The sequence below is a fragment of the Jannaschia sp. S6380 genome, assembly GCF_023015695.1.
Classification (GTDB): Bacteria; Pseudomonadota; Alphaproteobacteria; order Rhodobacterales; family Rhodobacteraceae; genus Jannaschia.
Genome location: NZ_JALKAS010000001.1, coordinates 2,436,234 through 2,493,561 on the forward strand (window position 1 = coordinate 2,436,234; position 57,328 = coordinate 2,493,561).

At 68.6% G+C, this 57,328-nt stretch carries 47 protein-coding genes and 1 riboswitch (2 of these 48 only partly in view); of the genes, 23 read left to right on the plus strand and 24 right to left on the minus strand.

The annotated features are described in order from the left end of the window. Together MWU52_RS12590 and MWU52_RS12595 are read right to left on the minus strand one after the other, a co-directional pair. A protein-coding gene (locus MWU52_RS12590; protein WP_246952537.1) for a UdgX family uracil-DNA binding protein crosses the window boundary here: on the minus strand, nt 1-736 show its 5' portion. It extends 707 nt beyond the left edge of the window; 736 of the gene's 1,443 nt are visible here — the first part of the coding sequence; its start codon is at nt 734-736; the stop codon falls past the left edge of the window. Between the two features lies 1 nt (nt 737). Continuing rightward, entirely contained in the window at nt 738-1,970 is a 1,233-nt protein-coding gene (locus MWU52_RS12595; protein WP_246952539.1) for a putative DNA modification/repair radical SAM protein, read from the minus strand. Nucleotides 1,971-2,125: 155 nt separating this feature from the next. Here MWU52_RS12595 and MWU52_RS12600 point away from each other — a divergent pair, with 155 nt between their 5' ends. Next, on the plus strand, nt 2,126-2,287 hold the full coding sequence (locus MWU52_RS12600; protein WP_246952541.1) for a hypothetical protein: 162 nt from the start codon (nt 2,126-2,128) through the stop codon (nt 2,285-2,287). 13 nt (nt 2,288-2,300) lie between these two features. Here the strand turns inward: MWU52_RS12600 and MWU52_RS12605 are convergent, their stop codons facing one another. From MWU52_RS12605 to MWU52_RS12615, 3 genes are all read right to left on the minus strand, one after another. After that, nucleotides 2,301-4,406, minus strand: coding sequence for a TRAP transporter permease (locus MWU52_RS12605; protein WP_246952543.1), 2,106 nt, complete (start codon nt 4,404-4,406; stop codon nt 2,301-2,303). A 75-nt stretch (nt 4,407-4,481) separates the two neighbouring features. Beyond that, the gene (locus tag MWU52_RS12610; RefSeq protein WP_246952544.1) at nt 4,482-5,498 is read right to left on the minus strand and encodes a TAXI family TRAP transporter solute-binding subunit; all 1,017 of its coding nucleotides are present in this window, start codon (nt 5,496-5,498) and stop codon (nt 4,482-4,484) included. A gap of 159 nt (nt 5,499-5,657) precedes the next feature. Next, nucleotides 5,658-6,434: a phytanoyl-CoA dioxygenase family protein gene (locus tag MWU52_RS12615; RefSeq protein WP_246952898.1), complete on the minus strand. Its 777-nt coding sequence runs from the start codon at nt 6,432-6,434 to the stop codon at nt 5,658-5,660. 140 nt (nt 6,435-6,574) lie between these two features. Here MWU52_RS12615 and MWU52_RS12620 point away from each other — a divergent pair, with 140 nt between their 5' ends. The 7 genes from MWU52_RS12620 (at nt 6,575) to MWU52_RS12650 (ending at nt 17,202) form a co-directional block, all read left to right on the plus strand. Beyond that, nucleotides 6,575-8,371 carry an adenine deaminase gene (locus MWU52_RS12620; protein WP_246952900.1) on the plus strand — a complete coding sequence of 599 codons (1,797 nt, stop codon included), beginning with the start codon at nt 6,575-6,577 and terminating at the stop codon, nt 8,369-8,371. Then, nucleotides 8,368-9,852, plus strand: coding sequence for an AMP nucleosidase (locus MWU52_RS12625; protein ID WP_246952546.1), 1,485 nt, complete (start codon nt 8,368-8,370; stop codon nt 9,850-9,852). The genes MWU52_RS12620 and MWU52_RS12625 overlap by 4 nt, the downstream gene beginning before the upstream one ends. A 113-nt stretch (nt 9,853-9,965) precedes the next feature. Further along, nucleotides 9,966-10,256: an HU family DNA-binding protein gene (locus tag MWU52_RS12630; RefSeq protein ID WP_246952548.1), complete on the plus strand. Its 291-nt coding sequence runs from the start codon at nt 9,966-9,968 to the stop codon at nt 10,254-10,256. A gap of 156 nt (nt 10,257-10,412) precedes the next feature. Further along, nucleotides 10,413-11,291 (plus strand): DMT family transporter, encoded by an 879-nt coding sequence (locus MWU52_RS12635; RefSeq protein ID WP_246952550.1) that lies wholly within the window; start codon nt 10,413-10,415, stop codon nt 11,289-11,291. Between the two features lie 352 nt (nt 11,292-11,643). Then, on the plus strand, nt 11,644-13,404 hold the full coding sequence (locus tag MWU52_RS12640; RefSeq protein WP_246952552.1) for a type I secretion system permease/ATPase: 1,761 nt from the start codon (nt 11,644-11,646) through the stop codon (nt 13,402-13,404). Beyond that, nucleotides 13,401-14,711 (plus strand): HlyD family type I secretion periplasmic adaptor subunit, encoded by a 1,311-nt coding sequence (locus MWU52_RS12645; protein ID WP_246952554.1) that lies wholly within the window; start codon nt 13,401-13,403, stop codon nt 14,709-14,711. Before MWU52_RS12640 ends, MWU52_RS12645 begins: the two co-directional genes overlap by 4 nt. A gap of 343 nt (nt 14,712-15,054) precedes the next feature. Further along, nucleotides 15,055-17,202, plus strand: coding sequence for a calcium-binding protein (locus MWU52_RS12650; protein ID WP_246952556.1), 2,148 nt, complete (start codon nt 15,055-15,057; stop codon nt 17,200-17,202). A gap of 91 nt (nt 17,203-17,293) precedes the next feature. On the opposite strand, the gene MWU52_RS12655 is transcribed toward MWU52_RS12650, so the two are convergent. Further along, nucleotides 17,294-18,502: a CAP domain-containing protein gene (locus tag MWU52_RS12655; RefSeq protein WP_246952558.1), complete on the minus strand. Its 1,209-nt coding sequence runs from the start codon at nt 18,500-18,502 to the stop codon at nt 17,294-17,296. A gap of 173 nt (nt 18,503-18,675) precedes the next feature. Here MWU52_RS12655 and MWU52_RS12660 point away from each other — a divergent pair, with 173 nt between their 5' ends. Continuing rightward, nucleotides 18,676-21,414: a Mur ligase family protein gene (locus MWU52_RS12660; RefSeq protein ID WP_246952560.1), complete on the plus strand. Its 2,739-nt coding sequence runs from the start codon at nt 18,676-18,678 to the stop codon at nt 21,412-21,414. Here MWU52_RS12660 and MWU52_RS12665 read toward each other — a convergent pair. The 3 genes from MWU52_RS12665 to MWU52_RS12675 form a co-directional block, all read right to left on the minus strand. Beyond that, entirely contained in the window at nt 21,323-22,402 is a 1,080-nt protein-coding gene (locus tag MWU52_RS12665; protein ID WP_246952562.1) for a helix-turn-helix transcriptional regulator, read from the minus strand. The genes MWU52_RS12660 and MWU52_RS12665 overlap by 92 nt on opposite strands. A gap of 202 nt (nt 22,403-22,604) precedes the next feature. Beyond that, the gene (locus tag MWU52_RS12670; protein ID WP_246952564.1) at nt 22,605-25,280 is read right to left on the minus strand and encodes a glycosyltransferase; all 2,676 of its coding nucleotides are present in this window, start codon (nt 25,278-25,280) and stop codon (nt 22,605-22,607) included. A gap of 37 nt (nt 25,281-25,317) precedes the next feature. After that, on the minus strand, nt 25,318-26,367 hold the full coding sequence (locus MWU52_RS12675; RefSeq protein WP_246952566.1) for a hypothetical protein: 1,050 nt from the start codon (nt 26,365-26,367) through the stop codon (nt 25,318-25,320). Nucleotides 26,368-26,560: 193 nt separating this feature from the next. Between MWU52_RS12675 and MWU52_RS12680 the strand changes: the two genes are divergently transcribed. Further along, nucleotides 26,561-27,979 (plus strand): hypothetical protein, encoded by a 1,419-nt coding sequence (locus tag MWU52_RS12680; RefSeq protein ID WP_246952568.1) that lies wholly within the window; start codon nt 26,561-26,563, stop codon nt 27,977-27,979. On the opposite strand, the gene MWU52_RS12685 is transcribed toward MWU52_RS12680, so the two are convergent. From MWU52_RS12685 to aroC, 8 genes are all read right to left on the minus strand, one after another. Continuing rightward, nucleotides 27,894-28,637, minus strand: a complete 744-nt coding sequence (locus MWU52_RS12685; RefSeq protein ID WP_281493958.1) for a phosphocholine cytidylyltransferase family protein — start codon at nt 28,635-28,637, stop codon at nt 27,894-27,896. The two genes, MWU52_RS12680 and MWU52_RS12685, sit on opposite strands and share 86 nt — an antisense overlap. Next, nucleotides 28,634-29,245 carry a gamma-glutamyl-gamma-aminobutyrate hydrolase family protein gene (locus MWU52_RS12690; RefSeq protein WP_246952570.1) on the minus strand — a complete coding sequence of 204 codons (612 nt, stop codon included), beginning with the start codon at nt 29,243-29,245 and terminating at the stop codon, nt 28,634-28,636. The genes MWU52_RS12685 and MWU52_RS12690 overlap by 4 nt, the downstream gene beginning before the upstream one ends. Further along, nucleotides 29,242-31,587 (minus strand): PEP/pyruvate-binding domain-containing protein, encoded by a 2,346-nt coding sequence (locus MWU52_RS12695; RefSeq protein ID WP_246952572.1) that lies wholly within the window; start codon nt 31,585-31,587, stop codon nt 29,242-29,244. Before MWU52_RS12695 ends, MWU52_RS12690 begins: the two co-directional genes overlap by 4 nt. Further along, nucleotides 31,584-32,339, minus strand: a complete 756-nt coding sequence (locus MWU52_RS12700) for a formyltransferase family protein (RefSeq protein ID WP_246952573.1) — start codon at nt 32,337-32,339, stop codon at nt 31,584-31,586. Before MWU52_RS12700 ends, MWU52_RS12695 begins: the two co-directional genes overlap by 4 nt. After that, complete coding sequence (locus MWU52_RS12705; RefSeq protein ID WP_246952575.1) at nt 32,329-32,883, minus strand: hypothetical protein; 555 nt, start codon at nt 32,881-32,883, stop codon at nt 32,329-32,331. Before MWU52_RS12705 ends, MWU52_RS12700 begins: the two co-directional genes overlap by 11 nt. Continuing rightward, nucleotides 32,880-33,389, minus strand: coding sequence for an adenylyl-sulfate kinase (locus tag MWU52_RS12710; protein ID WP_246952578.1), 510 nt, complete (start codon nt 33,387-33,389; stop codon nt 32,880-32,882). The genes MWU52_RS12705 and MWU52_RS12710 overlap by 4 nt, the downstream gene beginning before the upstream one ends. Before the next feature lie 88 nt (nt 33,390-33,477). Next, on the minus strand, nt 33,478-35,418 hold the full coding sequence (locus MWU52_RS12715) for a glycosyltransferase (protein ID WP_246952580.1): 1,941 nt from the start codon (nt 35,416-35,418) through the stop codon (nt 33,478-33,480). A gap of 13 nt (nt 35,419-35,431) precedes the next feature. Then, nucleotides 35,432-36,535 (minus strand): chorismate synthase, encoded by a 1,104-nt coding sequence (aroC, locus tag MWU52_RS12720; RefSeq protein WP_246952582.1) that lies wholly within the window; start codon nt 36,533-36,535, stop codon nt 35,432-35,434. A gap of 279 nt (nt 36,536-36,814) precedes the next feature. On the opposite strand from aroC, the gene MWU52_RS12725 reads away from it, so the two are divergent. The 7 genes from MWU52_RS12725 to MWU52_RS12755 all read left to right on the plus strand — a co-directional run bounded on the left by MWU52_RS12725 (nt 36,815) and on the right by MWU52_RS12755 (nt 43,297). Beyond that, nucleotides 36,815-37,375, plus strand: coding sequence for a hypothetical protein (locus tag MWU52_RS12725; protein ID WP_246952584.1), 561 nt, complete (start codon nt 36,815-36,817; stop codon nt 37,373-37,375). Nucleotides 37,376-37,670: 295 nt separating this feature from the next. Further along, nucleotides 37,671-37,771: riboswitch (TPP riboswitch) on the plus strand. A gap of 31 nt (nt 37,772-37,802) precedes the next feature. After that, nucleotides 37,803-38,774, plus strand: a complete 972-nt coding sequence (locus MWU52_RS12730; RefSeq protein ID WP_246952586.1) for a thiamine ABC transporter substrate binding subunit — start codon at nt 37,803-37,805, stop codon at nt 38,772-38,774. A 40-nt stretch (nt 38,775-38,814) separates the two neighbouring features. Continuing rightward, a complete protein-coding gene (locus MWU52_RS12735; RefSeq protein ID WP_246952903.1) occupies nt 38,815-40,317 on the plus strand; it encodes a thiamine/thiamine pyrophosphate ABC transporter permease ThiP in 1,503 nt (500 codons plus the stop codon). After that, a complete protein-coding gene (locus tag MWU52_RS12740; RefSeq protein ID WP_246952588.1) occupies nt 40,304-40,999 on the plus strand; it encodes an ATP-binding cassette domain-containing protein in 696 nt (231 codons plus the stop codon). The genes MWU52_RS12735 and MWU52_RS12740 overlap by 14 nt, the downstream gene beginning before the upstream one ends. Nucleotides 41,000-41,069: 70 nt before the next feature. After that, nucleotides 41,070-41,597 (plus strand): isopentenyl-diphosphate Delta-isomerase, encoded by a 528-nt coding sequence (idi, locus tag MWU52_RS12745; RefSeq protein ID WP_246952590.1) that lies wholly within the window; start codon nt 41,070-41,072, stop codon nt 41,595-41,597. 66 nt (nt 41,598-41,663) lie between these two features. After that, nucleotides 41,664-42,215, plus strand: coding sequence for an ATP-dependent protease subunit HslV (gene hslV / locus MWU52_RS12750; protein ID WP_246952592.1), 552 nt, complete (start codon nt 41,664-41,666; stop codon nt 42,213-42,215). Next, nucleotides 42,212-43,297, plus strand: a complete 1,086-nt coding sequence (locus tag MWU52_RS12755) for a hypothetical protein (protein WP_246952594.1) — start codon at nt 42,212-42,214, stop codon at nt 43,295-43,297. The genes hslV and MWU52_RS12755 overlap by 4 nt, the downstream gene beginning before the upstream one ends. Here MWU52_RS12755 and MWU52_RS12760 read toward each other — a convergent pair. Next, entirely contained in the window at nt 43,280-45,166 is a 1,887-nt protein-coding gene (locus tag MWU52_RS12760) for an alpha-amylase family glycosyl hydrolase (protein ID WP_246952596.1), read from the minus strand. The genes MWU52_RS12755 and MWU52_RS12760 overlap by 18 nt on opposite strands. A gap of 69 nt (nt 45,167-45,235) precedes the next feature. Next, entirely contained in the window at nt 45,236-45,607 is a 372-nt protein-coding gene (locus tag MWU52_RS12765; protein ID WP_246952598.1) for a DM13 domain-containing protein, read from the minus strand. 136 nt (nt 45,608-45,743) lie between these two features. Here MWU52_RS12765 and hslU point away from each other — a divergent pair, with 136 nt between their 5' ends. Next, nucleotides 45,744-47,042: an ATP-dependent protease ATPase subunit HslU gene (hslU, locus tag MWU52_RS12770; RefSeq protein WP_246952600.1), complete on the plus strand. Its 1,299-nt coding sequence runs from the start codon at nt 45,744-45,746 to the stop codon at nt 47,040-47,042. Further along, nucleotides 47,039-48,292: an MFS transporter gene (locus MWU52_RS12775; RefSeq protein ID WP_348645513.1), complete on the plus strand. Its 1,254-nt coding sequence runs from the start codon at nt 47,039-47,041 to the stop codon at nt 48,290-48,292. The genes hslU and MWU52_RS12775 overlap by 4 nt, the downstream gene beginning before the upstream one ends. Here the strand turns inward: MWU52_RS12775 and MWU52_RS12780 are convergent. Genes MWU52_RS12780 through MWU52_RS12790 form a run of 3 tightly spaced genes read right to left on the minus strand, consistent with a single transcriptional unit; the run spans nt 48,257 to nt 50,386 of the window. Beyond that, the gene (locus tag MWU52_RS12780) at nt 48,257-48,838 is read right to left on the minus strand and encodes a Smr/MutS family protein (protein WP_246952602.1); all 582 of its coding nucleotides are present in this window, start codon (nt 48,836-48,838) and stop codon (nt 48,257-48,259) included. The genes MWU52_RS12775 and MWU52_RS12780 overlap by 36 nt on opposite strands. Beyond that, nucleotides 48,835-49,725, minus strand: coding sequence for an MltA domain-containing protein (locus tag MWU52_RS12785; RefSeq protein ID WP_246952603.1), 891 nt, complete (start codon nt 49,723-49,725; stop codon nt 48,835-48,837). The genes MWU52_RS12780 and MWU52_RS12785 overlap by 4 nt, the downstream gene beginning before the upstream one ends. Before the next feature lies 1 nt (nt 49,726). Continuing rightward, on the minus strand, nt 49,727-50,386 hold the full coding sequence (locus MWU52_RS12790; protein WP_246952605.1) for a Tim44/TimA family putative adaptor protein: 660 nt from the start codon (nt 50,384-50,386) through the stop codon (nt 49,727-49,729). 105 nt (nt 50,387-50,491) lie between these two features. Between MWU52_RS12790 and MWU52_RS12795 the strand changes: the two genes are divergently transcribed. From MWU52_RS12795 to secB, 4 genes are all read left to right on the plus strand, one after another. Continuing rightward, nucleotides 50,492-50,980: an FxsA family protein gene (locus tag MWU52_RS12795; protein ID WP_246952607.1), complete on the plus strand. Its 489-nt coding sequence runs from the start codon at nt 50,492-50,494 to the stop codon at nt 50,978-50,980. A 31-nt stretch (nt 50,981-51,011) separates the two neighbouring features. Further along, entirely contained in the window at nt 51,012-52,172 is a 1,161-nt protein-coding gene (locus tag MWU52_RS12800) for a DNA repair exonuclease (protein WP_246952609.1), read from the plus strand. Next, on the plus strand, nt 52,169-55,534 hold the full coding sequence (locus tag MWU52_RS12805; RefSeq protein WP_246952611.1) for an AAA family ATPase: 3,366 nt from the start codon (nt 52,169-52,171) through the stop codon (nt 55,532-55,534). Before MWU52_RS12800 ends, MWU52_RS12805 begins: the two co-directional genes overlap by 4 nt. 77 nt (nt 55,535-55,611) lie before the next feature. Next, nucleotides 55,612-56,139: a protein-export chaperone SecB gene (gene secB, locus MWU52_RS12810; RefSeq protein ID WP_246952613.1), complete on the plus strand. Its 528-nt coding sequence runs from the start codon at nt 55,612-55,614 to the stop codon at nt 56,137-56,139. A gap of 13 nt (nt 56,140-56,152) precedes the next feature. Here secB and dnaQ read toward each other — a convergent pair whose 3' ends face one another. Both dnaQ and coaE read right to left on the minus strand, forming a co-directional pair. Then, nucleotides 56,153-56,839, minus strand: a complete 687-nt coding sequence (gene dnaQ / locus MWU52_RS12815; protein ID WP_246952615.1) for a DNA polymerase III subunit epsilon — start codon at nt 56,837-56,839, stop codon at nt 56,153-56,155. After that, on the minus strand, nt 56,836-57,328 hold the 3' portion of the coding sequence (gene coaE, locus MWU52_RS12820) for a dephospho-CoA kinase (RefSeq protein WP_246952617.1). Its footprint extends 77 nt past the window's final position; 493 of the gene's 570 nt are visible here — the last part of the coding sequence; its start codon lies beyond the right edge, outside the window; it ends in the stop codon at nt 56,836-56,838. Before coaE ends, dnaQ begins: the two co-directional genes overlap by 4 nt.

The following is a 57,328-nucleotide window of genomic DNA, read 5'->3' on the forward strand; positions in this document are numbered from 1 at the left end:
CCCCCGCGATCAGGGAGGGAATCGCCTGCGCCTCGGGAAGGTTCCGCCAGTACTTCTTGGGCATCTCGGCGCGCATCGCGTCGGGCTTGAGCCGCGCGGGATTGAAGATGTTGCTGTAATAGGTGGTCCAGAGCTGCTCCAGCGGGTCGGACGCATCGGGCCTGACCGAAGGGACCGCATGCAGCGAAAGCGCCCCGTCGAGATAGGCGATGGTGACCTCGGGCGTGACGATCCGCCAATCCATGTCGCCGAACCGGTTCACGAAGAAATCCGCCACCGGTTCCTCGATCCGGTGGTCGGGCTCGAACCAGGCGGAAAACGCACGTCGCCCGTTTTCGCGCAGGACCGACTCCTCCTCGCGGAAACGGACGAAGGCGTGCATCTTGTGGAGGTCGCGGTGGACCGACTTGGCGATGTCGCGGGCGCGGGCGACGTCGGGGTCGGCGCGGTTGGACAGCAGGCGCGGGTCGGTCTGCAGCCGGACGAGAAGGGAATAGGCCAAGGCGAAGCCCTGCCCGCTCCGCTCGGGGACCAGGCTCCGCGTCAGGTCCGCGAAGACCGAAGGAACCGTCAACGGACGCCCGGCCTCGGGGAGGGGCGCGTCGAACATCGGCACGTCGCCACCTTCAAGACCCCAATCCACTTGGTCGGGCGGGACATCCGACCCCGCCAGCCGCCGGGCCGCGTCGCGCCAGGCGACATAGGTCCCGATCCGCGGCAGGCGGGGGGCATACATCTCAGAACAGTTCCATCTGCTTCGGCTTCACGAAACGGGAACGCAGGTCGGCGGCATCCAGTTGCGTGCCCGGACGATGGCCCCGCGCGACCACGAAGGACTTCGCCTGCTTCACCCGCCCCCCCATCCGGCGGATATCCTCCAGAGAGAGCGAGGCGGACCGGCGGGCGGAGAGGATGCGGTCGACGATCTTGGTGCCGAAACCCGGCACGCGCAGCAGCATCTCGCGCCCCGCGCGATTGACATCCACGGGAAACCGGTCGCGGTTCGCCAAGGCCCAGGACAGCTTGGGATCGATATCCAGATCCAGCATCCCCGCACCGTCCCGGGTGACGATCTCGTCCAGGCCGAAATCATAGAACCGCAGCAACCAGTCTGCCTGGTACAGGCGATGCTCGCGCATCAGTGGCGGATCCACGAGCGGAAGGACGGCGGAGGCATCGGGAATGGGCGAGAAGGCCGAATAATAGACCCGCTTCAGGCCATAGGCCCCGTAGAGCTTGCTCGCATTGCCGAGGATCGTCGCATCGTCGGCCGCATCCGCACCGACGATCATCTGCGTTGACTGGCCCGCGGGCGCGAACTTGCCCCGGCTGCGACCGGTATGGCTCCGATCGGAATAATCCTCCTTGGTCAGGCGGACCCGACCCATGGCGCCACGGATCTGTTCGGGATCCTTCTCGGGGGCGTAAGCCTTGACGCTGGCATCGGTCGGAAGCTCCACGTTGATCGAAAGGCGATCGGCGACAAGGCCGGCGCGTTCGATCAACTCCGGCGCGGCGTCGGGAATCGTCTTGAGGTGGACATAGCCGCGGAACCCGCCCGCGCGCAGCTTCTCGGCAATGCGGACCATCTCCTCCATCGTGTAGTCCGACGATCGGATGATCCCCGAGGAGAGGAACAGCCCCTCGATATAGTTGCGGCGGTAGAACTCGGTCGTAAGCCAGACGACCTCGTCCACGGTGAACCGGGCGCGGGGCACGTTCGACGACACCCTATTGATGCAATAGGCGCAATCGTAGATGCAGTGGTTCGTCATCAGGATCTTGAGCAGGCTGATGCAGCGCCCGTCCGGCGCATAGGCATGGCAAATGCCCGATCCGCCATCGGTCGAACCCAGGCCCTTGCCATCCCGCGAGCCGCGCTTGACCGTCCCTGACGAGGCGCAGGACGCGTCGTATTTCGCGGCGTCCGACAGAAGCGCGAGCTTATCCTTGATCGACATCTTGCCCATATGTTCGATCTATGTTCCTCGCGCGTGAAGCTCAAGGGGAGGGGCGGGAAAGCGGAGGTTTTGACAGAATTGCGCGCGGTTTCCGCCGGATTCTCGACGCTTTTCCGTGCGATCTTCGCCCCGGGTGGCAGTCTTTCCAACGTGAGGTCATCTCGATGACGACTTGCATCAACCTACCGATCGTCGGCACGCAGTGCTTCGGGGAACTGACCGTCCGCTTCGGCGACCGGGTCGTCGACCTGACCCATCCCAGCGTGCCCGCCCTCGGCGTCCTGCTGCTCGTGATCGGCGTCTACGTGTTCCGCAGCCCCGCCTGAGGCGGGGCCCGCCTCAGGTCGCGGCCGGCGCCGAGGTGCCGCCGCCGACCACGCCCCGTATCACCACCGGCAGGCAGAGCGCCCCCGCGATCAGCGTTGTGACCAGGTCCGGCGCCACGAACAGCAGGGCCGCCACCGCCAGCAGCGCGCGTTCCCACGCGCGCAACGGTTGCGTCAGATAGCCCGAGAAGGCCGCCGACAGCGCCGTGATCCCTAGCATCGCCCCCGAGAGCGCCAGGATGAACAGCGGCCAGGTGAAGCCCTGCGTCACCAGCAGCAGCGACGGCGAGAAGACGAAGACGAACGGCACCAGCGCCTTGCCCATCGACAGCCGGAATGCGGTGTTGCCCGCCTTGAACGCGTTCGCCCCCGCGATCCCCGCCGCGGCATAGGCCGCCAACGCCACCGGCGGCGTCACGTCGGCCAGCACGCCGTAGTAGAAGACGAAGAAATGCGACACGATCGGCTCCACCCCGAGCGAGGTCAGGATCGGCGCGGCGATGGCGATCATGATCAGATAGTTCGCCGTCGTCGGGATGCCGCAGCCCATCAGGATGCAGACCACCGCCGTCATCATCAGCGTGAACAGGAGCGTCAGGGTCGAAACCTCCATGATGCCGAACGGGATCAGGTGCTGGACCGATTCGGCCCAGCCGCCGGCGGTCGAGGTCACGAGGTAGACGATCTTGAACCCGACCCCCGTCAGCGTCACCACGCCGATGACGACGCCGACCAGCGCCGCGGCCACCGTGACCGAAAGCGAGTATTTCGCGCCCAGGATGAAGCCGTCCCAGATGTCGATGGCGGTGGATCGGGCGGCCTCGACCGGGTTCCGGATCATGACGTTCTGCAACACCATCACCGCGACGCAGGCGGTGATTCCCCAGAAGGCCGCCGAATAGGGCGTGCGGCCCGACAGGAGGATCCCCACCAGGACGATCAGCGGGATGATGGTCAGCCATTTCGCCTTGAACACGCGCCAGGCGTCCGGCAGTTCCTCGCGGGTCAGGCCGCGCAAACCCAGGCGCTTGGCCTCCATGTGGACCTGCACCAGTACGCCGAAGAAGTGCATGAACGCGGGCACCAGCGCCGCCGTCAGGATCGTGGTCAGCGGCACCTCGAGGTATTCGATCATCAGGAACGCGACCGCGCCCATGACCGGCGGCGTGATCTGGCCGCCCGTCGATGACGCGGCCTCGACCGCGGCGGCGAAATGCTTCTTGTAGCCGATCTTGATCATCGCCGGGATGGTCAGCGAGCCGGTCGTGACCGTGTTCGCAATGGACGAGCCGGAGATGGAGCCCAGCATGGCCGAGGAAAGGACCGACACCTTGGCCGGCCCGCCGGCATAGCGTCCGGCAAGCGCGCTTGCCAGGTCGATGAAAAGCTGACCCAGGCCGATCCGCGTGGCCAGCACGCCGAACAGCACGAAGTGGAACACGTAGGTCGCGATCACGCCCAGCGCGGTGCCGTAGATGCCCTGGCTCGTCAGGTAGAGGTGATTGACCAGGCTGTTCCAGCTGGCCCCCGGATGGACCAGGATGCCGGGCATCGACTGGCCGAAATAGGCATAGGCCATGAACAGGATCGCGATCACCGGCAGGGGCCAGCCCATCGCGCGGCGCGTGGCCTCCAGCAGGGTAACGATCAGGATCGTGCCCATCGTGACGTCGACCGGGCTCGGGTTGCCCACGCGCATCGCCAGCGTGTCGAAGACCCAGGGCACATACATGGCCGAGACGATGCCCCCGACTAGGAACGCCCAGTCCCAGAGCGGCAGGCCCAGCGGCGTCAGCGGACCGTTCGGATCGGGTTCGTCCTGCACCCGGCCCGAGAACGAGAAGACCGCGAAGACCAGGCCCAGCGTGAAGGCCAGATGGATGCCGCGATGCGTCGTCTGCTGCAGGATGCCGAAACCGGCGGTGTAGTAGTGAAAGCAGGCCAGCACGAAAAGCGCGGTGGATGACACGATCAGAACGGGTTTCGACAGCGGCCGGAACCGGACCTCGCTGTCGAACTTCTGCTCGAGGGCGCGCTGTTCCTCCTCGGTCAGGGCGGCCGGTGCGTCCTGATGCGCGGCGGCGCCGCCCGAAGGTCCGGCTGGTCGCGTGTCGGTCATTCTCGCTCTCCCCTGTCCGGGGCGGGGGCGGACATGCGCCGCCCCCGCCCGAGTCTCCTCCCGAAGATCGGCCCGCTACTCGAGAAGTCCGGCCTCGCGATAGAACCGTTCCGCGCCCGGGTGCAGCGGGATGCCGATGCCGTCGAGCGCCGTCTCGGCCGTGATCGAGGCGCCCTTGGCATGGCCGCCATCCAGCAGCTTGCGGGTGTTGTCGTTCCACAGCGCCTTGGTGATCTCGTACACCAGCTCCTCGGGCTGATCGGCCGAGGTGACCCATTGCGCGCCGACGCTGATGGTTGTGACATCCGCGTCCTGGCCCTCATAGGTGCCGGCGGGGATCAGGTCCTCGGCGAAAAACTCGTACTCCCCGAGGATGCCCGCCGCGGCGTCGCCGTCGATCGGCACGATGACGATATCGTCCTGGCTGGCCAGCTCGGCGATGGCGCCGGCCGGAAAGCCGCCGACGAAGAAGAACGCGTCCATCGCGCCGTCGCGCATCCGGTCGGCGGCCTGGCTCGGCTTGAGGTACTCGGCCTCGATATCGTCCTCTGTCAGACCCGCGGCCTCGAGGATGATGCGCGCATCGACCAGCGTGCCCGATCCCGGCTCGTCCAGCGAGACGCGCTTGCCGGCAAGGTCGCCGATACCTTCGATGCCCGCATCGGCGCTGGCGACCAGATGGATGGATTCGGGATATAGGTTGGCGATGGCGCGCAGCTTCTCGACCGGCTCCTGATCCTCCCAGATGCCGGTGCCGGTATGCGCCCAATAGGCGACGTCGGACTGGCTGAACCCGCTCTCGATGGTGCCGCCGGCGATGCCGTTCACGTTGGCGACCGAACCGTTGGCGCTCATCGCGGTGGCGATCAGGCCCGGCGCACCGCAAGCGCCCCCCTCCTCGCAGGGACGCGAGCCCGGCGGGTTCGAGATCGCGTTGGCGATCAGGCCGCCGATCGGGAAATACGTGCCCGACGTGCCGCCGGTGGCGATGCGGAAGAACTGCGGCGCCTGCGCCATCGCGGTCCCGGCCCCCAGCGCCAGCGCGGCGGCGATGCCCGCGGCCTTCAGAAACGTGCGTTTCGATCCTTGCATGTCATTCTCCCCTTTTGGCCCCGCCCGTGCCCCGGTCTTGGGGTGGCGGCGATGCCCCACGGTTCTTCAACTGGGCCCGCGATGCAAGGGCCAGCACGCCAAACGCACGAGCGGATCGCCCCGCCCCATGGCTCCGGCAGGCCCGGCGGAGGCCGGATCTCAGCGATGCAGGATCGTCGGAAACCAGTCCTCGCGCAGCCGGTCCCCGGGTTGCATCCCGTGTCCCGGGAAGGGTGGCGAGGTCGGGCCGGGTCGCGCCACGTAGCGCGCGTCGTCGCCCACGAGGCGCAGCGAAAAGGCCCGCCGGCGCGTGTCCGACCTGTTGCCACGCGCGCCGTGCAGCGTGCCGAAGGTGAAGGCCACGGCGTCGCCCGGCTCCATCGGCCATTCGCGAATGTCCATTCCCTCGGCATCGGGGTCCGGCACCGGCATGTAGTCGCCGCCATCGGCATAGAAATCCGTCTCGGCCAGCCAGCGCGTCGGCAGCACCTGCCGCGGCCAGCGGTGGCTGCCGGCCACGCAGCGCAGCGTCGCATCACCAACGGGATCGAGCGGCGACCAGAAGCTGACCGTCTGCATGCCTTCGACGAAGTAATAGGGCGCATCCTGGTGCCAGGGCGTGGGCTTGGCGGTCCCCGGCTCCTTGACCAGCACGTGGTCGTGGAACAGCTGGACCGTCCGCGATCCCATCAGGTCGGCGGCCGCCCGCGCGGCGGGCCCGTCGCGAATGACGGCCTCGAACTCGGGGATGCGCGACCAGTTGCAATAATCGTCGAAGAAGCGCCCGCCCTCGCCCGGCTTCAGGTTCTCGGCCGCATGGGGGCCGGGTTCGGCCATGTTGCGGGTCACGCCCGCGCGCAACGTCTCGACATGATCGGCGAAAAGTCCGCGCAGCAGCACGACCCCATCGCGCCGGAACGTCTCCGCCTCTTCCATCGTCACTCGCACCACGCGTTGCCCCCGTTTCCGTTCGCACCTGATTAGGCGCATGCGGCCTGATCGATTGTCAAATGGCGGGCCCCCGTCTTTCGCCGCCGTCCGGTTGCGCCCGGCCGCGGGCCGTGACACCCTTTGCCATGACGCCCGAGACGCTTCCCTCCTGGCCCGATGCGGCCGCCTCCCTCATCGCCATTGCCGCCGGTCGCGCGCCGGCCGAGACCGTCATTCGCGGCGGCCGCGTCGTGCTGGTGCAAACGCGCGAGGTGCTGGACTGGCAGATCGCCATCGCCCATGGCCGCTTTGCGTATGTCGGGCCGGATGCGTCGCATTGCATCGGCCCGGGGACCGAGGTGATCGAAGCCGGTGGCGCCCATGTCGTGCCCGGCCTCGGCGACGCGCATATGCATGTCGAATCCGGCATGCTGACCCCGGCCGAGTTCTGCGCCGCCGTCCTGCCCCACGGCACGACGTCGATGTTCACCGACCCGCATGAGATCGCGAACGTCCTGGGCCTGCCCGGCGTGCGGCTGATGCATGACGAGGCGCGGATGCAGCCCTGTTCCATGTTCGTGCAGATGCCGTCCTGTGCGCCCTCGGCCCCGGGGCTAGAGACGACGGGCCACGAGATCGGACCCGACGACGTGGCCGGGGCCATGGCATGGCCCGGCATCGTCGGCCTGGGCGAGATGATGAACTTTCCCGGCGTGGTCGCGGGCGACGGCAAGATGCTGGCCGAGATGGCCGCGACCGCGAAGGCCGGCAAGACGATCGGCGGCCACTATGCCAGCCCTGATCTGGGCCCCGCCTTCCATGCCTATGCCGCCGGCGGCCCTGCCGACGACCACGAAGGCACCTGCGAGGCCGACGCCGTTGCCCGCGTGCGTCAAGGCATGCGGTCGATGATGCGGCTCGGCAGCGCCTGGTACGACGTCGAAAGTCAGATCACCGCCGTGACCGAGATGGGCCTCGACCCGCGCGGCTTCATCCTGTGCACCGACGATTGCATGGCCGGGACGTTGGTGAACGACGGCCACATGAACCGCGTCTATCGGCACGCGGTCGAATGCGGCTGCGATCCGCTGGTGGCGCTTCAGATGTGCACGATCAACACGGCCGCGCATTTCGGGCTGGAACGCGAGTTGGGCAGCATCTCGCCCGGTCGGCGCGCCGACCTGATCCTGACCTCCGACCTTCGGACCCTGCCGGTGGACCGGGTCATGGCATTGGGCCGGTGGGTCGCAAAGGACGGCGCGCTGACCGCGACCTGCCCGCATCTCGACTGGCCCGACGACGCCCGGAACACCGTCCACCTGAAGCACGACCTGACCGCCGATCACTTCGCGATCCGCGCCCCGGACGGCGCGGATGCCGTCACCGCCCGCGTCATCGGCGTGGTCGAGAACCAGGCGCCGACCAAGGCACTCCGGCGCACGCTCCCCGTCCGGGATGGCCGGGTCGAGGGGGATGGCGATACCTGCCAGATCGCGCTGGTCGAACGCCACTGCGCCACCGGCGGCGTGACCAACGCCTTCGTCGCGGGCTTCGGCTATGGCGGGCGGATGGCGATGGCGTCGACCGTGGCGCATGACAGCCACCACATGATCGTCGTCGGCACGTCGCGCGACGACATGGCCCGCGCCGCGAACCGCCTGGCCGAGGTCGGCGGCGGCGTCACGCTCTGGTCGGACGGCACGGAACGCGCGCTGGTCGAGCTGCCGATCGCGGGCCTGATGTCCGACCGCCCGGCGGCCGAGGTCGCGGCGAAGGCCGAGGCCCTGATGCAGGCCATGCGCGACGCCGGCTGCACCCTGAACAACGCCTACATGCAGCATTCCCTGCTGGCCCTGGTGGTGATCCCCGAACTCCGGATCAGCGACCTCGGGCTGGTGGATGTCACGAAATTCGAATTGACCGACCTCATCGAGACGACATGACCCTTCACACCGCACCCATCTGCTCCCCCGACCCGGCCGAGCCGCGCCTGTTCCACGACGCCGCCGCGGCCGTGACCGAGCTTCGCCGCCTCTATGACGAGGCGACCTCCTATCTTCGCGAGGGGTTCCGGAACGCCGTGTCGGGCGAGATGCCCACCTGCCGCTATCGCGCCTACTATCCCGAGATACGCATCGTCACGACCAGCTACGGGCGCGCCGACAGCCGGCTCTCCTTCGGCCACGTGGCGGAGCCGGGCCATTACGCCGCGACCATCACCCGGCCGGACCTGTTCGCCGCCTATCTGACGCAGCAGGTTGAATTGCTGATGCGATCGCATGACGTCCCGGTCAGCATCGGGCAGTCGCGCACCCCGATCCCGATCCACTTCGCCATGCTGAACGATGCCGCGCTGGAGGTGCCGCAGGACGGTGTCCTGCCCTTCCTGATGCGCGACGTATTCGACGTGCCCGACCTGAACACGACGAACGACGCCATCGTCAACGGCGTTGGCTTCACCTTCGAGGACGGCGCCCGGCCGCTGGCCCCGTTCACCGCGCAGCGGGTCGACTATTCGCTGGCGCGGCTGTCGCATTACACCGCGACCGATCCGGCGGATTTCCAGAACCACGTCCTGTTCACCAACTACCAGTTCTATGTCGACGAGTTCGTGGCCTATGGACGCGAGGCACTGCGCGACCCGGCCTCGGGCTATGCCGAGATGGTCGGACCGATGGGCCAGCGGGTGACGCCCGACGACCCCGACGCGCCGATGGTCGACCCGCCCAAGATGCCGCAGATGCCGACCTATCACCTGACGCGGGCGAACGGGCAGGGCATCACGCTGGTCAATATCGGCGTGGGTCCGTCGAACGCCAAGACCGCGACCGACCATATCGCCGTCCTGCGCCCGCATGTCTGGCTGATGGTCGGGCATTGCGCGGGCCTGCGCAACTCACAGTCGCTGGGCGATTTCGTTCTGGCGCACGGATACCTGCGCGAGGATCACGTCCTCGACGACGACCTGCCGATCTGGGTGCCGATCCCGGCGCTGGCCGAGGTGCAGGTCGCGCTGGAGGACGCGGTGGAGCGGGTGACCGCGCTCGAGGGCTACGAACTCAAGCGGATCATGCGCACGGGCACGGTGGCCACGATCGACAACCGCAACTGGGAATTGCGCGAACAGGCCGGGCCCGTTCAGCGCCTCAGCCAGTCGCGCGCGATCGCGCTCGACATGGAAAGCGCCACGATCGCCGCGAACGGATTCCGGTTCCGCGTTCCCTACGGCACGCTGCTCTGCGTCAGCGACAAGCCGCTGCATGGCGAGTTGAAACTTCCCGGCATGGCCTCGGCCTTCTACAAGTCGCAGGTGAGCCGGCATCTTCTGATCGGCATCAGGGCGATGGAATCCCTGCGCGAGATGCCGCTAGAGCGTCTGCACAGCCGCAAGCTGCGCAGTTTCGAGGAAACCGCCTTCCTGTAGTGGCAAAACCGCGCGAAACCTATGAAATACGGCGCACACATTCTTGTGACCCCGTGATCTAGTGGTCTAAGGTCCTTCAAACGCAACCAATCCCCGGGGAGGGAGAATACAAGATGGCCAACAAACCGATGACGAAGACGCAGCTGGTCGCCGCGCTTGCCGAGAAGATGGACACCGACAAGAAGACCGCGACGTCCGCGCTCGACGCCATCACCGGCATCATCACCGAGGAGGTCTCCAACGGCGGTGCCGTGACCCTGCCCGGTGTCGGCAAGATCATGTGCCGCGAGCGGCCCGAGCGGATGGTTCGCAACCCCGCCACCGGCGAGCAGTTCAAGAAAGACGCCGACAAGGTGGTCAAGATGACCATCGCCAAGGCGCTCAAGGATTCCGTCAACTCCTGATCGCGGAACCCCGGGTCCGGCACGGGACCGAATGACGAAGGGCCGCCGCGAGGCGGTCCTTTTTCGTTCGGCGCCCGTCGCGATCCGCCCCCCCACGCCTTGCCCCCGGCGCGAAACCAGCCAGGGTCGGCGCGCCCGCCATCCGCGAAGGACATAATGGACGCCCGCGCAATCCTGTACGGCCTGACCTTCGCACTGATGTGGTCCTCGGCCTTCACCTCGGCGCGTATCATCGTGGCCGAGGCGCCGCCGATCCTGTCGCTGTCGCTGCGCTTCGCGATCTCGGGCGTGCTCGGGATCGCCATCGCCTACGCGCTCGGACAGCGTCTGCGCCTGACCCGGGGCCAGTGGCGCGCGGTGATCGTCTTCGGCCTGTGCCAGAACGCGCTCTATCTGGGCCTGAACTTCGTCGCGATGCAGTGGATCGAGGCGTCGCTGGCCGCGATCATCGCCTCGGCGCTGCCGCTGCTGGTCGCGCTGGCGAACTGGATCCTGTTCTCGGAGCGCACCCGGTTCCTGGGCGTGGCGGGCCTTCTGGCGGGCACGGGCGGGGTCGCGCTGATCATGGGAACGCGCCTGCAGGGCGGCGCCGACGCATGGGGCATCGCCCTATGCGTGGTGGCGGTGATCGCGCTGATGCTGGCGACGCTGTCGGTCCGCGGCGCATCGGGCGGCGGCAACCTGATGATGGTCGTGGGCCTGCAGATGCTGGTGGGCGCCGCCGCGCTCCTGCCTTTTGGCCTGATGGCGGAGACATGGGACGTGACCTGGACGCCGCTCCTGATCGGGGCCTTCGCCTACACGACGCTGGTGCCGGGACTGGCCGCCACCTTCATCTGGTTCCTGCTGGTCGCGCGCATCGGCGCGACGCCGGCGGCGACGTTCCATTTCCTCAACCCGTTCTTCGGCGTGGTGATCGCCTGGGCCCTGCTGGGCGAAAGGCTGGGCCCGCTGGACGCGATCGGGGTGGCGGTCGTCACGCTGGGCATCCTCGCAGTGCAGCTGTCGCGCCTGCCGCGCCGACCCGCACCCTGATTCGCCGCGTCGGGCCCCGGACGCATCCCGGGTCGCGGAACAGTGCCCTTGCCCGGGCGCGCACTGTCGCCCGCCCCGAGACGCCGCCAATTGACGGAACGGAGAATCCCCCCGTGCCCGGGTAAGGAACTCCATACCGCCCGCCCCTGCAAACCGCTGAATCCCGAGGATTCCCGGTCACGCCCCAGGCCGCACCCATGGTTGGGACGAAAAGAAGGCGTGACGGGTTTCAAAGCTTTGGCTAACCTCGGGTAAGGTTCATTTTTCGAACGATTGTAGCGAAGTCATTTTCCTCGGGCAGCCGTCCGAACTGTAAGACCCGATGACCGACCGACGGGTCCGGAGCGTAGCGATGAACAAGACCGACCTGCTTCCCGGCCTGGCGGAGATACGAGAGGCCCGACGCGAAGGGCGCGCGCTTCTCTGGACGGCCGGGTTCTTCAGCATCTTCGTCAACCTGCTGATGCTGACCGGGCCGCTTTTCATGCTGCAGGTCTACGACCGTGTGCTGGGCAGCCGGTCCGAAGAGACGCTGGTCGCGCTGTTCGTCCTGATGGGGTTCCTGTTCCTGGCCATGGGTGTGATCGACTGGGCGCGGGCCCGGCTGCTGACGCGGATGGGCGCGAAGTTCCAGGCCAGCCTCGACCGTCGCGTCTTCGCGGCGATGCTGAAACGCGCCTCGACCGCGCAGGACGACCCGAACGCCGATATGGACAGCATGAAATCCGGCAACGAGCTGCGCGACCTTGAGGCGATGCAGCGCTTCTTCTCGTCACCCGTGTTCATGGCGCTGTTCGACATCCCATGGACGCCCGTCTTCCTCATCGGGATCTCGATCTTCCATCCGTGGCTGGGCGGCCTTGCCATCGTGGGCGGCAGCATCCTGATCGTGATGACGGTGCTGAACCAGATCCTGACACGCACCTCGGCCGTCAAGGCGGCGGCGGCGGCGCAGCGCTCCGACCGCTATGCCGAGCATCTGCAGGGCGAGGCCGAGACCATCCGCAGCCTGGGCATGCAGGGCAATGCCTTCGAGAAATGGCACCGTGCCCGCGCCCGGTCGCTGGAGCAGGGCATGCATGCCAGCGATGTCGGGCGCAGCTTCTCGACCGCGTCCAAGACGTTCCGGCTGTTCCTGCAATCGGCGATGCTGGGCCTCGGCGCCTATCTGGTGCTGCAAGGCGCGGTGACGCCCGGTGTGATGATCGCCTCGTCGATCCTGCTGGGCCGCGCGCTGGCGCCGGTCGATCTGGTCGTGGGCCAGTGGTCAGTGGTGCAGCGCGCCAAGCGCGGCCACGACAACCTGGTCGAACTGCTGGCCGAGGTGCGCCCCGAGAAGAGCCCCGTCGCCCTGCCCCGCCCGGCCGCCCGGCTGGACGTGCAGCAACTGACGGTGATTCCACCGGGCGCGCGCCAGGCTTCGCTGCGCCTGATCTCGTTCGACGTGAAACCGGGCCAGGCCGTCGGCGTGATCGGGCCTTCGGGCTCGGGCAAGTCGACCCTGGCGCGGGCGTTGACCGGGGTCTGGCGCCCCGCCGGCGGCAAGATCCGCCTCGATTCCGCGACGCTCGACCAGTACGACCCCGAACGGCTGGCGCAATATGTCGGCTACCTGCCGCAGCGCGTGCAGCTCTTCGAGGGGACGATCGCCGAGAACATCGCGCGCCTCAGCTCGACGCCGGACGATGCCAAGGTCGTGGCCGCGGCGACCAAGGCGGCCGCCCACAAGATGATCCTGAAGCTGCCCAAAGGCTATGACACGCCGGTCAGCATCGCCGGCGCGCAGCTTTCGGGCGGCCAGATCCAGCGGATCGGCCTGGCCCGCGCACTCTACGACGATCCGTCGATCCTGGTGCTGGACGAGCCGAACTCCAACCTCGACAATGAGGGGACGAACGCGCTCAACAACGCGATCCGGCAGATGAAGGCCAACAAGGGTGCGGTCCTGATCATGGCCCACCGCCCCGCCGCCATCAAGGAATGCGAGATGATCCTGATGCTGGAGGACGGCGCGCGCAAGGCCTGGGGCCCGCGCGAGAAGGTCCTGCCCGAGGTCGTGGTGAACTACGACAAGCTCAAGAAGGCGTCGAACAAGCCGACGGGCGTGACATGAGCAAACCCGAGAACCGCTTCCTGCGTTCACGCAGCCCCCTGATCGTCGGGTTCCTGACGATCGCCCTTCTGCTGGGCGGCTTCGGCGGCTGGGGCGTCATGGCGCAGATCGCGGGCGCCGTGGTGGCGCCCGGCCGGATCGTCGTCGACCGCAACCGGCAGGTCGTCCAGCACCCCGACGGCGGCGTGGTCGAGGAGATCCTGGTCGAGGAGGGCGACCGCGTGGCCGAGGGCGACGTGCTGGCCCGGCTGGACCTGTCGCTGCTGCAATCCGAACTGACGATCGTCGAAGGCCAGCTCCGCGAGATGGCCGCAAGGCGCGGCCGAATGGAGGCCGAGCGCGACGACCTCGAGACCATAACCTTCGACGCGGACCTTCTGGAGGCGGCCGAGAGCCAGCCATCGGTCGCGGCTATCGTGGACGGTCAGACCCGCCTGTTCGAGGCCCGGCGCGATTCGCTCGCCCGGGCCGTGGAGCAACTGCGCAACCAGCGCCTGCAACTGGACAACCAGGTCGACGGGATCGACGCGCAGATGGTCGCGCTGGAACGCCAGCAGGAACTGATCGGCGACGAGACCTCGAACCAGGAGATCCTGCTGGAACGCGGGCTGACCCAAGCGTCGCGCCTTCTGAACCTGCAACGCGAGGAGGCACGGCTGGCCGGTGCGCTGGGCGATCTCGTCTCGCAGCGCGCGCAGGCGATGGAGCGGATCGCCGAGCTGGAGATCGAGGAGCTTCGGCTGTTCACCCAGCGCCGCGAGGAATCGATCACCCGCCTGCGCGACCTGGAAGCCACGGAAATGGAGTTCGCTGAGCGGCAGCGCGCGCTGGCCAAGCAGCTCGACCGCCTGGAGATCCGGGCGCCGGTGTCGGGCGTCGTCTACGACCTCCAGGTGTTCGGCCGCCGCTCGGTGATCCAGCCGGCGCAGACGGTGCTCTACCTGGTGCCGCAGGACCGCCCCCTGATCATCGAATCCCGCGTCGATCCGATCAACGTGGACGAGGTCTATGTCGGCCAGGAAGTGGTGCTGCGGTTTTCGGCCTTCGACATGCGCAGCACGCCCGATCTGTTCGGCTCGGTCACGCAGGTCTCGCCGGACGCCTTCGTCGACGATCAGAACGGCACGTCCTTCTACCGTGTCGAGATCCAGCTGCCCGAGGAGGAGCTGACCAAGCTGCCTGAGGGGCGGACGCTGGTCCCCGGCATGCCGGTCGACGCCTTCATCCGGACCGAAGATCGCTCGCCGCTGGCCTATCTCCTGAGCCCGCTGGCCGGCTATTTCCAAAAGGCCTTCCGCGACAGTTGACTCGCCTTCGCCGGCGAATCCGCGGGGTGGGGAATTCCACAGCTTCTTGTTTCCGACTCGAAACACACCGTTGCACAAATGGTGACGGCCACCTCTGCGGGCAGGTAATTACAACGTCATAATATCAACATGTTAGCGACGTATTTGATCCGGTCGACACGGTTTTTGCGACCGTGATCCGGCGGGATCGGACAGGACAAACTGTTTCCCCGGACACCGAATTATCCGGGTCGATTGCCCCCAAATGGGAGTAGCTGCCCAAACGTCAGGTAGGGATGATTGTGGCGTGGATGCGGCGACAGTTTGCCGATCCTGACTTTACGTCATTCCGCCCGGTCCCCGGGTGGGGGGGCCTTTTTCAGATACCAAATTTTTTGGGGGAAGACACATGGCTAACAATTGGCAATCAATGTGGAACTCGGTCAGCGGTCAGTGGATCGGCGGTACGCCCGGTTCGGACAACGGTGACTTCGAGGACCTGACCGGCATCAACAAGGGTAAGGGCCTTGGTGGTGACGATCACATCAAGGGCAACGACAACGTCAACGTCATCTACGGCAACGGCGGGGATGATTTCCTGCGCGGTGACGGAAACGATGACTGGCTGTCGGGCGGCGACGGAAACGACGCGCTGCTGGGCGACGAGGATGACGATGTCGACCAGGGTGATGACTGCCTCTCCGGCGGCGACGGCGATGACGTGATCGTCGGCCAGGGCGGCAAGGACGACATCAACGGCAACGACGGCGACGATCTCGCCATCGGCGGCTCGGGCAACGACAAGATCCGTGGCGGTGACGGCGATGACGTGCTGCTCGGCGGCAACGGCAACGACGACATCCGCGGCCAGAGCGGCGACGACTGCCTGTTCGGCCAGGAAGGCAACGACTTCATCCGCGGCGGCCATGGAGAGGATTCCATCTCCGGCGGCATGGGTGACGACTCGATCTACGGCGGCAAGCACGGCGACTTCGCCGCGGGCAACGCCGGCATGGACTACATGAACATGGGCAAGGGCGACGACCTGGCCTTTGGCGGATCGGGCGATGACCATCTGCGCGGCTGGAACGGCGACGATACGCTGTTCGGCGGTACGGGCGATGATCTTCTGGTCGGTCAGCGCGGCGACGACCTCCTCTACGGTGGCGAAGGTGAAGACAACATCCAGGGCGGCGGAGGCGATGACCGTATCTCCGGCGGCGAGGGTGATGACATCATCGAAGGCAACGACAACGAGGATTGCATCAACGGTGACGGCGGCAACGACCTGATCTGGGGTGACAATGCCGACGGCCAGCCCGCGCAGGACAACGCCGCCGACCTCATCAGCGGTGGATCGGGCAACGACACCGTCCACGGTGGCGAGGACAACGACCAGATCCGCGGCAACTCGGGCAACGACCTGTTGAACGGCGACTCGGGCGATGACACCATCAACGGTGACAGCGGCAAGGACGTCATCAACGGCGGTTCGGGCGAGGATCACCTCAGCGGCGGCACCGGCGACGATGTTGTCAGCGGTGGTGCCGACGATGACGCGATGCGCGGCGATCAGGGCAACGACACCCTGAACGGCGGGTCCGGCGATGACTGCGCGGAAGGCAATGGCGGTGACGACGAGCTGAACGGCGGTTCGGGCGACGATGCCCTGTCCGGCGGGATGGACGACGACCTGCTGAACGGTGACTCGGGCAATGACTCGCTTTTCGGCGATGAAGGCAACGACGAGCTGAACGGCGGTCGCGGTCGCGATGTCCTGCTCGGCGGCGAGGGTGACGACACGCTCGACGGCGGCAAGCACGATGACTGCATCATCGGCGACGAAGGCGACGACGAGTTGACCGGCGGCGCGGATGGCGACGACTTCGTGTTCGGCTACGGCGTCGACACCGACGATGACGGTGAGTGCGACGAGTTCAACTTCGAGGACATCGGCGACGACACCATCACCGACTTCGACGACGACCAGGAAGACCGCATCGTCATCCATTCGGCGATCGCCGGCGACGTCGAGTTCGACGACGACGGCCGGGTGACCAACACGGGCAACCTGACGGCGGCGATCAATGGTGACGACGTCATCATCACCACCCCGTCCGGCACCATCACCGTGACCGGCCTGGTGTCCGAGCTGGAAGGCATCGACCCGGACGATCCGTTCTTCGACGAGGACGACCTGATGAAGTTCCTGCTTCAGGTCGGCGAGGACGGCGATGGCAAAGGTGTCGTCTACATCGAAGACAAGTGCATCGACGACTTCGACTGTGACGTCGACGACGCTCAGGTCGGTTGGCAGGGTGACCGGATCTTCGTCCCCGAGGTCGACAAGGACCTGGACGACGAAGATATCGGCAACACCACCATCAGCACCACCGAACTGGAGCTGGCCCAACAGTATGTCGATGGCGACGGCAACGTCTCCGTCAGCGGTGACTCGCTCGTCGGCAGCTACCTGTCGGAGTTCGACCACGACGACAACGATCTGAGCTGATCACAACATGGGATCGCGGACCGCAGCATCGGCGGCGGTCCGCACCACGAAATCCGACACCGCCCCCTTGGGGGCGGTGTCTTCGTCTGGGTCAGATCAGGATGTCGTCCTGAACCTGCGCAATGGTGGCGTCCTGAATGACGACCCGATCGCCGCCGCCGAAATCGAACACCACGTCGCCATTGCGCTCCGTCGCGTCGTTCATCAGGGCACCGACGCTGTTGGCATCGAAGTCACGGAAGTCGAGCACATCGACATTGTTGCGGAAATCCAGAACCACGTCGCGGTCGCCGTTCTCGTGAAAGACGAAGGTATCCGCGCCGCCGCCACCCTTGAGGCGATCTTCGCCGTCCTGGCCGATCAGCGTGTCGTTTCCGCCGCCGCCGACCAGCTTGTCGTCGCCGCCGCGGCCCTGGATCTCGTCATCGCCCCGCGCGCCCCAGATGCGGTTGTCGCCATCGTTGCCGCGAAGATCGTCGTCCTTGCGCGACCCGCCGAGCCACTCGATCGAGATGAAGCTGTCGCCGCGCGCGTCGCCGGTGTTGTTCTGCGCGTATTTCAGATCGACCCGGACGCCGTCGGCCGACTTGTAGTCGACGCAATCATTTCCGGATCCGCCCGAAAGCGTGTCCTGGCCCGACCCGCCCGTCAGCCGGTCATTGCCCGATCCGCCTTCCAGCCGGTCGTCGCCCGCACGCCCGAACAGGCGGTCGGCGCCACCCTCGCCGCGCATGACGTCATCGGACATCGTGCCGCGCAGGTCCTCGCCCGAGCCGGTGCCGCTGATGACCTGCGGCGTGAGGTCTTCCGGCGGCGTCTGCGTCCCGGACCCGCCGGAGCCGCCGTCGATCCGCACCTGCCCCGATGTCGAGGCGAAATTCTGCGTCACGATCACGGCGTCCCAGCCGTTGTAGTTTCCGCGCTCGATCCCGATGCCGACATAGTCGTAGCCGGATTTGAGGATGTTGGCCCGGTGCCCCGGGCTGTTCATCAACGCCTCGTGCAGGTCGACCACGTCGTCCGAGATGCCCGACGCGCCGCGCTCGCTCTGTACGGCGATGTTCTCGCCCGAGGACCAGCTGCCGGAAAAGTCGAAATCGGCCTGCCGCATCCGCGTGTTCGACGACGATCCGCCCGCGCCCGTATGCGAGAACGTGTCCGTCGCCAGCATCCATTCGCTGTGCCGCTCGGCCGATTCGTTCAGTCGCAGCTCCAGCTGCAGCGGATCGAGCCCCCGCGATGTCCGCTCCTGGTTGATAAGCGCCAGCATCTGGCGTTCGAAGTCACTCGCCTGTGTCATGTGTCCAACAGTCCCTTGTTCTTGGCGCGCATCAGTTGGGGCCAAGGCCCCGTCGTCGCAATTCCGCGCGCGCGCGCCGTCGATTTCCGGCACGATCACGCGAGGGCTGGGCGAAACTCTGCCGTTTTGATGACCGAAACAGGGTGTACCGTCGCCGGAAACAGGAGGGCGAAATGCTGCGTGTCACATCTCTCCAGCACCATGACGGGGTGCTGTTCGGACTGAACGGCCGCACCGCGCGCGTCCAGATCGAGGGGCTGTCCGGGGCCGACCCGGGCCGTCTGGCAGACATGGCTGCCCCCACCGGGGGCGATGCGCTGTTTCCGCCCGATCCCATTTCCGGCTACCTGCCCGGCGACTGGTTGGCGGGCTGCCTGATCGGGGGGCGCGGCGGCGATGCGATCCGCGACCTGTCGGCAGGCCTGCCGGTCGCGCTGCAGATCCTGGCAGGCTGCCCCGTGGGGCCGGCACAGATCGTGGGCGGCGACAACGACATGATCCGCATCGCCCTGCCCTGGCACATGCGTGCCCTGTCGCGGGCCGCGCTCAAGCTGGCGCTCGACCTGCTGAACGCGCATCTGGATCCCGCGGGCGATGCGGCGCAGGCGCTAGACGAGACCCGTCGGGTGCTGGCCCGCGCCCGTACCGGGGGGCTGACGCCGGCGGGAACGCGGATCGGCGTGTCGGCCGCCCGGCGCGGCATGCCGCTCGCCATCCTGAACGGCGGCGTCCTGCAGGTCGGCTGGGGCGCCCGCGCCCGCCAGTTCAAGAGTACCTTCACCGACAGGTCCCCCTCGATCGGCGAACAGCTGGCCCGCGCCAAGGCGGTCTGCACCATGCGCCTGGATCGCGGCGGCCTGCCGGTCCCGCAGCAGCACCTCGCCACCGATGCCGATGCCGCGCGCAGGTTCGCCGCCACCGTCGGCTGGCCCGTCGTCGTCAAGCCGGCGGGCCTGGACCAGGGCCGCGGCATCCACCTGGATATCGAAGACGAGGCCGCGCTCGACACGGCTTTCGCCCAAGTCGCCGCACTGGACGGCCATGGCGTGCTGGTCGAGGCGCAGGTGCCCGGCGACGACCACCGTTTCCTGATCGCGAACAACCGCGTCGTCGCGGTTGCCCGCCGCCTGCCCGGCGGCGTGACCGGCGACGGGCGCGCCAGCGTGACCGAACTTCTCGACCGGGTGAACGCCGACCCGCGGCGCGGCACCGACAAGGACAGCCTGTCGATGCGGATCGAGATGGACGACGAAGCGCGCGACCACCTCGCCGCCGCGGGGCTGACGCCTGATGACGTGCCTGAGGCGGGGCGGTTCGTTGCCCTGCGCCGCACGCCCAATATCAGCACCGGCGGCACCGCCGAGGACGTCGTCGACCGCGTCCATCCCGACAACGCGATGATTGCGCTGCGCGCCGCGCGGCTGATCGGTCTGGATGTGGCCGGCGTCGATTTCCTCAGCCCCGATATCTCGCGCTCCTACCGCGAGGTCGGCGGCGCCATCTGCGAGGTCAACAGCCAGCCGGGCCTGCGCCCCCATTGGATCGCCACGCCCGACCGGGACGTGACCGGCGCGATCCTCGACGCGGTCCTGGACGGCGCCCCGGCCCGGATCCCGACCGCCGCCGTGACCGGGTCCAAGGGCAAGACCACGACCGCGATGATGCTGCACCGGATCTGGCAATGCACGGGACGCGTGGCCGGGGTCAACGGCACCGCCGGCACCTGGGTCGGCGACGACCGGGTGGACATGCGCAACCTGACTGGCGTGCCCGGCGCGATCCTTCTGTTCAACGATCCCGCGGTCGAGGCCGCCGTGCTGGAGATGCCGCGCAAAGGTCTGTTGACCTACGGCCATGCCTGCGACCGCTATGACGTCGCCGCGCTGACCAACGTGCAGTCCGAGCATCTGGGCCAGGACGGGATCGAGACCCGCGAGGAGATGGCCGACCTAAAGGGGGAATTGCTGCTGCGCGCGCGCGACGCCATCGTGATCAATGCCGAGGACGATCAGTGCCGCCGCATCGCCGCCAAAGCCGCCGCGCCCCGGCAGATCCTGGTGGCGATGGACGCGGAGGGCCCGACACTGGCCGCGCATCTGGCCGCCGGCGGCGACGGCGTCTTCGTCGCTCCGCAAGACGGGCGCGACTGGATCACGATGGCGCGCGGCGCGCGACGCGTGCCCGTCCTGGCGGTCGAGGACATCCCCGCCACGATGGGCGGCCGGCTGGAGGTCAACATCCGCAACGCCATGTTCGCGGCCGCGTTGGCCGACGCCCAGAACCTGCCCGCCCGCGCCATCCGCGAAGGGCTGTCAAGCTTCCGCAGCAGCCGCGAGATGAACCCCGGCCGCTACAACCAGATCGAGGGGTTTCCCTTCGACGTGCTGGTCGACTACGCCCATTCGGTCGAGGGGGTCGCGCAGCTCACGTCCTTCGTACGCGACATGCCGGTCGCGGGGCGACGCCATGCGGGCGTCCGCATCCTGGGCAATAGCGGTCCCGACAAGATCGGCGATACGGCCGCCTACCTGGTGCGCTGTTTCGACCGCATCACGATGATGCCGGATATCGACATGATCCGTAAGTTCGGGCGCTATACCGGCGAGGATCCGGTCGGGGAGATGCTGAGCACCGCGGGCCGGATGTTGAAAGAGGCAGGCGCGCGCGAAGGACAGGTGACGCTGGCACGCGACCATGTCGCCGGTTGCGACGCGCTTTTCGACGAGGCCGCGCCCGGCGACCTCCTCGTCCTGATGGTCGACCCGCCGCTGGCCTATGACACGATCGACCGGCGGCGTGCCGACAAGGGCACCGGGGCGACTACTCCGCCGCCGGCAGACGCGCCTCCTCCGGGGTCTCCATCGCAGTCACCATCTTCACCGGCGGCATCAGCGAGTGATAGAGCGAGATGAGCTGGCTCTGCCGGTTGATTCCCGTCTTGGCAAAGATGCGCTTGAGATAGCTGCGCGCGGTCGAGATCTTCAGGCTGGTGGCCTCGGCCGCATCGGCCAGCGACTTGCCCGCCAGCAGGTGGCGCGCCAGGCGCCGCTCCGCCAGCGTCAGGCCGAAGGTTTCCAGCAGCAGGTCGCGCAGCGCGGCATCCGCGGTTTCCTGTCCGAAGACCAGCAGCGCGCGGCGGGGCAATGTCTCGATCGGCAACACCACCACCGTCTGCGGCACCCCGCCATCCGCGTCGAGTTGCAGGATCGAGGTGCGCGCCGTATCCGCCGTCGCGCCGACGATGGCGACCTGTAGCATCTGCTGGACATGCTTGGACTGCCCGGACAGGCGGCCGCCGGAAATCGCCAGCTGGCACCGCTCGGCCAGCCAGCCATCGGCCAGGTTGTTCTGATAATCGACGGTTCCCTGCGCATCGACGACCATGAAGCTGAGTGACAGCGACCGCAGGATGGAATCGGTGATGCGGTCTTGGGTCTTGCGCCGATTGGCCATGTCCTCGCGAAGGATCTGGACCGAATAGGACAGCCCGATTTCGAGCAGCGGTTCGCATTCGGCGGATTTCACCAGTTCGGGCCGGTCGCTGACGAAGGCGGCGACGGCGACCAGGGGGCCGACCCGCTCGCCGATGCCGATCAGCGTCTTTTTCGATCGGATCCAGGCCACCGCCTCCGACCCGCGCATGCCGGCCCCCCGGCGCCGCAGGCTCAGGTCGATCTTGGGAAGCGCGCCGCGAATGGCGCGCGTCAGCATGCGGGTGACCTCGTCGTCCTCGGGCGAGGCATGATCGTCGCCATACCCCACCCAGGATTCCGCATATCGCTGGTTCACCCAGTCGAAATACCCGATATGCGCGACGGCGGCCCCCGCCGCCAAGGTAAGACGGCGTGCGATCGCCGCCCGCCCATCGCTGACGCGCGATGGCGAACCAAACGTACTCATGACCCCCCAGCCCTCGAAATAGTTACGCAAAAACAATAAAATATGTCTCAGGCTACCTTACCTTGGGTCACCTGACAAGCGCGGAGCCCGGATCGGCGGCGCTTTCGCCGATTCCAACCTACATCTTGTGCCTACCCCCGCATGGGGGCACTGGCGAAACGCCGCTCAGCGCATTCGAGACACCTGCCAGGTGATTCGCGCGTCAGCGCCGGCCGATCCAGACCTCGCGATCGGCGTCCCATCCATAGCGACCGGCCCAGGTCACCCGCAGCGGTCCGCGACGGAGCGACAGGTTGGTCCCTGCGATCTTCACCGCCAAATCGACCGGACTGGGGGCCGAGGCGAAGTCCAGAAGCGGCCCGACGGGAACGCGGAAGCCGGGCCCATTCTCCGGCAGGTCCGGGCGCGGATGGCAGGGCAGGAAGCGGCCCGCGAACTTGCCGGCCACATGCAGGCTCAGCGGCACGTCGCGGTGGTCGCCGGACCGGGCCCAGCCCGACAGATGCCCGTCCGACAAGCCGTCGATGACGCCGTCGAACTGCGACCGGGCCAGGGCCACCTCCTGATCCTCGTCCGACGCGATCATGACATGCGAGGAGACGTGGCGGACGAAGCTCTCGCCGCCCTCGTTCGCGCCTTCGGGCTCCAGCGTGATCTCGACGTCGCGGACCCGCCCGCCCTCGTCGTCCAGGACCTCGTTCAGATCGAAGGGCAGGAAGTAGACCGCCCGCTGCGTGGGCACCAGCAGCGGAACGAACGGATGCCGGATGCCGGCCAGATCGACCTGGAACAGCACCCGCCCCCCGGACCGCGCGACCAGCCAGCGTCGCGGCCCGTCCGCGCGCGGCAGCAGCGGCTCGGGCACGTGCAGGTAGAAGCCGTCGCCGGCCAGGTCGAGAATCTCGAGCGCGGTGTCCGCCCGCCGCCCGGGGCCCGATTGCGACCCCGCACGCAGCAGCTTGGCCATGCGCCGCCGGCCGACGGATCCGGCGCGAAACTCGGGGCGGGCGGAGAAGTAGAAGTCGCAGCTCAGGCCCATCTGCCGCTCTGCCTCGATCACCATCTTGCGGTAGAGGCCGTTGTAGAATTCCGGCTCCGCCTCGACCCAGGGTTTCCGCTTGCCGGAATAGTGGATCAGGCTGGCGTCGACCTCGGCGTATTTGCGGACGCGCAGGGGGTCGGCGATGCACCGGTCCGACAGGTAGTACTGCGTCATGTAGTTGTACTTGCTCGACAGCAGCATCTTGCGGCCGGCGAAGGCGATGTTCATTGCGTCCTGGTCGCGCTGCTTGAGCGCGGAGGCGAAGTTCATCACCATGCTGCGCGCCTCCAGCGCCATGCGGTGATAATCGGGGTTGTCCAGATCCATGATCAAGACGCCGCCGTTGATATACTGCTCAAGCCCACCCGACCCATGGGTGATGCCCTGCAGGCGCGTGGACTGTTCCGGCGGGACGGTGTCGGGGTCGTGGATCGCGCGCAGCGCGGCGCTGTCGGGCACGCCGGCCAGGCAGGCGCCCTGCAAGTCCATCGTGAACAGTTCCGAGAAGTCGCGCGTGGCCAGGATGTCGCCGTCCAGATAGATCGTCCGCTGGCGTGGCAGATAATCAATCAGATAGATCCGTCCGAAGGTCGCACGCTTGGGGTCGCCGCGGCCGATGTCGCGGTCCAGGTCCTCGGTGATGTCCTGGCAGATCACCTCGACATCGACCTGCGCCAGTTCCAGCGTCTTGAACTTGGCCACCGAGGTCTCGGTCAGACCGTCGCCCAGGACGACCATCCGCGTCCGCCCCAGATGCCCGATCTTGGAGAGCACCGAGAGCTGCGTCGCGAAGGTCGCGCTGGCGAAGTTCTCGTCCGTAACGAAGGCGAACTGGAAATCCACCCGGTCGCGCGGATCGGTGGGGGCGACGGGTGCCAGCGTGTCGGCCGCGGCGGGCAGGGCCAGCGGACCCTCGGTCGCACCCCCCAGATCCACCTCTTCCAGCAGCCCCGCCTCCGTCAGCTTGGCGATGGTGGGCTCCGGCAGCGAGAAGAACTCCGCGAAGAAGGCCCGCTGTTCCGCCTCGGGCTTGCTCATCTCGGCGATGAACAGGTGCAGTTGCAGCCGCCGCTTTGCCAGAAGACCCCTGGCCAGGGCCCGGCCGTCGGCGCGATGCGCCCATTTCGCCTGCCAGGTCGAAAAGCTGCCATGGTCGTAATGCAGGATGCGGCCGTCCTGGTCGTCCAGCGCCATCGCCCCGTCCAGCAAATTGCCCGACTTGGGCCCGTGCACCGTCATCTCGCCGGCCCTGAGCGGCAGCGCGTAGATCGCCTTGCCCGTCCGGTGCCCCAGCAACCCGCGTCGCAGCAACTGGCTGCGCCAGCCCATCAGCTTGGGCCAGGCGATCTTCTCTTCGTCCTCGGTCGGGCGCAACGCCAGCCGCGCGCCGAACGGGTCGTCCAGCGACTCGGTCCCGTCGCGCCACATTTCGCGCACCGGCAGGGTGACGGCAGGGGTTTGCTCGCCCACGGCCTCGGCGATCTCGGACCAGGGCGCGGCCAGCTGGATCAGCTCGTCGGCATCGACGAAGGCCAGATGGTCGAACCCGTCGGCCCGCGCCAGCCGCGCGGCCCAGCGGAACCCGTCGGTCTGCTTGCGCTCCACGTTCAGGTTGCGCTGACCGTATCCGCCGACCCAATCCTCCTGCCCCACCGGCAGCCAGCGGATCCGCGGATCCTCGGGCAGCGCGTCCGTCAGGCTCGTATCCGGGCGGTCCAGCAGCACATAGAGCCGCGCCGCGCCGTGGCTCAGATGGTAGTTGCACCAGCGGACGATCTGCGCCGGATGTCCGGCGAACATCGTGTAGATGGCAAGCGTGTCCAGGTTGCTGTCCATTGCGTCCATGTCCTCGTTGCCCCCGCCCGCCGTCCGCTCAGGGGTCCGCCGGGGCAGCGACGACCGGCGCGAGGGCCATCTCGGCGGCGCGGGCCTTGCCGCATTCGGCGATCACGTAATCCAGGAAATCCGCCAGCACAGCGCTGTCGACGGGGCGGGGCGCGGGCGTGGCCACCGCCTTGCCGAAGCGCAGACCGGGCACCGGCCGGTCGAACCATTCCGCCTCGATCCGGGCGTTGATCGGGTCGCAGACCTCGTGGATTGCGTCGCGGATGGCGTCGGTCATCAGCGGCACGTCGATATCGGGCGCCGCCTCGAAAAAGCGCCGCGCCAGCGCGATCCGCGCCTCGCGGTCCGACAGCCGCGCCGCATTCAGGATGCGCAGCGCGACGGTGTCGATCGGCCGGACGGAATCGTAGCGTTCCACCGGCATGTCGGCCACCCGGTCCAGAAGCGCCGCGCCGGCCCCCGCCAGGGTCAGGATCTGGCGGCACAGGTCGTCGGCCCCGTCGCAATCGTCGTAGGACATGACATGGAAGTTGTTGGGCCCCACCAGGTCGCGCCATTCCGAGAACCGGCTGTGAAAATCGAACAGCTCCGCCCCTTCGGATGCGACGAATTCGGCGAAGGAGCGGGTCTCGTAGTCGATGAACCCGTCGACCAGCTGCTTGTAGTAGCTCTCGATCCAGACATCCTGCCGGCGCAGGACCAGAACCACCTTCACCGACCGGAACATCGACAGCCGCGACAGGTAGTTCGCCGGCGGCGTCGGTCGCTTCCAGATGGTGAAGTTCTCGGACGACAGGATCACGCGCTCGATCCCCGGCGGGCACTCGTCGACGATCTCGGCGATGGCGGGCATCGCCGCCTTCTCGCCGCGCGTCAAAAGCGCGTGGCCCGATTGCGCGCCGTCGCGCGTGGGCGTCCAGCTGCGCATCACCTCGCCCGCGCGGGGATAGATGATCCCGTCGGTCAGCAGGTGATACCGCAGCGCGGACAGCTTGTTCTGGATGTAGGTGGTGGCGGTCTTGTGCAGGCCGATATGCAGAATGACGTCAATTTCCGCAGCCTTCTTCGATGCGTTCATCCGCAACCCTTCGCGTTCGACCGTCCCTCCCGCCGTGTCCTGTCACAAATTGCTAATGCAAGAAAGAGGGATAGCCCCGCATGGCGTGAAACCGCGCCCTTTGCCGGAGGGCTGGAACATCGGCCCCGGGGCCGCTAGCTGCATCCATCGAAATCCATCGAAGACCCGCGACCGCGGGGCGAGGAAACGCAGAATGACGACACAGCCGGGCGACCGGGCCGACGTGAAACCGGCCCATTCCGTGCAGGCAGCCATCGACGCACATGGCGACGCGCCGGTGATCCTTGTCTGGGTCGCGTCCAAGCCACGGATCGCCACGATGCGCCCGATCGCCCGGTCGCTGCGAGAGGCGGGTTTCGCGACCGTCGTTGCCTATTCCCCCAGCCTCGGCCCATCCGCTGCGAAGGACTTGCGCGGAACCGATTGCCTTCAGATCCCGCCGGAGCGCCTGTGCGACCTGCGCGGGGTTTCGGTGTTCCTCTCGGCCGAGCAGAACGCCGCGCTCGGGCCGCTCGACGCGATCCGCTTCGCGATCCACCACTCATTGCCGGACTACGACCTGCGGCGCGACTATGGCCATCTGCTGGCCGGCAAGCCGCTGGCCGTGGCGGCGGCGGATTACTACGCGATCCCCGTGCGTCAGGCGCCCGACGACTGGACGGTCGCGAACTACGGTCCGCATGTCGACCGGCTCCTGCCGCCCGCGCTCCTCGAAGGGCGGCCCGACAGGTTCGTGGTGGTCCCCTTCGGATATCCCAAGGTCGATCACATGATGCAGGAGGAGACCGCCGACCGGCCGCTCGACACGATCACCTATGCACCGACGCAGACCGTGATGTCGTTCAGCTCCGTCGAGCGGAAGGGCGCGCGGATCCTGAAGATGCTGCTGCGCAACTTCCCCGACCACCGCATTGCCTTCCGGCCCTATCCCGGCCCCGACCTCAAGCGCCTGGCCGGTCTAATCGACCAGTTCCGCGACAACCCGCGCTTCGTCCTCGACGACAGTCCGACGGGCGAGGACCTGATGCGCCGCACCGCGCTGGTTGTCACGGACCGCTCCTCCATCGCGATGTCCTTCGGGCTGGGCTATGCGCGCCCGGTGGCGTTCTTCCGGGCGGCCGGCCTCGTCGGCAAGCGCGACGCCGAGATCGAGGAGGTGGCCCCAATCGGCCTGCGTGCCGGATCGGTCAACGCGCTGCGCAAGGCGGTGCGCCGGCTGCTGGCCAACCCGCAGGCGATCGCCGACCGGATCCGGCGCGAACGCGGCGACCACATCTGCAATCCCGGTCGGTCGACGGACTACCTGGTCGAGATCATGCCCGACATCATCGCCGGCCGGACCCGGCCCGAATGGCTGACCGTGCCCCGCCGGCCCTTTCCGGGCCGGAGTCACGGAAAACGGGCCGCGCAGTTCGACGCGATGATGACCAAGCTCTCCGGCCACCACAGCCGGATCCCCGTCATCATCGAGGAGACGCTCCGCCAGGGTTTCCTGTCCGACACGCCGTCCCCGAGGGCGAACCCGGTCAGACTGTCATGGGCGCGTTTGACTCGAAGAATGTCAGATCTTCGACGCTATCTATCTCGCCCCAGGGGCCGACCGAAGGAATAGCCTGGATCTCCATCCGGCGTCCCACCAGCAGGTCCAGGAGCGCGGTCATGGTCAGGCTGTCGCGGTCCTCGGGCGACAGGGCGCGGTGCACCTGCTGCGCCGCGTTCCAGCCCGACGGCGTGAACCGCAGCAGGCCCATATACTGCCCCTCGACCTCAGCCAGGCTGCGCGGGCGTCGGCCGATCTCGCGCAGGACGGACCGGCCGCCGCGCCCGGGCGCCAGGCGGAACGTCTCGGCATCGTCGAGCGGGTCCTCGAAGCGGCCGGACCATTGCGTCTCCCAGTCCGGATCGTAGCTGATGGCCAGGTCGGCTTCCGCCTCGGCCAGCGCGCCCACGGTTTCGGGCTCGTAGAAGATGTCCGAATAGCTCACGATCAGCGGGGCCTGCGACAGCCATTCCGCCGCCATCGCCATCGACTGCACCATCTGCGTCTCGGCCCAGCGGTCGTTGTGGAAGGTTCGGTCGGCATAGGGCGCCAGGCTTTCGGCGCGGTATCCGGTGACGATGCCGATCTCTGTCGCGCCGGCGGCGCGCAGCGCCTCGCACTGGCGCGCAACCAGCGGCTTGCCGCGCAGCGGGGTCAGGCCCTTGGGCCGGTCTTGGGTCATATGCCGCATGCGCGAGCCGCGGCCGGCAGCAAGGATGAGAGCCTTCATGCGATTATCCTTCGAAAACGGTCGATATCGTCCGGGTCGGGTCGCGTTTCACGTTCGGGATGCCACATCCACCCTTCCCAGGGCAGGTCGGAATGGGCGATGGCTTCGATGGTTCCGTCCGGGGCATGGGCCAGGGCACGATAACCGGCGGGCGTACCCGACAAGGCCACGGCATGGAAGCTGTTCACTTCCCGCGCGATCTCTCCGGCCAGACGGTGCCGACAGGCGACATGCCCCGCGACGGGGACGAGCGGCGTTCCCGCCGCGTGCGCCATGTATTGCAGCCCCCGGCAGATTCCAAGGACCGGCCGACGATCTTCCGCTGCGTAATTCAGCAGGCCCGCCTCCAACGTGTCGCGTGCCGGATCACGCCCGATATCGGCCCCGCCCGACAGCAGCACCGCATCGGGCCCGACCGCCGCGAGCCAGGCGACAAGGCCGTCGGCACCCAGCGCCGAAGGCACCGGCACCGGCAGGCCGCCCGCCGACAGCACGAATTCGGCCAGCCGCACGTCCAGCGCGTCCCGGATCTCGTCATGGGGTGGGCCGGTCGGGTCCCGCCGCTGCGAGACGGCGATGACCGGCCGGGATGCGGCGCGGGCGGTCATGCGACCCGCTCGACCCGATGGCCCGCGCAATCCAGCCGCAGCCGCCGGGCGGACGACCACCGCTTGAACAGCGCCTCGCCCGCGCCGATGACGGCGGGCAGCTGCAACTCGCCCGCGCGGATCGCCATATGCGAATTGACGCCGCCATAGGCCGTGACCAGCCCCCCGATCCGGTGCGAGAACAGCCAGTCATAGCCCGGGTCGGCGCTGGGGATCAGGACGATGGCGCCTGCCAGGTCGGCGGGGCGCGCGCCGTTCTCGGCCAGCGTGACCACCGGCCCGGTCACCGCGTTCTGGGTGACGAAGTTCGGCTCCGCCTCGGAAATCCGGAAGGCGTGCACGTCCGAAGGCGCCGTGATCAGCGAGGGCAGCCAGACGCGCTCGGTCTCGGCGAAGCGCCGCCGCCCCTCGGCGATGGAATGGGAAATGACGTCGGCGGGGTCGTCGGTGCGCGCGGCCAGGTCCGCCACCACGCCGATATGGGCGTAGGACAGGTCGTCCTCGCTGAAGCCCAGGGTGCGGCCCCATTCCGAAAAGATCGCCAGCGCGTCCGACAGGTTCCGGGTGAAGACGAACTTGGCATATTCGCGCATCTCGATCCCGGCATGCAGGAACTCCATCAGTTCCACCACGCCCAGCGACAGGCGATGCGCGCCCAGCAGGTCGCGGATCTGGCGCATCTGGCGCAGCGACAGTCCGAACTCGGGCGCGCGTGCCGCCGTCTCGCCGGGTTGGGCTTCGGCACCCAGATACCGGTCCGGCATCTCGTCGTAACGCGGCGAGCGGATGTCATAGGTCCCCGGCCGCAGGTGCCCGTACCGCGCCAGGAAACCCGGCCGGTCCAACTCGGCCACGTCGCGGGCGAACTGGCTGGAGACGGTGTCGATGGAATGCATGAACCGCTGATAGTCGTCCTCGCTGAACACGCCCGTCGCGACCAGCGAACGCAGCAGCTGCACCGCCATGAACCCCGCGCGCGCCAGACCCGCGAAGGGCAGCGTCCCATAGCGCCGACAATCCTCCAGCAGCCAGTAGATCCGCTCCTGCGGGCCGAGGTCGGAGGTCGTGATCCGCTCGTGCCGGGCGCGCAGGGTGTCGATCTTGCGCGCGTCCGTGCGCCACAGGCCGGTCTTTCGATGGATGACGGTGTTCGTCAGCCGGCGTAGCGATTTCAGCACCGCCTTGCGGTCCTTCGCGTCGAGCCCCGCGTCCCCCAGCGCCCCGATGCGGTCCGGCAGGTCGAGGGTGTAGCAGGAATGGACGATCTCGAACTCGATCTTGTCGTGCAGCGCCGGCGCCCGGATCAGCCGGTCGACATAATGGTCGACCAGCCTATCGGCGATCGCGTCATCCAGATCGGCCGGGATGAAGGAGTTGAACGACAGGCGCACGTCGACATAGGGCTGGCCCGCGAAGGACTGCACCAGCGGGAAGCTGCGCAGGTTGCGATAGCCGTAGTTGTGGCGCTGATAGGCCCAGGTCGCGTCGGTCACGAGGTTGCGGTAGAGCGACAGCGCCAGCGGACGCGGCCGGGTGCCGATGATCTCGGCCGGGTTCCAGTCGGGCATGTTGCCGAACACGGTGGAGCTGCCGCGCAGATAGGGATGCGGGCGCTGCGCCTCGGCCACGCGTGCGGCGATCCTGTCCAGGACCGCGCCATGCTCGCCCACGTCCATCGCCGCCCGCGCCCCGCTCAGGACCAGCGGACGCGCCTGCAGCAGATAAGGCACCGTTCCGTCCGCCCCGGCGCAGATGGCGTACTCGATATCGAGCGGGCGGTCGGGGATCAGCGCCTCCAACTCCTCCAGTAGGGCCAGAACGGGGGCGATCTCCTCGGGCACGGCCGCCGCACCCGGGGCGATCACATGCGTCTCGACCCCGTCCTTGCCGGCGGTGACGGCCGTGGTGTCCGCCCCCCGCTGCAGGCTGACCACGCGGTAGGGCGCGGCCGTCGTCGGGTCATGGGTGAACGCGACCCCCGACAGCAGCACATCCGCCAGCATCGGCTGGACCATCACCGCATCGCCGTCCGACAGCCCCGCGCCGAAGGACGCGAAGACCTCGGCGATCGCCGCTTCCAGCGCGCCTTTCCCGCAGACGTCCAGGATCGACGCATAGGCCCCCGCCTGCGAAGCATCGGCCGCGTCCTCCCCAAGTGCCGAGGAGCGCACGATCAGCGCCGCCTTCGCCCCGAAACGGTCGAGGACACGGGTGACCGCCCCGGGCCCGTCTGTCTGCCATTCGTTCTGCGTCACCCGCTCCTGCGGCAGGATCCGGGCCGTGCGGAGCAGCGGCGCAAGGTTCTGAAGCGTCTCCGATTTCGTAGAAAGGATCGCGGTCATGCGTCACCTCGGCGGCCACCATGCACGGCCAGATGCTTCAGAACCGGGTGGACGACGTAGTACGTCACGCCCGCCTCCTTGGGGTCGACCTGCGCGCGGGGCCACTCGCCGGTTTCGTGGAACGCGTTCAATACCGCACAGAGGACATCGGCGCGCGCCGCGCCATCGTGCAGATGGTCCAGATGCGTGCGGTCGGGCGGCGCGGCATAGCGTCGACGCAGCAGCACCGGCCCGGCATCGATCTCGGCCGTCATGAAGATCGCCGAGGCGCCCAGCGTCCCCTCGGCCAGCAGGCTGTAGTAGTTCGTCGTGCTGCCGCGGAACCGGGGCAGATAACCGCCATGCACATGCAGGAACCGCTTGCCCAGCCCCAGGACCGGTGCGCGCAGGATCTGGCCGCCGAACCCGGAATAGATGACCGTATGGCCGGGCAACGCGGTCAGCGCATCGCATGTCGCGGGCGCGTTCACGTCTGCCTCCTCCAACCGCTCGACCGGCGCGCCCAGATGCGTCAGATCGTCACTGATCCGCGTGTTCGGGTCGAATCCGGCCGTCTGCCACAAGGGATCGCGGGCCGCCCAGGCGGGCGTCGCCGCCAGATCGCTCGCCTGCCCGGCCAGACGCATGCCCCCGCCCGACAGGACCAGCACGCGCGCCGGCCGCAGCCCGGCGCGCGCCATGTTCTGCAGATAGGCGCGGCTGCGCGTCGTGTCCGCGCAAAGCATCGAGACGCCCGCCAAGTCACGCCACATCGCGCAGCCCCCGTTCCATCTCGTCCACGGCAGCGATCTCGGCGGCGATGGTACGGGCGAGATCCGCGCCGACTTCGTACCTGCGCGCAGCGGGTTGCGAGATCAGCAGATCGTTCAGTTTGAACAGCGCGTTCAACCAGGGCAGGTTCCGCCCGCCCCCGACGCCATCGGCCAGCAGGACGGCCAGGCGGGCGTAGCGCGTCAGATCCCGATAATCGCCCGCCCCCTTGCGCAGACCCGGATCGTAGCGCGGATGGATCCGTTTCGTCACCTCGAACCGCTGGACCAGCCGATCGATCCAGGCCGGATCAGGGCGTGCCTCCAACGTTGAGAGCAGATCATCCGTCTCGATCCCGGCATCTTCCGCCGCGGGAAGGCCCGCATCGCGGCCCCGTCGCGCGCAGGCCCCGTCGGGCAGGCCGGCCCGGACGCGTTCGCGCGCAGTCCGCCAAGCCTCCAGGAATTCCGGGCCGCCCAGCGCGCTGTAGTGATAGTGCTCGCGATCCTCCAGCAGGTCGCGGTCGGTATAGGGATAGCCGCTCATGCGTCGATGATCCTTCGTGCCAAATCGTCGGCATGCGTCAGCAGGGCCCGCTGGTCGCCATCGTTGCGGATCCGCAAATCGGGCGCATCGGGGGCCGCGAAGGGCAGGTCCAGCCCGGCGACCCCCTCGATTTTCCCGGCCTCGAACCGGGCATAGAGGCCCTTGCCGTCGCGCGCGCGAAGCTGATCCAGCGGCGCATCGACGAACACCTCAAAATAGCCGGGCACGTTCGCCCGCATCCAGGCGCGATGCTCGGGGAACAGCGACAGGATGGCGCAGATCACGTGGATGCCCTGCCCGTCCAGCCAGGCGCACAGCCCCATGATCCGCTCGGCGTTCCGGCGCCGATCCTCCATCGTGTGGCCCAGGTCGTTGCCGAAGGCCGCGCGCACGGCATCGCCGTCGACGACCACGACATCGGGCCGCGCGTCGCGCGCGATGCGCGCCACCTCCTCGGCCAGGGTGCTCTTTCCGGCGCCGGACAGGCCGATGATCCAGATGACCATGGCGGCGAAACCCTCCTTGCGTGACGAAACAAGGTGATCGCGCAGTTGCGCGGCGCCGACAACTGCAATCTTGATCGCCGACCCGGCCTCAGCCGGGAAGCCGCGCCAGCAGGCCGCGCAGGACGGCCTCAGCATCCGGGTCCAAGGGGCACAGCCGCGCCCGCAGATCCGCCGGCATCATGTGACGCTCGGCGATCAAGGTGGCCTCAGCGGCATCGATCGTCACCACCGCCGAGAGAATATCGAAATGTCGATAGACCTCGCCCAGCGCTGGGCCGGAGGGATGCCCGAACATGTCGATCCCGTTGCGCGGAAGGCAGCCGATGATCGGCACGCTCGCCGCGAGCGCGCGGCCATAGGGCTGCAGGGCCCGCCACGCCAGGTCGGGACCCGCCACCAACAGGGCCGCCGGCCCCAGCGACCGGATGACGTGGATCAGCGCGCGCTCGCGTTCGGGTTCGGGCAGACCCGCGGCCGCGGCGTGCAGGTCGACATGCCGGACGCCCACCGGCAGGCCCGGCGGGGCCGCACCGTCGCCCATTACCACGACCTCCTCCGGCCCCGCGATCCGGGCCAGCGCGGCGATCACGTCCTGCGCCAGGGCCGCGGCGTCCGCGTCCAGCGTCACCACGAACCGGGCCGTCCGGTGCGCCGCCTGTGCCTGCGCATGCGCGACCGCGGCCACGCGCGACACCACCAGGTCGGAATGGAAGGGCGGAATTTTCAGCGCGAAGATCCGCGGCCAGACTTGCGCGATCAACGGCTCGATCCGCGCGGCATCGGCCACCATCGCGCCCAGCGTGCCATGGCGCAGCCGCGACAGTACCTCGGCATGGCGCGCCTCGAGCAGGTCCTGCACCTTGCGCGGCGCCAGGCCGATCAGATCGGCCACCTCCTCGAACCGGGCGAAGGGGACGGTGACGTGGCCCGCGCGCCGCCCGTGCCGCAGCCAATGGGCGAGCGGCCCCTCGGGGTCGCGCCCGGCCTCGGGGTGGCGCCCGACATAGCGGCGCGGCCCGAAATAGCGTGCGGGCCGCCGGTCCTCCGCCAGACCGCGGCGGATGAAATGTGCCACCGGGTCCAGACGGCGCGCCCGGAACAGATCCTCATTCACGGCCAGGTAGTGATGCAGGTCCATCGCCGCGCGCAGGGCGGCGTATTGCGGCGCATCCCGCTCGGGCGTCGGATCGGCGTCGGCCGCCTGCCGGACGCGTTCGTCCAGCGCAGACCCGTCATGCGGCGTATCCCCGGCAAGGGACGGCGCCGGTGGCCCGCCACGCGGCCCCGCGATCCGCCCCAAATCCGCGACGCGGTCGATGCGCAGCGCCGGCAGATCCCGCACCAGCGCGCGCCTCCCCTGGCTCTCCGTCACCAGCGACCGGGGCCGGCGACGCTTGAAGATCACGGTGTCGCGGGCGGTGGCGTGGAACCATCCGGCCGCGGTCGTCTCGACGCTGAATTGCCAATCCTGGAAAGACAGCCCCGCAGGAATGTCGCGCCCGGCATAGGGGATGGCCGCATGCGCCGCGCGCGGGGCCATGCACATCGAGTCGTAGTAGTTCATCGCGTAGAAATAGCGCGGCGTCCAAAGCGGATCGTCCTGCGCCGGGTTCCACACCACGTCGGCGGCGCCATCGAAGATCCAGTTCACCTCCGGATGCGCGATCACGTGCCGCCCGTCCCGCGCCGCTGCGTTCAGCAGCCGCACGCCTTCGACGAACCAGTTCCAGCTGACCAGGTCGTCGGCATCGACGAAGGCCAGGTTCCGCCCGGCCGCGCGCGCGGCGGCCGCGTTGCGCGCCGCCCCCAGATCGCCCGCCGTCAGCGTCAGGCGGTCCCACCCCTCCAGCGGCAGTTCCGCGAAATAGTCCGCGGTGTCCGGCGTGGCCGCATCCAGCACCAGTATCGTCTCGACGGTCAGGCCGGCGGCGCGAGCCACGGCCACCGCATCCTCGACCGCGCGCAGGGTCGGGCCGGCCACCAGCGTCTCGTCATGGGCGGTCAGGATGACGCTCAGATCGACGGTCATGCCGTCCGGGCCCTCACCCGATCCGTCCGCCCGCATCGCCCACCTGCCCGCGATGCAGCAGCAGGTGATCAAGGATCACGCAGGCCATCATCGCCTCGGCCACGGGCACGGCGCGGATGCCGACGCAGGGGTCGTGGCGGCCCTTGGTGACGATGGTGGTTTCCTCGCCCGACTTGGTGATCGTTCGCCGCTCCGACAGGATCGAACTGGTCGGCTTGACCGCGAACCGCACTACCACGTCCTGCCCGGTGCTGATCCCGCCCAGGATGCCGCCCGCGTGGTTCGAGGAATAGACCGGTCCGTCCGGGCCCATCGCGATCTCGTCGGCATTGTCGCGTCCGGTCAGGCGGGCGGCGTTCATGCCCTCGCCCACCTCGACGCCCTTGACCGCGTTGATCGACATCATCGCCGCCGCCAGATCGGTGTCGAGCTTGCCGTAGACCGGTGCGCCCAGCCCCGCGGGCATGCCGCGCGCCACGCACTCGATCACCGCGCCGACCGAGTTGTGGTCGTCCTTCCGCAGCCAGTCGAGATGTTCGGCGAAGGTCTGCGCCGCCTGCGCATCGGGGCACCAGAAATCGTTGCGGCCGATCTCGTCCCAGTCGAAGCGGTCGCGGTCGATGTCCAGCGGCCCCATCGCCACCATGTAGCCGGTCACCCGGATCTGCGGCGCCAGCACCGACAGGGCCGCCCGCGCCACACCGCCTGCGGCGACACGCGCCGCCGTCTCGCGTGCGCTTGACCGGCCGCCGCCGCGATAGTCGCGGATGCCGTATTTCTGCCAGTAGGTGATATCGGCATGGCCGGGGCGGAATTTCTCGGCGATCTCGCCATAGTCCTTCGACCGCTGGTCGGTGTTGCGGATCAACAGCTGGATCGGCGTGCCGGTCGTGACCCCCTCGAACACACCCGACAGGATCTCGACCGCGTCGGGTTCCTTCCTCTGCGTCGTGTGCTTGGACTGGCCGGGCTTGCGCGCGTCCATCCAGACCTGCAACGCCGCCTCGGTCACGGGCACGCCGGGCGGGCAACCATCCACCGTCGCCCCCAGCGCCGGCCCATGGCTCTCGCCCCAGGTGGTGACGCGAAAGAGATGGCCGAAGGTGTTCAGGGACATGCGCGCGCTCCTCCGTCGTGGCTTAGTTGGAGGGACGGGAGGGGGCAAGGTGGAAGGCACCTTGAGGGCGGGGGTGTGGGAAAGGCTGTCGTTGACGTGCACCTTGCTAGCGTCCGGTCTCAGCCCAAAGCGACAACGCCACTATAGGCGGGAATTCGGGATACCGGACCTTCACTGCGCAAAGCATGAACTGGTAACTTGCTGACTGAACCGCCACTGTAGTAATTAAGATTTGAAATGCCATGCGTTCGAGATCGCCTGCGGTATGGAGATATTTAAATGAGCCTTGATACATTAATTGATCAATTGGAAAAATCTATTGATTCACAATATTATTTTCTTGCACTCACCACCGCTCTTTCTGTCCCTGATATTTCGGCAGCTATTGGTTCAGACGACGGCAGGGCAACTAAGAAGAAGTACATCGCATGGTATGATGATTGGGTGCTTCCTAGATTTTCAATAAATAAGAGAAAGAGGTTGCAGACGGTAGGAATAGAAAGTCCAGTCGACATAAAAAATCCCTTTACCGGCGCGGAGTGTTACTACTATCGATGCGCAATGCTTCATCAGGCCAGGTCGACAAACGCTTACAGCGCCTTTTCTAGGGTTTTGTTTGTCGAACCTAAATCCACTTCCGTTTGGATGCACTACAATACTATAAACGACGCGCTCCTGATTGATCTCCCTTCCTTTTGCCATGAGGTCACGCAAGGCTACCGGGATTGGATAGCCGCCGTGCAAGAGAATGATAATTTTAGGAAGAATATGGCGAGTACGATGCAACGTCACAGGGAAGGCTTAGCGCCATATATCATCGGCGTTCCAGTGATATCCTGAATCTCAGATGGCTTTCGCTAAACTCTATACGGATTGCCGCTGTCGGGAAACAGAATCAACTTTGCAAAGATCGTTTACTGCGCATAACTGCCGTTTGGGCTAGATGGAGCATCAGTTAGTTTGGAATCCAAGCAGACCTCCGCACCCCCGGATGCGAGACGCGCGCTTCGCTGACCGACGATCGTCTGCCGCACCAAACCGCCTTACCTGATGCCGATCATGCGCCAATTGCTGTGGCGCCGACCCCCCTCTCCGTCTCTCGGGGCTGGACGGCGGGACGCCGGGGGCCTATCCAAGCCTTACCTCGGGGGGCCTTCCAGGGCTGAGATGCTGTCAAGCGGACCCGTTGAACCTGAACCGGTTAAGACCGGCGGAGGGAAGGTGCGATATCTCACCCCACCCCGTCCGTCGCATGTGGGAGAGAGACATGAGATCCACCATCGCAACGGCCCTGACCCTGCTTGCAAGCCCCGCGCTGGCACAGCCCCTGACGGTCTACGCGCCCGACTACTTCGCCTCCGAATGGGGCCCCGGCCCCGCGATCGAGGCCGCGTTCGAAGCGTCCTGTGCCTGCGAGATCGAATATGTCACCGGCGACGTGCTGCCGCGCCTGCGGCTGGAAGGCACGCGCACCCGCGCCGATGTGGTGATCGGCCTGAACACCGACGATGCCGAAGCCGCCCGCCAGACCGGCCTCTTCGCGCCGCACAATGTCGATGTCCGGGGTCTCACCATGCCCGTCGACTGGACCGACGCGACCTTCGTGCCGTTCAACTGGGGTCACACCGCCTTCGTCTACGACGCCACCCAGATCGACCCGCCCGAAAGTTTCGCGGCCCTGCTCGACGCCCCCGACGACCTGCGCATCGCGATCCAGGATCCGCGGACCAGCGTGTCGGGCCTGGCGCTCGCGCTCTGGATGCACAAGGTCTTCGGCGAGGACGCGACCGAGGCCTGGGCTGCGCTCGCCCCCAAGGTCGTGACGGTGACGAAGGGCTGGTCCGAGGCCTACGGCATGTTCACCGAAGGTGAGGTCGATATGGTGCTGAGCTACACCACCTCGCCCGCCTATCACATCATCGCGGAAGGCGACGAGACGAAGAAGGCCGCGATCTTCCCCGAAGGCCACTACGTCATGGTCGAGACCGCCGGTCAGATCGCCACGACCGATCAACCCGAGCTGGCGCAGGCCTTCCTCGACTTCATCCTGACCGAGGAGTTCCAGTCGATCATCCCCGAAGGCAACTGGTCCCTGCCCGCCAGGCTGGACCCGGCGAAGATGCCCGAGGGCTTCGCCAAGCTGGACCTGCCCGAGACCGCGCTGATCTACGACAGCGCCGAGGCGGAGGCGCTGCGCGACACCGTCGTGGCCGAATTCGAGGCCGGGCTGGGCCGCTGACGTGACCGCGGGCGCCCGCCTCGGCCTCATCGCCGCCGCGATGGTGGCGGGCGCGCTGCTGCTGCCACTGGTCGCGGTGGCCTGGCGGGCGGAGGGCTGGGGCGGGCTGCGCGTGTCCGATTGGGGCGCGCTGTGGTTCACGCTCTGGCAGGCGGCGGTCTCGGCGGCACTGTCGGTCCTGCTGGCGGTGCCGGTGGCGCGGGCGCTGGCGCGGCGGCGCTTTCCGGGCCGGGGGGCGGTCGTCCTGCTGCTGGGGGCGCCGTTCATCCTGCCGGTGATCGTGGCCGTGCTGGGCCTCGTCGCGGTGTTCGGCCGCAGCGGGGTCGCCAACACGGCGCTGGGCTGGCTGGGGGTCGAACCGGTGTCGATCTACGGCTGGCAGGGCGTGATCCTGGCGCATGTCTTCTTCAACATGCCGCTGGGCACGCGCCTGATCCTGCAGGGTTGGCTCTCGTTGCCGGGCGAACGCCTGCGGCTGGCCGCGTCGCTGGGCTTCGACGCGGGCGACACGTTCCGGCGGCTGGAATGGCCGATGCTGCGCGCCCTGGTCCCCGGCATCTTCGTGGTGATCTTCCTGATCTGCACCACATCCTTCGCGGTGGCGCTGGCGCTCGGCGGCGGCCCGCGCGCCACCACGGTCGAGCTCGCCATCTATCAGGCGTTCCGCTTCGATTTCGACCTGTCGCGCGCGGCCCTGCTGGGCGCGCTGCAACTGCTGATCGGAGGCGGCGCGGCGCTCCTGTCGCTTCGCCTGGCGCTGCCTTCGGGCTTCGGCGCGGGGCTGGATCGGGTGACGCCGCGATGGGACAGCCGGGGCCCGGGCCTGCGCATGCAGGACGGCGCCGCGATCGGGCTGGCCTGCCTGTTCCTCCTCCTGCCGATGGCGCTGGTGCTGGGCGGCGGCGTGGTCCACGTCGCGGGCCTGCCCGGATCGGTATGGCTGGCCGCGCTCCGCTCCCTGCTCATCGCGCTTTCCGCGGCGATCCTGACCACCGCGCTCGCCTTCGTCATGGCACTGGCCGTCGTCACCACGCGACGCGGCGGCTGGGTCGAGGTGGCGGGCACCCTCTCCATCGCCGCCTCGCCGCTGGTGCTGGGCACGGGCCTCTATATCCTGCTGCTGCCGGTGGCGAACCCAGTGGCACTCGCCCTGCCGGTCACCGCCTTCGTCAACGTGGTACTGGCCCTGCCCTTCGCCCTGCGCGCGCTGATTCCGGCGATGCGGGACCTGCACCGCGACTATGGCCAGCTGTCGGCGTCGCTGGGCGTCACGGGGTTTGCCTGGGTCCGCCTTGTTGCGCTGCCGCGCCTGCGCCGCCCGGCGGGGTTCGCGGCCGGGCTGACGGCGGCGCTTGCGGCGGGCGACCTGGGCGTGATCGCGCTTTTCGCATCGCCGGATCAGGCCACGCTGCCGCTCGTCCTCTACCAGTTGATGGGATCCTACCGGATGGAGGACGCGCGTGCCGCCGCCGTCCTGCTGGTCGCGCTCTCCCTCGGCCTCTTCTGGCTGTTCGAACGCGGGGGGCGCCATGCTGCGGCTTGACGGAGTCGTCATCCGGCTGGGCGCCTTCACTCTGGCGGCGGACGTCACGTTCTCCGCAGGCGGGATCACCGCGTTGATGGGGGCCAGCGGATCGGGAAAGTCGACCTTGCTTTCGGCGGTCGCGGGGTTCCTCTCGCCGGCATCTGGCCGCATCCTGGTCGGCGATCGCGACATCACCAGCGCAGCGCCGGGCGACCGGCCGCTGTCCATGCTGTTCCAGGATCAGAACCTGTTCCCGCACCTGACAGTCGCACAGAACACCGGCCTGGGCCTGCGCCCCGACCTGCGCCTGTCGCCGGATCAACGGACGGCAAGGGATGCCGCGCTGGATCGCGTGGGCCTCGGCGGGCTGGGCGACCGCCTGCCCCGCGACCTGTCCGGCGGCCAGCAGAGCCGGGCCGCCCTGGCGCGCGCCCTGCTGCGCGGGCGGCCCTGGCTTCTGCTGGATGAGCCATTCTCGGCCCTGGGTCCTGCGCTGCGGGCCGAGATGCTGACGCTTCTGCGCGATACCGCGCAGACCGAGGGCCTGTCGGTGCTGATGGTGACGCATGATCCGCAGGATGCCCGCGCGATCGCCGACCGCACCGCCATCGTGGCCGACGGGCGCGTGCATCCGCCGGCGGCGACCGGACCGCTCTTCGATGATCCGACGCCGGCACTTCGGGCCTATATCGGCATCTGAGACGGGTTTCGGCCCGGCCTGTCCTGTCCTAGATCCCCCTTGCGCCCCCGCCACGCAGGATTCGCCCGCGATGACCGACGACATTCTGATCCCCGCCTGGGTCGACGGCCGCCTGGTGCCCCTGGACAAGATCGAGACGCATCGCCGCGGGCTGCGCCACAAGGCGGTGTCGGTCTTCGTGCTGGACGGGCCGCGCCTGCTGATCCAGCGGCGGGCGGCGGGCAAGTACCACACGCCCGGCCTCTGGGCGAACACCTGCTGCACGCATCCGCATTGGGGCGAAGACCCGCGCGCCTGTGCGCGTCGCCGTCTGGAGGAGGAGCTGGGCATCACCGCGCTGGACCCGCAACCCCGCCCCGGCGTGGAATACCGCGCCGATGTCGGTGGCGGCCTGGTGGAGCATGAGGTCGTCGACGTCTTCGTCGCCGAAGCCGGCCCCGATCTTGCCACCGCGCCCGACCCGGCCGAAGTGCAGGACCTGCGCTGGGTCGACCTCGACCGACTGGAGGAGGAGATCGCGGCCCGACCCGACATCTTCACGCCTTGGCTGCGCATCTACATGGCCGAGCATCGCGCCCGTATCTTCGGCGATGGCTGACCGCCTGCCGGGGTGGCGTTCCGCGTCGTGCCAACCCATATCGGACCCCAGACGCAGGAGGACAACATGAGCGATTTTCCCGGCTGGCACGGCACCACCATCATCGGCGTCCGCAAGGGCGGGCAGGTCGTGATCGCGGGCGACGGACAGGTCAGCGCCGGCCAGACGGTGATGAAGGCCACCGCCCGCAAGGTCCGCCGCCTGTCGCCCGGCGGGCACGAGGTCGTCACTGGGTTCGCCGGTTCGACCGCCGATGCCTTCACCCTGCTGGAGCGGCTGGAGAAGAAGCTGGAGGCGACGCCCGGTCAGCTGCAGCGCGCCTGCGTCGAACTGGCCAAGGACTGGCGCACCGACAAATACCTGCAGAAGCTGGAGGCGATGCTAATCGTGTCGGACGGCACCGATCTCTATGTCGTCACCGGGGCGGGCGACGTGGTCGAACCCGAACATGACGTGGCCGCCATCGGATCGGGCGGCAACTTCGCGCTGGCGGCGGCGCGCGCGCTGATCGACGGCGACCTGTCCGCCGAGGAGGTCGCCCGCCGCGCCATGGCGATCGCGGCCGACATCTGCGTCTATACGAACGGAAACCTGACGGTCGAGGCGATCGGACGATGATCGGGCAGGACGACCTGCGCGCCGCTGTCGGCGCGGGCCTTCTGTCCGAGGGGCAGGCCGCCTCGCTGATGCAACTGGCCGCCGACCGCGGCGACGCCCGCCGCGCGGCCCCGGCCGGAGAGGAGCCGTTCGCGCTGTTCCGCGGCTTCAACGAGATCTTCATCGTCGTGGGCCTCGCCATCCTCGCGACCGGCTGGATCGGCGTCTGGACCATGATCGCCACCGCCTCGGGCGATTTCCGCGCCGCCTGGATGGCCGCCGGGATCGCCACGGCCGCGGTGATCCTGCTGCTGTCGGAATATTTCATCCGCCGCCGCCGCATGGTCGCCCCGGCGATCGCGCTGGCCACGGCCTTCGCGGTCGACGCGGCGGGGTTCTGGCTGCTGTTCCGGAACAGCGTCACGCTTCTGGGCGGGATCGATTTCGGATTGGCCGCTCTCCCGCTCGCGCTGACGGCGGGGACGATCGCGCTCTATTGGTGGCGCTATCGCGTGCCCTTCGCCATGGCCCTGCTGGCCACATCCATCTTCGGCTTCGTGATCGTGACACTCAGCGCGGCGTCGGGGCAGGCGGCGACCTTCCGCGATCTGTTCCTGCTGTCGGCGGCCGGACCGCTGGCCTGGGGGACGTTGATCCTGGGGCTGGGGCTGTTCGCGGTGGCGATGCGGTTCGACATGTCGGACCCGCACCGCATGACCCTGCGGGCGGCCAACGGGTTCTGGCTGCACATCGTGGCCGCACCCGCCATCGTCAACACGGTCGCGCTGACGCTGATCGACGCGGGCACCGGCCCCGCACGGTTGGCCCTGGCCGTGCTGCTGGGGATCATCGCCGTGATCGCGGTCGTCATCGACCGCCGGTCCTTCCTGATCTCGGCGGTGGGCTATGTCGTGGTGCTGGTCAGCCAGGTCAGCGGCGGCGACGGTTTCGCGCCCACGGTCCTGCTGCTTGGGGCGGCGCTGGTCGGGCTGGGCGCGGGCTGGCAGCGGATCCGGGGCGCCCTGTTGGGGCCCGTCCCGGCCGGACTGAAGGATCGGCTGCCCCCCTCGACCCCCGCGTCGACCTCAGGCGCGGAGCCATAGCGCCGCGTAGGGCGGCAGGCGCAGCACCGGCCCGTCGCGCAGGGGCGGCGCGCCGCTCAGCAGGTCGATGGCCCCCGCCGGCACGTCGAGCGCTACATCTTGGAACCGTTCGGTGAAATTGCACAGGCAGGTGATCGTCCGGTCGTCGCCCAGCCGCAGATAGGCGAAGACGCCGGTATTGCCGCTGTCGATCACGCGCGTCGGTATGCCCGAGGCCAGCTGCAGCGTCGCCTTGCGCACGGCCAGGATATGCCGGACGCCGCGATAGATGCGCCCATGCGGCGCGTCGCTGGTGTCGACCTCGGCCGCGCGATCCCAGTCCATCGGCGGGCGCTGCATCCAACGTCCGTCCCCGGCGCGCGCCGGGTCGGCAAGGTAGCCGTCGTCGTTCGTCAGACCCAGCTCGTCGCCCATATAGATCAACGGGATGCCCCCGAAGGACGCGATCAGCGCATGCCCCATCAGGATCCGCGCGATGGCGGCGTCGATCGCCGCCCCATCGCCCGCCTCCATCGCGGCCTCCAACCCGGCGAGCGAGGCGAAGCTGCCGTTCGTGCGCCGGTCGCCCGTCACCGCGTTGACCTGGAAATCGGCACCGCGGGCAAAGCTGCCGCGGAACCGGCCGGCATAGAAATCGGCGAGGAAGGCGCGGTGCCCCGGCCCGGTGATATGCGGCATGTGGGCGGCGTCCTCCTCGGTGATCGCCCAGCCGATATCGTCGTGACAGCGGATATAGGTGGCGAAACAGGCGCGGCGAAAGCTCTCGGGGAAATGGCTGCGCAGGACATGGGTCATCAGCCGCGTGTCGCGCGAGGCCAGGGACGACCAGAACTGCACCATCAGGTTGTTGTGATAGGCGAGTTGGCTCTCGCGGCCCTGATGCGTGTCCTGGCCCAGATAGGGCACCAGGTCGGTCGGCCCCACGATCGCTTCGGCCTTGTGGATGACGGCGGGGGCGGCGATGCGCGTGGCCTGCGTCAGCGCCTGCAGGATGTCGTGGACCTCGGGCAGGTTCTGGCAGGACGTGCCCATCCGCTTCCACATGAAGGCCACGGCATCAAGGCGGAAGATCTCGACCCCCTTGCCGGCCAGGAACAGGATCGTGTCGAGGATGGCGAGGAAGACCTCGGGGTTCCGCCAGTTCAGGTCCCACTGGTATTCGTTGAACGTGGTCCAGACCCATTTGCCCATGTCCGGATAATGGGTGAAGTTCCCCGGCGCCTGGTCGGGGAATACCTCGGTCAGGGTCCGCTCGTATCGTTGCGGCAGGTCCGGGTCGTCGAACATCAGGTAGAAGTCCTGGTAGAATGGATCGCCCCCGCGCGCGCGCCGCGCCCATTCGTGTTCCTTCGCGGTGTGGTTCAGGACCATGTCGATACAGGTGCTGATGCCCGCGGCGCGAAGCGACAGGGTCGCGCGCCGAAAATCGGCCATGGTGCCGAGCTTCGGGTCGATGCGCCGATAATCCATCACCGCATAACCGCCGTCGGACGCGCCGGGTCGGGGCATCAGACAGGGCATCACATGGGCATAGGTGACGCCCAGGTCCTTCAGGTAGTCGATCCGCGCCGGCAGGTCTTTCAGCCCGCCCGCGAACCGGTCGAGGTAGAAGACATAGGCGACCATCTCCTCGGACAGGAACCAGTCCGGGTCCACATCCCGTTCGAGATCGAGGCGGCGCAGGTCCGCGGGGCGGGCCGCCCAGTGGCGGGCCAGCACCTGGCGGATCCGTTCCAGGATGGGGCCGGGCCCCTCGGTCCCGCCATAGAGACGGGTGATCGGCCCGATCAGGTCGCGGCGCCCACGGCGCCAGCGCAGGGCGAACGCCTCCTCGCGGTTCAGGGTCGCGGGCTGCCTTGGACGTTTCACGCGGCGCTCCTCCCCGGGCCGGTCGCGCCCATGGTGCGACGCGGCCGGGTCCGAGCGCAAGCGCGCGCGTCAGTTCAGTTTCGCGACGCCCAGCGGCACGTTGAACTTCTCGCACCAGATCCAGACCTCGTTGTATTGGCTGGCATCGACGCCGGCCGGCACGGCATAGCTGCTGGCCCCGGAATTGGATTGCAGCGGCCCCATCAGGGTGCGCGGGTCGTAGCCGTCGCGCCCCAGCGCAACCTTGGGATCGGGCGCGCCGTCGAAGGTGAAATCGGCCAGCAGGTTGACCTGATTGCCCGCGATCTCGGCGGTGCCGGTGGTGACGTGGTTGCTGGCCCCGGCGAAGCTGCCGAGGCGGCCATGCCCCCCGGCGATGGCGGTGGCGGCGGGCAGGAGGGCCAGGCCTCCGGACAGGCGAAGGAAGGAACGGCGGTTCATGGTGGGCTCCGATGGTTTGCGTCTGTGCGCGGAGCCTGCGCCGGGGCCGGATTCATTCATAGCCCCGACCACGCGCATGTGAGCGGCGTTGCGTTTCCGTGATCGCCGCTTAGGTAGGCCGCAAAGGAGAGAGCAGATGACCGACCTGACCCCGCGCGAGATCGTGTCCGAGCTGGACCGCTTCATCATCGGCCAGAAGGACGCCAAGCGCGCCGTGGCTGTGGCCCTGCGCAACCGCTGGCGGCGCAAGCAGCTGGGCGACGAATTGCGGGACGAGGTATACCCCAAGAACATCCTGATGATCGGCCCGACCGGCGTCGGCAAGACCGAGATCAGCCGCCGCCTGGCCAAACTGGCCCACGCGCCGTTTCTCAAGATCGAGGCGACGAAATTCACCGAGGTCGGATATGTCGGCCGCGACGTCGAGCAGATCGTGCGCGACCTTGTGGACGCGGCCCAGGTCATGATTCGCGAGCGGATGCGCGAGGAGGTCAAGGCCAAGGCCCATGGCGCCGCCGAGGAGCGGGTGATCGACGCGCTGGCGGGCCAGGACGCGCGCGAGGGCACGCGCGAGAGCTTCCGCCGCAAGCTGCGCGCGGGCGAGCTGGACGACAAGATGATCGAGCTGGAGGTGGCCGACACTTCGAACCCGCTGGGCATGGCGATCCCCGGCCAGCCCGGCATGGACCAGATGGCGGGCCTGGGCGAGATGTTCGGCAAGATGATGCAGCGCACTGTCAAGAAGCGCCTGAGCGTGGCCGCGTCCTACGACCTGCTGATCGACGAGGAGGCCGACAAGCTGCTGGACGCGGAGACCGTCACGCGCGAGGCCATCCGCGCAGTGGAACAGAACGGCATCGTCTTCATCGACGAGATCGACAAGGTCTGCCGCAACGCCGATGCGCGCGGCGCCGATGTCAGCCGCGAGGGCGTGCAGCGCGACCTGCTGCCGCTGATCGAGGGGACGACCGTTTCCACCAAGCACGGCCCGGTGCGCACCGACCACATCCTGTTCATCGCTTCCGGCGCCTTCCACATCGCCAAGCCGTCGGACCTGCTGCCCGAATTGCAGGGACGCCTGCCCATCCGGGTGGAGTTGCGCGCGCTGACCGAGGACGATTTCGTCCGCATCCTGACCGAGACGGACAACGCTCTGACGCTGCAATACACCGCGCTCATGGCGACGGAGGAGGTCACCGTGACCTTCACCGAGGATGGCATCGCCGCCTTGGCCCGGATCGCCGCGCAGGTGAACGAAAGCGTCGAGAATATCGGCGCGCGCCGTCTCTATACCGTGCTGGAGCGCGTGTTCGAGGAACTGTCTTTCGAGGCGCCCGACCGGGGCGGGCAATCCGTCACGGTGGACGACGCCTTCGTCGAGACGCATCTGGGCGAACTGTTGCGGTCCACCGACCTGTCGCGCTACGTCTTGTGACCGGGCGCACCGGCTTCGTCCGGTTCGTTCGCGACAACCCGGCGTTCCTGGGGGCGGGGATGCTCCTGTCCTTCGTGTCGAGCTTCGGCCAGACCTTCTTCATCGCGGTCTTCGCGGGCGAGATCATGCGCGACTTCGCGCTGACAGACGGCCAATGGGGCTTGATCTACACGGTGGCCACGTCATGTTCGGCGCTGGCGATGATCTGGGCGGGGGCCCTGACCGACCGTCTGCGGGTCCGCCACCTGGGCATCTGCACGGCCCTCCTGCTCGCAACCGCATGCCTGGTCATGGCCGGCGCCCGTTCGGCCGCGGTCCTGGTGGTCGCGATCTTCCTGCTGCGGTTCGCAGGCCAGGGCATGATGAGCCATCTGAGCGCCGTGTCGATGGCGCGCTGGTTCGTGGCCAACCGGGGCAAGGCGCTCTCGGTCGCGTCGATGGGGGTCGCACTGGGACAGGCGCTGCTCCCGGTCCTGTTCGTGGCGGCGATGGCCTGGGTGGATTGGCGCGCGCTGTGGCTGGCGGCGGCCGGGGCCGTCGTGATCCTGCTTCCGCTTCTGGTGCGTCTGTTGCGGTCCGAGCGGACGCCCCGCTCCATGGTCGTCGAGACGGAGGCCGAGGGGATGGGCGGGCGCCACTGGACCCGCCCCGAGATCCTGCGCCACTGGCTCTTCTGGGCGATGGTGCCGCTGCTTCTGGGCCCGCCCGCCTTCGGGACGGCGCTGTTCTTCCACCAGGTCCACCTGACGCTGGTGAAGGGTTGGGCGCTGGTCGACTACGTCGCGCTCCTGCCGCTGTTCACGGTGCTGGCGATCGGCACGACGTTCGCCAGTGGCGCCCTGCTCGATCGGATCGGGTCGCCGCGGCCGATGCAGGTCTTCCTCCTGCCCTTCGCGCTGGGTTTCGCCACCATGGCCGGGGCCCAGTCTCTGTGGGGCGCCGCGCTCGCCATCGCGTTCTTCGGCATCGGAACGGGGGCACAGGCGACGATCCCCTCGGCCTTCTGGGCGGAGTTCTTCGGCACCCGGTATCTGGGTGCCATCAAGGCGTTGGCCGCCGCAATCATGGTGCTGGGCACGGCGCTGGGGCCGGGCCTGACGGGTGCGCTGATCGATGCGGGCCTGACGCTGCCCGAACAGATGCCCGCCATCGCGGTCTATTTCCTGCTGGCCGGTGGGCTGGCCGCCGCCGCCATCGGCCGGGCGCGCCGCGACCTAGCCGCGCCGCAGATAGACGTAGTACGCGCCTGATCCACCGTGGCTGCGATGCGCCTCGGTCACCTGCAGCACGACCTGTACCAGCGGCGCCAGACGCAGCCACTGCGGCACCTGATGCCGGAGTACGCCCAGCCGGTTCGGGATCGGCCCCTCGGACGGCTTGGTGCGGCCCTTGCCGGTGACGACGATCACCAGCCGCTTGCCCGACGCATGCGCCGATAGGATGAACCGCAAAAGCGCCGGATGCGCTTGATCGAGCGTCATGCCGTGCAGGTCCAGCGTGCCTTCGGGGCGCAGCTTGCCGGCCTTCATCCGGCGATGCGCCCTGGCGTCCATCCGGAGCGGCTGCGACGCGACCTCCTCGGCCAGCGACGGCGCGTGGACATGCGTCGAATTGCGATCCCGTGCCTGCTCACCCAGCCGGAATCGCGGCAGATCGGGCCCTTTCGCCGGGCCGGGCCGGGGCGGCGGGCCGGGGTCGGGTGCGGCGCCCTGGCCCGGCGGGTGCAGCGCCTCGGCCGTACGGGTGTAGCGCGACCAGAGCTCGCGATCCTCGCGCGAGAGGGGCCGGCGTTTCATCGCCGTATCAGCGGGGTGAAGCGCCCCTCGTGGTTCATCCGGCCGGCCGCGACTCCAGCCGCCTCGCCGGTGCCGAAGAAAATATCGGCGCGCCCCGCCCCGGTGATGGCCGATCCGGTGTCCTGTGCCACGACAAGTCGCGCCATCCCGTCCACCTCGATCCAGACGGGGGTGCCGAGCGGCGTCTGTGTGGGGTCGACGGCGATGCTGCGTCCGACCGTGACCGGGCACAGGCTTCCCTGCGGGCCGCTGCCCTTGGGCAGGTCGACGACGCGGAACATGACGTAGCTGGGATTCTCGTGCATCACGGCGCGCCCGCGATCGGCATCGGCGCGCAGCCAAGCCTTCAGCCGGTCGGCGCTCAGGTCCGCGCCGAACACGCCGCGCGCGATCAGAAGCTTGCCGATGGAGCGATAGGCGTGGCCGTTGCCGCCGGCATAGCCCAGACGCAGCGTGTCACCACATTTCAGCCGGATGCGACCCGAACCCTGAACCTGCAGGAAGAACCGGTCGACCTCGTCCTGCAGCCAGACGATCTCCTGCCCGGCCAGCGCGGGCTCGATCTCGGCGCGCGGAAGGCTGATGCCACCGGCGGGACAGGCGTGGACGGGGACGGGGAAGGCCGCCGACCGGACGCGGCTGCCCGCGATCTCGGGCTCGTAATAGCCGGTGAAGCGGCCGCGCAGCGTCGGACCGGGGGCGAAATGCCGCGCGAAGAAGGATCGGGCATCCGTGGCGGCATGGGCGGCCGGGCCCAGCGGATCGTCCGGGTTCTGCCGAAAGGCCGCCAGGGCCGCGTTCAGATCGTCACGGTCCCAGCCAGGCAGCGCGGAAAGCGAAGGCCGCCCCGTTCGGGGGGCCGCAGGGGTATCGGCCGGGCCGGGCAACTCAGCCCTCGGTCGCGACCAGCTTCCAGTTTGGGTCGCCCGTCCCCATCACCCGGGCGAAGGTCCAGATGTCGCGCTGCTTCTTGATCTCGTTCGGGTTGCCCTCGACCACGGTGCCGTCCGCATCGCGCACGACACTGGTCAACTCGCCCACGAAGCGCAGGGTGATCTGCGCCTCGGACGTGGCACGATCGAAACTGGCCGCCTGCAGCCCGGTCTCGCGCACGCCGACGAAATTCGCCTCGACCGTCAGGCCCTGGTCCTCGCGATGCGAGATACCGGCCAGGAACGCCTCGTAGACGTCTTCGGACAGGAACTCCTGAACCGGGCCGAGGTCGCCGTTCTCATAGGCCATCAGGATCATCTCGTAAGCCTGCCGTGCGCCGCCGACGAATTCGGACACCGAGAATCCCGGCTCCGCCTCCTTCATGGTGGCAAGCGCCTTGGCATCGTCGGACCCGTCGGTCACGTGGTCGGTGATGTCGCGGTCCGGTCCGCCCTCGATCACCTCGAAGTCGCGGCGCACGCCGTCACGGCGGATGGGTTCGGCGGCCGGGGGCTTCTCGAAGCCGGTGCGGGTGCCCAACACGTTCTTCAGCCTGATCACGAGGAACAGGGCGATCGCGGCTAGGACCAGAAGTTGTATCACGGCGTCGTTCATCCTTCTCTCCGGCGCGCTCACGGGGTTGGTATCCCGAACACCGGACATATGTAAGGCGGCGAAGGGGTCAAGGGAAGCGGCCCCGAAGGACAAGGGGCCCGAGACATGTGGCTTTTCGCGATATTCGTCGCCCTACCCATTCTCGAGATCGCCCTTTTCATCCAGGTCGGCGGCTGGCTGGGCCTCTGGCCGACGCTGGCGATCGTGATCGCGACGGCGGCGCTGGGCACGTACCTCGTGCGCCGGCAAGGCCTGGCCGAGCTGCGCCGCGTCCAGAAATCCTTCGACACGTTCAGCGATCCGACCCGGCCGCTGGCCCATGGCGCGATGATCCTGGCGTCGGGCCTTCTGCTGCTGACGCCCGGCTTCTTCACCGACGCGATCGGCTTCGCGCTGCTGGTGCCGGGCATCCGCGACGCGGTGATGGCGCATGTGCGCAAACGCGTGACCGTCAAGTCGTTCACGATGGGCCCCGACGCCGGCCAAGGGAGTGTCCCGCCCGCCGCGCGGGACGACGTGGTCGAAGGCGACTATGTCGAGGTCCCGCGCGACGGCCCCTCGGGCTGGACGCGCCGCGAGCCGCGCGGGCCTTGACGGCCTCGGGGCGGCGCGGCTTCTTGCGCGCATGAAGATCCTGCATTCCGCCGACCTGCATCTGGGGTCGCCGTTGCGGTCGGCGGCCGCGCGCGACGCCGAGCTGGGCGCGCGGCTGTCGGGTGCGCTCGACGGTCTCGCCGCGCGCCTGGTGGATGTGGCGCTGCGCGAACGGGTCGACGCCGTCGTCCTGGCCGGCGACGTGTTCGACGGCGACGTGGCCGACGTGACGCTGCGCGCGGCGCTGATGGCGGATCTTCGCCGGCTGACGCGGTCCGGCATCCCGGTGGTGATGATCCGTGGCAACCACGACGCGCTGATGGATCTCGACCGCTATGGCCCGCCGGGCGAGGGGATCCACCTGCTGCACCACGGCGCGCCCTCGGTGCGGATCGGGCCCGCCACGTTTCATGGGCTGGGATTCCGCGCGCGGCATGTGCAGACGTCGCTCTTGCCGAACTATCCGAGGCCCGAAGCCGGGCGGATCAATATCGGCCTGATGCACACCTCGCTCGACGGGGCGGCGGGCCATGACCCCTATGCCCCCTGCGCGGTGTCGGACCTGCTTTCGCACGGCTACGACTACTGGGCGCTGGGGCATATCCACAAGCGGAGCGCGCAGGTGCAGGACGGCATCGCCGTGGTCATGCCGGGCATCCCCCAGGGCCGGCACGTGAACGAGGACGGGATCGGATCGGTCACCATCGCGACCCTGGACGAGACGCCCGCGTTGCAGGCCGTTCCGGTGGCGCAGGTCGCGTTCCATCGCCGCTCGGTCGCGTTGACCGAAGACGACCAGTCCTCCACCCTCGATGCGTTTCTGGCGGCCGCGCCGTCCCGCGACGGACGCCATCACCTGATCCGGTTCGCGGTCGCCGGCGGCGATCAGCCTACCGCGGCGCTGACCGCGCTGGCCCGCGCCGCCCTGACGGAGCGCGAGGACATCGGGGTCGAGGATCTGCGACGGACCGCGGCGTCCCGCCCCGCCCCGGTCGACGGATTGGCACGGCTGATGCGCGAGGAGGCCGGGACGGCCAGCTTTCGCGACGAGGGTCTGCGGATCCTGGCGGAGTTGCGATCCGCCTTGCCGTCCGAGATCGCGGACGCCCTCTCCGACGAGGCGCTGGACGACCTGCTGGAGGACGGTCTCGACACCGTCGGACATGCGCTGCGCCACGGGACGGCAGGATGAGGCTGTCGCGACTGGACCTGACGCGATACGGGCATTTCACCGGGACCAGCTTCGATTTCGGCCCGGCCCGCGATGTGGATGTCACCGTCGTCTACGGCGACAACGAGGCCGGCAAGAGCACCGCCTTCGCGGCCTGGCTGGACCTGCTCTTCGGGATTCCGCCGCGAAACCCGCCCTTCGCCTTCCTCCATCCCCGCGCCCAGCTGGAGATCGGCGCCCGGCTGGAGACCGGCACGGGCACGATGGAGTTGCGCCGCACCGGGCGCGGCCTGTCCGACGGCGATGGCCACGCGCTGGAGGAGACGCGCATCGCGGCGCTTCTGCATAATCTTGACCGCGAAACCTATCGGATGCGGTTCTCGCTCGACGACGAGACGCTGCGCCGGGGCGGGGCCGAGATCGCCTCGGCCAAGGGCGATCTGGGGCAGGCGCTGCATGTCGGCACGTCGGGCGTGGCGGGCGTGGGCGCGGCGCTGGATGCGCTGTCCGCAGAGGCCGACGCGTTCCAGCGCAAGGGCGGCTCCACCCAGGTCCTGGCGAGGGGGAAGGCCGAATTGCGCGAACTGACCGCGACCTTGAAGCAGAGCGAACTGTCGCCCCATCGCTGGGACCGGCTGGAGGCCGCCGTAGGCGAGGCCCGCGACGCCTCCGATGCCGCTGGCCAGGCGGTGCACGCCGCGCGAAACCAGGTGACCCTCTGCGAGAGAGCCCGGGAGTTGCGCGACCTTGTCCGGCAGGAGGAGGAGATCGCGGCGCGCCTGTCGGACCTGCCGGACGGCCCGAACCTGGCGCCGGGCGCCGAGACCCGGGCGCGCACCGCGCTGGAGGCGCTGGCGGCCGCCGACGAGGACCGGGGCGTGCACCGGACCACCCGCGATGCCGCCGCCACGGAACTGGCCGCGATGCCGGAGACGCTCGGGGCCCGCGCCCTGATCGCGGACGTGGCGCGGATCGAGGCGCTCACCCTGCCCGACGGCAGCCTGCTGGTCCAACGCGTGGCGACGGCCCGTGCGGACCTGCCGAACCGGACCCGCGACCTCGCAACGCTTGCCGCGGCGCGCGATGCCGCGCTGGCCGGCGCCGGGCTCGACGACCTGGCCGGGGTGGACGGGGACTTTCCCGACCGCCTGGACGCCGCGCTGTCGCGGGCCGAAGCCGCATGGCGCGAGCACGACGCGACCCGCCGGAGGTTGGAGCGCGAACGTGCCGAACTGCCCCGCACGCGCGCCGACACGTCGGGGCGCGCCGCACTCGCCGCCGCGCTGGAGGCACTGCCGGACGCAGCCCATCTGGAAGAGTTGCGCATCGCGGCGGATGCCGCGCGGCAGGCGGCCAGCGACGCATCCTCGATCCTGCCCCGTGACTGGCAGGGGCTGCTGCCGGACTTGCCCGAGGCGAAGACGATCGACGCCGCCATCGCCATGCTGGCCGAACGCGAGGCCGATCTGGCCGCCGCCCGCCGGCGCGCCGAGGATTGCGCGGCCACGCTCGGCGATGTGCAAGCCCGCGCCCCGGCGGGCGGGGCGGCGCCGGTCTCGGACGCCGATCTCCGCGCGGCACGGGCGGCGCGGGATCTGGCCTGGGATCACCACCGCGCCGCGCTGGACGCGGAATCGGCGGATGCCTTCGCCGCGGAAATGCGGCGCCATGACGATCACGTGGCCCGGCATGCAGGCGAGGTCGGGGCCCGCGCCGCCGAGGCCGCGCGGCAGGATCGCCTGCGGGAGGTCGAACGGTCCGCGACGCAGGCCGATGCGGCGCTGTCGACCGCGACGGCCGCGCGGGACGCGGCGCGGAACGTGGCGACGGGACTTGCCGTTCGGGTCGGCCTGTCGCCCGAAGACGCCCCCGCCGCGATCCCCGCGCGCCTGCGCCGCCTGATCGAGGCCGACCGGGCCGAACGCCAGGCGACAGGCGCCGAGGCGCGGCGCGACCGGTTGGCGGACATGATGGCGGCGCGGCTGGCCGAGTTACGCCGCTGCCTGACCCAGGCCGGCTGGGCGGAGACCGATCCGCCCGATCCGGTCGCGGCGGCACGGGCGCATCTGGAGGTTCTGGCTGCGGCGGAACGGACCACGGCGCTGCGGCGGGCGGCGGAGGCCCGGATCGCCGAGATCGAGGGCCAGCTTGCCGAGGCGGAGACAGACGCGCGAATGGCCGATCACGCGCTGGAGGAAATCTTGGCCGGGACCGGACTGGCGGGCCGGCCCCGGCCCGACCTGCGGGCGACGGTCGCGGCCACGCGGCAGGCCATCGAACGCGGCGCCCGGCACGACGAACTGGCGCTGCGCATCGACGGGATGAAGGCGGCGCTCGAGCGGCTGGAGCAGGAAGTGGGCGGGCTCCGCGAAACCCAGTCGGGTGGCGACGCGGTCGAGATCCTTCACCGCGCCAAGGCGGCCGCCATGGAAGCGGAACGACGCGCGCGGAACAGGGCGCAGATCGTGGAACGGCACCGCGTGGCGGAGGAGGCGATGGCCCGGGCGGACGTCCGGGATCGTGCCGCGCAGTCGACGCTCGACGAGGTTCTGAAGGATCAGGGCGGCGAGGGGTCGGTGGCGGAACGCCTGGACCGGATCGCGGCCCGCGACGAACTGCGCCGCGAATGCCGGGGGGTCGGCCGCCGCATGGATGACCTGCGCCATGGCCTCGACGTCGCCGCGCTCGAGGCCGAGCGCGCGATCGAGGACCCGGCCCGGCTGGATACCCTTCGGCAGGATCTGGCCACGCGGGAAGCCGACCACGCTGCCGCGCTGGAGGCGCTGGGCCGGGCAAGGCAGACGCGAGACGCGGCCGTGACCGCAACCGGCGCGCAGGCGGCGCGGCAGGCCCGGGCGGCCCTGTTGGAGACGCTGCGCGCCGGCGCCCGCGAGGCCGCATCCCTGCGCCTGGGCGTCGCCGCGGCCCGGCGCGCCCTGATCCGCCACCAGGAGAAAAGCCGCGGTCGGATGCTGGACGCGACGCAGGAGGCCTTCGCCCAGCTCACGCGAGGAGCCTGGATGCGGCTGGAGACGGGGATGGGTGAAAAGGGCGAGGCTCTCTTCGCGGAGGGTGCCGACGGGCGCAAGCGGATCGACGCCATGTCGACCGGCACGCAGGGCCAGCTCTACCTCGCGCTGCGGATCGCGGGGCATGCGGCTTTCGCTGACGCGTTCGGACCGCTTCCCTTCGTGCTGGACGACGTGGCCGAGACCTTCGACGACGCGCGCGCGGCCGCGGCGTTGGACATGCTGGGCCGGATCGGGACGCGGGGGCAGGCGATCCTGCTGACGCATCACAGGCACCTCGTCGCGATGGCGCGCGAGGCGATCCCGGACGTCCGGGTAATGGACTTGCCGGCGCGGGCACGGGCCGCGAGCTAAACCCGGGTTCGGTTGTGACGGCGACGACCCTCTGGTATCGGGGCGCGACCCTTTCCGAACCCGAGGATTTTCGCCACATGGCCGACGAAGAGAACACCCAGACCACCCCCGAAGCCGAGGGGACGAAGCCCCAGCAGACGGCCCAGCAAACGCCCCAGATGCAGGTCCTGGGGCAGTTCATCCGCGATCTGTCCTTCGAGAATGTCGCCGTCCAGAAGGGCCGCGCGCTGGAGGGGCAGCCCGACATCAACGTCCAGGTCGGGCTGGAAGCCAAGAAGCGCAAGACCGAAGGCCAGTACGAGGTCGCGGTGAAACTGAACGTCACCGGCAAGGTGAAGGGGGCCGACGACCCGATCTTCGCGATCGAGCTGGATTATGCCGGCGTCTTCGCGATCTCCAACGTGCCCGAGAACCAGCTGCATCCGTATCTGATGATCGAGTGCCCGCGCATGCTGTTCCCGTTCCTGCGCCGGATCGTGTCTGACATCTCGCGCGATGGCGGCTTCCCGCCGCTGAACCTCGAGAACATCGATTTCGTGGCACTCTACCGAAACGAGATCACCCGGCGGGCACAGGCCGAGGCCGAAAACGCGCCGAAATCCTGATCCGATACCGTCGTCAGCGGGTCCGGCGCCAGAGCGCGTCCGGGCCCAGCCCGTCGACGAAGGCCGCATGCGACGCGGCCTCGGCCTCGGTCAGGCGGGGGGACAGCGGACGCGGGCGGGGCGTCGGCTTCCAAGGGCCGTCCTCGGTCCGGCGGCCCGATCCCTGCGACACCAGCGACATGGTGGGCTGCCGCCCGCCGATCAGTTCCAGATAGACATCGGCCAGAATCTCGCTGTCGAGCAGCGCACCGTGCTTGGTGCGCGCGGCGTTGTCGACGCCGAACCGGCGGCACAGCGCATCGAGCGAGGCCGGCGCGCCGGGAAACCTGGACCGGGCAATCGCCAGCGTGTCGATCGCCCGGTCCATCGGCAGGCGGGGCAGGCCCATCCAATCCAGTTCCGCGTTCAGGAACTTCATGTCGAATGCGGCATTGTGGATCACCAGGCGGTCGTCGCCGATGAAATCCAGGAACGCCTGGCCGATCTGACGGAAAACGGGGAAATCCTTCAGGAAGTCGTCGCCCAGGCCGTGAACCTGGAACGCCCCGTCGGGCATCGCGCGTTCGGGATTGATGTACTGGTGATAGACATTGCCGGTGGCGACATGGTTGACCAGTTCCACCGCGCCGATCTCGACGATGCGGTCGCCGGTATCGGGCTCGAACCCGGTGGTTTCGGTGTCGAGGACGATTTCCCTCATGTCAGCTCCGCTACGATCCGCGCAACGGCCGCGCGGGCCGTCTCCATGTCGGTGGTCGGGATGACATAATCGGCCCGGGCGCGCTTGTCAGCATCCGGCATCTGCCGCGAAAGGATCAGGTCCAGCTCCGCCCCGCTCATGGTACCCCGGTCGAGGATGCGGCGGCGTTGCGTCCCGGCATCGACCGAGACGACGGCGACACGGTCGCATTCGGCGTCGAGGCCGGTCTCGAACAATAGCGGCACATCCCAAACCACGAGGCCCCCGTGCCCTTCCATCCAGACGGCGCGGTCGGCGGCGACCAGCGGATGCACGATGGCGTCGAGCGCGTCGAGGGCCGCCTCCGGCTCGGCCGCGAGTGCGGTGCGCAGGGCCGCGCGGTCGATGCCGCCGGCGCCCCCAACGCCCGGAAAGCGCGCGACGACAGGCACGACTGCGGCGCCCCCGGGGCCATAGAGGGCATGAACCGCGGCGTCCGCATCCCAGACC

Bases quoted from the DNA above. Each gene is read 5' to 3' on its own strand.
- MWU52_RS12595 (WP_246952539.1), bottom strand. From the start codon at position 1,970: ATGGGCAAGATGTCGATCAAGGATAAGCTCGCGCTTCTGTCGGACGCC.
- MWU52_RS12600 (WP_246952541.1), top strand. From the start codon at position 2,126: ATGACGACTTGCATCAACCTACCGATCGTCGGCACGCAGTGCTTCGGG.
- MWU52_RS12605 (WP_246952543.1), bottom strand. From the start codon at position 4,406: ATGACCGACACGCGACCAGCCGGACCTTCGGGCGGCGCCGCCGCGCAT.
- MWU52_RS12610 (WP_246952544.1), bottom strand. From the start codon at position 5,498: ATGCAAGGATCGAAACGCACGTTTCTGAAGGCCGCGGGCATCGCCGCC.
- MWU52_RS12615 (WP_246952898.1), bottom strand. From the start codon at position 6,434: ATGGAAGAGGCGGAGACGTTCCGGCGCGATGGGGTCGTGCTGCTGCGC.
- MWU52_RS12620 (WP_246952900.1), top strand. From the start codon at position 6,575: ATGACGCCCGAGACGCTTCCCTCCTGGCCCGATGCGGCCGCCTCCCTC.
- MWU52_RS12625 (WP_246952546.1), top strand. From the start codon at position 8,368: ATGACCCTTCACACCGCACCCATCTGCTCCCCCGACCCGGCCGAGCCG.
- MWU52_RS12630 (WP_246952548.1), top strand. From the start codon at position 9,966: ATGGCCAACAAACCGATGACGAAGACGCAGCTGGTCGCCGCGCTTGCC.
- MWU52_RS12635 (WP_246952550.1), top strand. From the start codon at position 10,413: ATGGACGCCCGCGCAATCCTGTACGGCCTGACCTTCGCACTGATGTGG.
- MWU52_RS12640 (WP_246952552.1), top strand. From the start codon at position 11,644: ATGAACAAGACCGACCTGCTTCCCGGCCTGGCGGAGATACGAGAGGCC.
- MWU52_RS12645 (WP_246952554.1), top strand. From the start codon at position 13,401: ATGAGCAAACCCGAGAACCGCTTCCTGCGTTCACGCAGCCCCCTGATC.
- MWU52_RS12655 (WP_246952558.1), bottom strand. From the start codon at position 18,502: ATGACACAGGCGAGTGACTTCGAACGCCAGATGCTGGCGCTTATCAAC.
- MWU52_RS12660 (WP_246952560.1), top strand. From the start codon at position 18,676: ATGCTGCGTGTCACATCTCTCCAGCACCATGACGGGGTGCTGTTCGGA.
- MWU52_RS12665 (WP_246952562.1), bottom strand. From the start codon at position 22,402: ATGAGTACGTTTGGTTCGCCATCGCGCGTCAGCGATGGGCGGGCGGCG.
- MWU52_RS12670 (WP_246952564.1), bottom strand. From the start codon at position 25,280: ATGGACAGCAACCTGGACACGCTTGCCATCTACACGATGTTCGCCGGA.
- MWU52_RS12675 (WP_246952566.1), bottom strand. From the start codon at position 26,367: ATGAACGCATCGAAGAAGGCTGCGGAAATTGACGTCATTCTGCATATC.
- MWU52_RS12680 (WP_246952568.1), top strand. From the start codon at position 26,561: ATGACGACACAGCCGGGCGACCGGGCCGACGTGAAACCGGCCCATTCC.
- MWU52_RS12685 (WP_281493958.1), bottom strand. From the start codon at position 28,637: ATGAAGGCTCTCATCCTTGCTGCCGGCCGCGGCTCGCGCATGCGGCAT.
- MWU52_RS12690 (WP_246952570.1), bottom strand. From the start codon at position 29,245: ATGACCGCCCGCGCCGCATCCCGGCCGGTCATCGCCGTCTCGCAGCGG.
- MWU52_RS12695 (WP_246952572.1), bottom strand. From the start codon at position 31,587: ATGACCGCGATCCTTTCTACGAAATCGGAGACGCTTCAGAACCTTGCG.
- MWU52_RS12700 (WP_246952573.1), bottom strand. From the start codon at position 32,339: ATGTGGCGTGACTTGGCGGGCGTCTCGATGCTTTGCGCGGACACGACG.
- MWU52_RS12705 (WP_246952575.1), bottom strand. From the start codon at position 32,883: ATGAGCGGCTATCCCTATACCGACCGCGACCTGCTGGAGGATCGCGAG.
- MWU52_RS12710 (WP_246952578.1), bottom strand. From the start codon at position 33,389: ATGGTCATCTGGATCATCGGCCTGTCCGGCGCCGGAAAGAGCACCCTG.
- MWU52_RS12715 (WP_246952580.1), bottom strand. From the start codon at position 35,418: ATGACCGTCGATCTGAGCGTCATCCTGACCGCCCATGACGAGACGCTG.
- aroC (WP_246952582.1), bottom strand. From the start codon at position 36,535: ATGTCCCTGAACACCTTCGGCCATCTCTTTCGCGTCACCACCTGGGGC.
- MWU52_RS12725 (WP_246952584.1), top strand. From the start codon at position 36,815: ATGAGCCTTGATACATTAATTGATCAATTGGAAAAATCTATTGATTCA.
- MWU52_RS12730 (WP_246952586.1), top strand. From the start codon at position 37,803: ATGAGATCCACCATCGCAACGGCCCTGACCCTGCTTGCAAGCCCCGCG.
- MWU52_RS12735 (WP_246952903.1), top strand. From the start codon at position 38,815: ATGGTGGCGGGCGCGCTGCTGCTGCCACTGGTCGCGGTGGCCTGGCGG.
- MWU52_RS12740 (WP_246952588.1), top strand. From the start codon at position 40,304: ATGCTGCGGCTTGACGGAGTCGTCATCCGGCTGGGCGCCTTCACTCTG.
- idi (WP_246952590.1), top strand. From the start codon at position 41,070: ATGACCGACGACATTCTGATCCCCGCCTGGGTCGACGGCCGCCTGGTG.
- hslV (WP_246952592.1), top strand. From the start codon at position 41,664: ATGAGCGATTTTCCCGGCTGGCACGGCACCACCATCATCGGCGTCCGC.
- MWU52_RS12755 (WP_246952594.1), top strand. From the start codon at position 42,212: ATGATCGGGCAGGACGACCTGCGCGCCGCTGTCGGCGCGGGCCTTCTG.
- MWU52_RS12765 (WP_246952598.1), bottom strand. From the start codon at position 45,607: ATGAACCGCCGTTCCTTCCTTCGCCTGTCCGGAGGCCTGGCCCTCCTG.
- hslU (WP_246952600.1), top strand. From the start codon at position 45,744: ATGACCGACCTGACCCCGCGCGAGATCGTGTCCGAGCTGGACCGCTTC.
- MWU52_RS12780 (WP_246952602.1), bottom strand. From the start codon at position 48,838: ATGAAACGCCGGCCCCTCTCGCGCGAGGATCGCGAGCTCTGGTCGCGC.
- MWU52_RS12790 (WP_246952605.1), bottom strand. From the start codon at position 50,386: ATGAACGACGCCGTGATACAACTTCTGGTCCTAGCCGCGATCGCCCTG.
- MWU52_RS12795 (WP_246952607.1), top strand. From the start codon at position 50,492: ATGTGGCTTTTCGCGATATTCGTCGCCCTACCCATTCTCGAGATCGCC.
- MWU52_RS12800 (WP_246952609.1), top strand. From the start codon at position 51,012: ATGAAGATCCTGCATTCCGCCGACCTGCATCTGGGGTCGCCGTTGCGG.
- MWU52_RS12805 (WP_246952611.1), top strand. From the start codon at position 52,169: ATGAGGCTGTCGCGACTGGACCTGACGCGATACGGGCATTTCACCGGG.
- secB (WP_246952613.1), top strand. From the start codon at position 55,612: ATGGCCGACGAAGAGAACACCCAGACCACCCCCGAAGCCGAGGGGACG.
- dnaQ (WP_246952615.1), bottom strand. From the start codon at position 56,839: ATGAGGGAAATCGTCCTCGACACCGAAACCACCGGGTTCGAGCCCGAT.